The sequence below is a fragment of the uncultured Pontibacter sp. genome, assembly GCF_947502515.1.
Lineage (GTDB): Bacteria > Bacteroidota > Bacteroidia > Cytophagales > Hymenobacteraceae > Pontibacter.
In genome coordinates, this window is the sequence record NZ_CANNAI010000001.1 from 744095 (window position 1) to 801765 (window position 57671).

Below are 57671 nucleotides of genomic sequence, written 5' to 3' on the forward strand. Positions count from 1 at the left end.
AAAACAGCATCGCCCGCGCAGGTATAAACTTGCGCGGGCGATGCTGCTTTATCAGGTATGGCTATACCTGTTGGGTTGGTTTACTGCAGTGGTTTTACAGTATAGCCAGCTCTCTGCAGCAACTGCAGCAGGCCGTTTTCGCCAGGTAGGTGCAGAGCGCCTACTGCGATAAAAGTAGACTGCTCTTTCATGATGGCAGGTAGTTTCGTCATCCAGTCTTTGTTGCGGTCGTCTGTCATGTAGGCCATGTCGCCACCACCTGTCAGCTCGTTGTAGTCGTTTGAGAGTTTCCACATACCTGCCAGGTCTTTATCGAAGTACAGCTGCACGAGTTTGTCTGACATCTTCATGGCTGTTTCTTTGTTTTTTACATAAGCCACGAGTTGCTCTGCCTGCTTGTCCAGTGGGTGGTGATTGTAAAGCAGGTCAAACTGCTGCTCCATGGTCTCGAGCGTGCTCACCTTCTTTTTGCTTTTCTTGTTGTAGCTCGCAAAGTACATATCGAGCGGCTGGCCTGTGTATTCTTTTAGTACTTCCATACGCTGGTAGTCTTTCAGAGAAAGCATTAGCAGCAGTGTCATCGGCTTCATTTGGTCGGCCATGCTCAACTCAAACCCGAACTGGGCTTTTATTTCCTCATTCACCAAAGCGTAATCCTCTTTGCTCAGCAGGTTCGATAGTCTATTATCCGGCATCACCATTTTGGCTCCTAACTGCATCATTTTAGCCGAATCAATCTCTGTTTCCACCACTACGCCGCGGCTTTCCATAAAGCGCTCCATCACCTCCGGTACCGTGTTCAGGTAGCTGGCGTTGAGTAGGTGGTACGTGCCGTACAGGTATGAGGGCTGCTTCAAACCGTTTCCGCTGATCTCCCAAAGCAATGATTTGGCAGCGGTAACAGGCTGTGCCTGGGCAGTAGTGGCTTTTGCAGGTTTGGATTTTACTTTCTGGGCCTCGCTAAGGGTAGGGGATAGCAGCAGCGCAACTAACAGGATGCAAAGGCTGGTAATTTTGTTTTTGTAATTCATGCTGAATGGTTTAAAATAGAAGTAATATCAATCACAGGGGTATGATCTACCTATTCTGGTAGTAATATAAAGTGGAGGAGCAGCTGCCAAATGATCCTACATATAACTTGTCGCCATAGGAAAAGCCGGAGTACTGCTCGCTACTCACGCAACCAGGGTAAACGGCTACTCTTTCCCATTTTTTCTGTTCCTCACTGAAACGCAGCAAGGCTCTGTCGCCCTTCGCGCTGATTGCATAGCCGGTTCCCTGGTGGGTGAAAACTCTGAAAGGACCGTTTAAGGTACTTTCCTCAGGCATAACCGCTACCTGCGACCAACTATCTTGCTGTACATTGTATAGCCAGGTGGCGTTACCCACCACTGTGTATGCTTTCCCGTTGATCACAAAGCCGGAGCCGTTGTAGTTGTTCCGGAAAGGGTTGAGCGCCTTTACCTCTTCTGTTGCCGGATCATAGCGCCAGAGTGTTGTGTTACTGTTGGTGTTGCGGCCTCCAAAGAAGTAGATATAGCCATCGTGTGTAAAGCTGCTGGCGTCGGAAACGCCGAAGGTCAGGCCTTTCTTTTGCGACCAGCTTTTGCTGCTGATGTCGTACTCCCATACAGACATAAAAATGGTATAATACTGATAGTTTCCCCCGATAAGGTATACCTTGTCACCAACCTTATGCAGCGCAGAGCCATTGCGAGCCTGTCCGGGGAAAGCGCCTTCATTGCGCCAGACAGCAGTTTCCACTTCGTAACTTATCATGCGATCATAGGCAAAAAAATACGCCTTTCCTCCCGAAATGAAGGAAGGTATGTGCGCTGTGGTGGCTGGAACAGAAGTGGGCTTGACTGAAGCAGCCATGAAACCTGACTCCATGGTATAAGAATAAGCTAAGACTGCCGTCTTGTTACCCCGGTTGACAGATACAGTCAGTGCTTTGTCATACAGATCCGGTGTGATTACCGGTACTTTCACCTTGATCTCTGTGTCTGTTACTGAGACTATGGTTGCTGATTTTCCTCCAATATTCACATAAGGCCCCCAACCGGAGTAGCTTAAATTTTTGCCATGAATACTCAACTCGTCACCGGGCATTCCCTTGTCAGGCGAGATATGGGTAATCTGTGGGCCTATAATCTCAAACTCCTCTTCAGCTGTCGTTTGCTCACCATGTGCAGTCACGGTTATTGGGAAAGTCCCCGAATAAGTCACTTTAGGCGTTATTATCGTAATGCTGTCGGGGTGCGCGGAGACGACATATGCCTGTGTCTCCCCGATGCTCACTTTTACTAAGCTTCTGTCGTTGCTGAAGTTTTGACCATAGATAGTGACAGTACTATTGTCCTCAGCTGCTTTTGGGCTGAAGCTATGGATAACCGGTGCAGCGGTGTTCAGGCTTTTGAATGCTAAGGCCGTTCCATACGTGTTGTTCTGACCATGCCTGGCATAGGCTTGTATCCTGTAGTTATACCCCTTCACGAGCCCGTGCGTCAACCTGGCCTCAAACTCGCCGGTGACAGCAGAAGTGCCTATCACCTTCTTTGTAATACTCTTGTCATTGTTTAAAGCGGTGTACTCAAACCCATACTCGGTTACTGGCTCATTCCCGAGGCTGACGATCTCGCCTTTCACGAATGCCCCGGTACTATCAGGTGTAACCTCCAGTGTTCTTAGGATAGGATAAGGCTGTGCCTCCGGAAAGTCCTTTTCTTTGGCGCAGCCATGCAGCAGCGCCAGCAGGAGAATAAAAGACAATAATTTCAGCTGCCTCATAGGTTGAATCGGATTGTAGTAGAAAGGTTGTTGATGGAATAGTTTTCGGCGAATACATGGCTGGTACTGAGCCCAAGACTGACATAGTTTTTGGGCAGATAGAAGTACTGTAATCCAGCGCCGGCCATTACGCCAAAGTTTGCTTTTTGCAACCGGAATATATCTTCATATTCATGCAGACTGGTCGTATTGCTTTTGTGCTTTGCCTCCAGGACTTTGTTAGACTGCTCTACTGCATACAATAGCTCAGCTCCACCCTCAGCATAGAAAGAGACTTTGTTGCCGTTGAAGTAGTAGCGAGGTATAACAGATAACCTTAGGAAGTCAAGGGTCAGTTTTATGTGCTGGTCCAGAGAGGTGCTGGTCAATGCTGTTGCAAAGTCCATTTTACCATAGCTCAGTTGACTGATAATACTCAGATTGTTAAGATCCCAAACGGGCGCCTCAACGAATGCTCCTGCCTCTACATTTTCTGATGTCATGCTATACTCACCAAATCCGTTTTCAGGAAAGGCGTCTGTTTTGACCTGTATGGTGGAGCGGTTGAAACTGGCCATACCGCCAAAGCTGAACATGGACATTCTCGCATTTCGACCTTTGTTGATGTTGCGGGTATAGTAGCGAAGGGACTGTTCAGATAGCCTGACACGTGGTAGCTGCCGCTGCCAGAAAGTTGAGTTGGCGGCATGCTGTCTCAGGTTAGTCTGCAGGTTCTCCTTTGTAAGCTGGGTGAAATCGTTCTTCTCAAAGTAATACTGTTTCCCATTCTCCCCACGTATCGCGTATAAATTAAGCTTACCTCCTGTAATGGTTTTCAGGAATACATGGCGCATCTCTCCAAAGTAGGTCACCTTCCGGGCGACGAACTTCGTGCTGTCACTATACCCAAATTCTGTTAAAGCCCCGGCAGCGTATGTCTCGAGTGGGTTTTTTTTCGATTTTTGATACTCAACCTGGAAGGGCTTTCTCGGATCGAACTGTATATACCCATCTGTATAAACAGTGTCACCCTGCACGATGTAACCTCGTGACTGAGCCTTGGAAGAAGACCAGCCCAGAAGAAGCACAAAAAGCAGGGAGAAGGTAAAGCAACTAATTTTGCTGTTCATTGAATAGGAAGTAGGAAATCGAAGTGATTTTGAGATAAATTTGCGAGACTAAAAATAGGTATAATATTATATAGTTTTTTAGCCGAACAGATTAATTAATTTTAGAAGATGGCGAAATACAATTTAACATGGCAGGCATCTGACGCGCAGTTCCTGGAGGCTTTGTTGCTGGCAACAGGAGGCGAGGGAGGTGCTACGCTGCAGGATGTTTTGCTGATGGGTGACGCTGTTGATGGCACTGTTTATTCGCTGGAAGAAGTAACGGAGGGATTGGAGAAACTTACTGCTGTTGGTTGTGTCACGGTACAAAAAAACAAACTATCCTTGTCGCCTGAATTTCTAGAAGAGTATGAACAGGCTACATTGGACGAAGGGTTAGGGGAGGAGTCTGCCCGGCTTCTGGAAAAGCTACTCCATCAGAAGGCGATTACAACGGAGTCGATAGAGCAGGTGCGGGCTAATGTGCTGAAGAAGTACAAGACAAAAAACTACTATCAGCAGTACCTGGAGCAGTATGGAGGCTAATGTACTAAGCTGAAAAAATTGGTGCTTTACAGATGTGCCAACTTAATTGAATCCTAAGTATAAAGGCATGTATTGACCTGAATACAAACAGAAAAGCCGCTGGGAATCCAGCGGCTTTTCTGTTTGTATGCTATTCAATCAGTAGCCTATTAGCTAATTTTCTCAAAGCCCAGGTATGGGTGCAGTACCTTCGGCATGTTGATACCATCCGGCGTCTGATTGTTCTCCAAAATAGCAGCTACGATACGCGGCAGGGCTAGGGCGCTACCGTTGAGCGTATGCAGCAACTGTGTCTTGCCTGACTCGATTTTGTAACGCAGTTTCAGGCGGTTAGACTGGTAGGTCTCAAAGTTAGAGGCAGAGCTTACTTCCAGCCAGCGGTTCTGAGCAGTAGAGTATACCTCCATGTCATAAGTCAAGGCAGAGGTGAAGCCCATGTCGCCGCCGCACAGGCGCAGCACACGGTATGGCAGCTCCAGCTTTTGCAGCAAACCTTGGATGTATGTACTCATATCCTCCAGCGCTTCATAAGACTTCTCCGGCAGCGTGATCTGTACAATCTCTACCTTGTCGAACTGGTGCAGTCGGTTAAGGCCGCGCACATCCGCACCCCACGATCCGGCCTCTCTTCTGAAGCAGGGCGTATGGCCTGTATTTTTGATCGGCAGCTGCTCCACCGGTACAATCACATCGCGGTAGAGGTTCGTGATCGGCACCTCGGCCGTCGGGATCAGGTATAGGTTATCTTCTGTGGCATGGTACATCTGGCCGTCCTTGTCGGGTAACTGACCGGTGCCGTAGCCAGAAGCTTCATTCACCAAAATAGGTGGCTGCACTTCCATATAACCAGCTTTCATGGCCTCGTCCAGGAAGAAGTTGATGAGCGCACGCTGCAGGCGGGCTCCTTGCTTCTTATACACCGGAAAACCAGCGCCAGATATTTTGTTGCCTAGCTCGAAATCGATGATGTCGTACTGCTGGATCAGCTCCCAATGTGGCAGGGCGCCTTCGTGCAATTGCGGAATTTCACCGTGTTGGAGAACTACTTCGTTGTCTTCCGCTGTTCTACCTTCAGGAACACTTGCATGCGGAAGGTTCGGCAACTTGTATAGTGCTTGCTGTATTTGCTCTTCGATGGCAGATAGCTGCTCAGCCAGCGATTTAGTCTGCTGCTTTAACTCGGATGTTTCTGCTTTATAGGCTTCGGCTTTTTCGCGGTCGCCGTTTTTCATCAGTATACCGATCTCTTTAGAGATTGCATTGGCACGGGCCTGCAGGTCATCGTGCTGGCTCTGCACCTGTCGGCGCTGCTGGTCAAGAGCTACAATGGCTTCCACTTCCTGAGCGGCATTTTTGTAGTTTTTCTTGGTAAGTCCAGCTACCACCAGCTCTGTCTGCTCTCTTAAAACGTTTAGCTGTAGCATAATTTGGGTCTTTGTATAGCTGCAAAAATATACTTTTTTAGGTTGTAAGCGGCATTTACGAAATCTTTTAAGGAAAAACTGAAACATTTTCAACAAAAACTCCGCTAATATTTGTTAATTAATAAGCATTGCAATAACATTGCAGTGCAATTTATGGCAGGCCCTTTCCTGAGCCGCACAAAACTCTATCGCATTCATTCATTTTCCGAATTATAAGTAAAGCTCTCGCTGCGTTCGCCCAAGCGTGCCAAGCAGGTTAATTTAACTACCATACCACATTTATGTACAAAATTGAAGAATTGAAAGATAGGCTTCTTTCAGAACTCAAGGAAATTGCAGAAGACCTGGGTGTCAAGAATTTCAAGAAACTCAGCAAACAGGATCTGGTTTACAAAATCCTTGATCAGCAAGCCATAACCCCTCCCGAACAATTGCCGAAAAAAGTAAAGTCCTCCCCTAGCACAGCCGCCGTAAGCGAAACAGAAGCTACTGAAAACACAATTACTACCAGCGAAGAGCAACCGGCACCTGCCCCTGCAGCGCCAACCGAACGAAGACCTGCCCGCGAAGCAGCCCGCCGCGAACAAACTAGCCCGACTTTAGTACAACAGCCGGCACCAACCAAGGACCATGGCCCGCAGCGTGAGCGCACAACAGCCCGTCGCGACAACCGCAACGAAGGCGGTAACCCGCGTGAGCAGCGTCAGGAGCCACGTGCCGAGCGCACAGAAGCACGTCCGGAACGTGCTGAGAGACCAGAACGTACAGAGAGAGCAGAGCGTGTTGAGAGAACGGAGCAGCGTCCTGAGCGCACCGAGAGAAGCGATAACCGCGCAGAACAGCGTGAGCAGCGCCCTGAGGTAGGCAACCGCAGCGATAGCCGCAACGACCAGAACCGTGGCGGTGACAATTTCCCGCGCCGCCAGCAACATGCGGCCGCAAGCAGCAATAACTTCCGTGAGTTTGACGGAATAATCCTAAATGAAGGTGTGTTGGAGCTGATGCAGGATGGCTACGGCTTCCTTCGCTCTACGCATTACAACTACCTGGCCTCGCCAGATGATATCTATGTGTCTCCATCGCAGATCAAATTGTTTGGTCTAAAGACTGGTGATACTGTGAAAGGGCAGATCCGTCCGCCGAAAGAAGGGGAGAAGTATTTTGCCCTGCTTAAAGTGGATTCTGTGAATGGACGTACCACGGAGGAAATCCGCGATCGTATTCCTTTCCAGCACCTGACGCCGCTTTTCCCGGAAGAGCGTCTAAAGCTTACCACCAGACCTAGCCAGCTTTCTACCCGTATACTTGACTTGTTTGCCCCAATCGGTAAAGGCCAGCGTGGTATGATCGTGGCACAGCCAAAAACAGGTAAAACGGTGTTGCTGAAAGAGATCGCCAACGCGATCTCTGAAAACCATCCGGAAGTCTACCTGATGATCCTGCTCATAGACGAGCGCCCTGAAGAGGTTACTGACATGGCCCGCAGCGTAAGAGCGGAGGTAATCGCCTCTACTTTTGACGAAACTGCCGAGCGCCACGTGAAGGTGTCGAGCATCGTACTGGACAAGGCCAAGCGTATGGTAGAGTGCGGCCACGACGTAGTGATCCTGCTTGATTCTATTACGCGTCTGGCACGTGCCTATAATACAGTAGTGCCTTCGTCAGGTAAGATCCTGTCAGGTGGTGTGGATGCTAACGCCCTACATAAGCCGAAGCGCTTCTTCGGTGCTGCCCGTAACGTAGAGAACGGCGGCTCCCTGACCATCATCGCTACTGCCCTGATTGACACAGGATCTAAGATGGACGAGGTAATCTTCGAAGAATTTAAAGGTACCGGTAACATGGAACTGCAGCTGGATCGCAAACTGGCCAACCGCAGAATTTACCCAGCTATCGACGTACCTGCATCCGGCACACGCCGCGAAGACCTGCTTATGGATCGCGACGAGCTCAACCGCATCTGGATCCTGCGCAAGTTTATGTCTGATATGAACTCCGTGGAAGCCATGGAATTCCTGAAAGACAGAATGCAGGGTACCAAGAGCAACGAAGAGTTCCTGATTTCGATGAACGGATAGGAAGCACTGCATAAAATCAAAAAGCCCCTGTTGCCATCAAGCAACAGGGGCTTTTTGATTTTATGTGAAATCGAAATGGAACAGTTATAGTTCAATAATAAATCACTCATTCACTCAATCAGAAATCACTCAATTCCCTCAACTCCAAAAAGGATAATCAGGGGTAGCCAGCAGGTAGACGGTATAGGTGAGCACCACACCATACACGATGTGCGCAAAGATGAGCGTGATCAGGTAGGTGCGAAGGGAGATAAGAGGTGGCCTGGGGTGCACCAGGAAAAACAAATACCAGATGAACATCGCCATCAGGCCATGCGCCAGGCCAAAGAGAAAGCCCCACGAGGCATTAATGAGGCCTACCTCTGAGTGCCACAGCGCAATGTAGAACAGCGCAAAAATGATCCCGACCAGGTAATGAGCGACTGTGCCGTATACCTTGGTGCTGGTTGCCATGGAGAGAGAGCCGTCGGGTTGGGTGCGGTTGGTAAGCATGGTGCCCAGTATCCGGATCACCTTCATAACACGGTGCGTCACAAATGAGAGCAGGTACAGAAAGGCAGTCATGGCGGCGGTAGCGGCAATGCCACCTATTACAGCGTAGAGTAGTTTCATAGTGCGACGGTTTTTGCTGTTATACGAAATCAGGCTGTGTAGTTACTGAGGACCAGCCGATATGAGCCTTAGCCACTATACATGGAGCGAAGCAGCAGTATCAGAAAAAAAGCCAGGCTGATGCAGAGCGATGAAATCTTGTTCATGCGCATCGTATTCTCGAAGTTCACTTCTTCAGGGTTCTGCCACGACTTCCGTACCCAATTCAGGAAAAAGTAGGAGATAGGAGCCGTGCAAAGCAGAAAAACCAACACGCTGAGCAGTTGTCCAAGCGCCAGGTATAGCCCGATCAGTAAGGCCGCTCCCAGGCCCAGCGCTATACCTGCAAATACGAAGGTGCCCCGTATACCTAGCAGCAAACTCAGTGTTTTGTCACCTCGCTCACTGTCTTCCTGATGCTGATAAATTTGAGTAAGCGGATAGGAGCCACAGAGGAAGAGCGTGCTGACCAGGGCAAACAGAATATTCGGCGATTGCCAGATGAGCTCAAGGTCGAGATCGGCCCCGACCTGTACCATCAGAAAAGTAAAAGCCCCCTGAAATACCGTGACAACCAGCGTGCTGATAACCGGGTATTTCTTAAGCCGGATGTCCCGGTCGCTGTAGGCTTTGGAAACCAGCAGGTATAGCGCGACCATCAGGGCAAAAAGCGGCGATAGTAAAAAGCTGAGCAGCAAGGCCAGTACGTCAAATAACAGCACCAGGTGAAAAAGCTCCTGCGTGACTTTGGGAGGTCTCCGGAGCCCACCAATGCTGCCTTCATCGCGGTCGTGGTATGAGTTGTAACCGTTGCTGGCAGGGTATACCAATATGTGTAAAATGAAGAAGACAGCGGCGGCCCGCCACAAGGTATAGCCATCCGTCACACTCAGCGCAAACCAGTACACCGGCATCAGGTATACCGAAAACGGAATTCGCATCAGGGTCAGGGCACTGCTGTATTTTCCGATAACAGGTATAGCCAGTGGTTTCATCTTTTACTTGTTTACAGGGTAGCCCAGCAGGTAAATGACTTGTTTGCCCGGTCCGCTTCCCACTATGCCGCTGCGCCAGGTATAGCCGGGCGGAGTATCGACCCGGTCTAGCAACTCGTCCAGCATCCGGGGGTTGTACAGTCTGAAAAGCGACACCAAGCCATCCCAAAGTATACCTAACGGGATGATTGGTATTAGGTACGTGAACAGTAGCCTGCTAAGTTTAAAAGGACGGATAAAAGGAGTTACCAGCAGGATAATGATCGGAAAAGTAAACAGAAAGATGACCAGTTCGGCCCAGGTCTTGCCACCTCCTTCAAAGATGCCAATAGGCGCCCTTTGATCGGCTGCATTCTGCAAAATGGCCACGGCCTGCTGTGGTCTGAAATGGTGAAAAGAGGAAAAGATAGTGCGTACTCCTTTTATTTGAGGAGGTACATTCGTCGCATCAACAGGAGAGGCAATGAAATCGATCATCCCGCCGGACTCGGCTTGCAGAAACTCGTAAGCGCCTATGTTAGGGTACCGGTCAGATAAGGTGACAAGCACAGGTACGCCCATGCGTTGGCTCAGTGCTTCGCGTATACCTGCTATGCCACCGCCGGCACCTGAGCAAAGGTCTGTAAAGTGTGTCTGGCCGCTGCGACGGAGCAGATCCTCTAACAGAGGTATAGCCGGGCCGTAAGCGCCAAGCTTAGAGATCATGAAGCGCAGGAAGTCGAGCATGCCCTGGCGGAATATGTGCGGAAACCAGGGCTGGTCTTCTAGCTCAAATAGGTGCAGGCGAAAGTTCAAGGGCAGCAGCGATTGTTTTGTTCGCATACTGCCCGATGCCTATAAAAGTTGCTACGGAAGTGTCGTGCCGCGCTGGCTCATCCAGGGGTGCAGTTCCATGATCAGCTTGCCGGCCTTTACGGCGGGATCTGCTTCGGTCAATGCCTTTGCCTCTTCCAGCGTAGCCACATCAAAAATGAATATACCACGCAGCTCGCCATTGTCCAAAAACGGACCAGCCATTACCAATTTTCCGTCAGCGGCCATCTTACGGATGTGCGCCATGTGCCCGCGCTGGATGGTATTCACCTCAGCCGTGTCGGTTGGCTGGTAAGGACCTTTTTTGAGCAGTGCCATGTAATAGGTCTTCATCTGGCTCATGTCGGTCAACTCCTGCTGTTTAGGAGCTTCCTGTGCTTTGGCAGACGGAGCCTTTTTTGTGGCAGGCTTTGTTTTGGATTGAGCCTGAGTAGCCAGCGTGCAGCCGAGGCAAAGTGCTAAGGCTATACCTGTGGTTTGTAGCAGTTTTTTCATAAGGTTAAAGGTATATAAACTCATTTACTTTCTACAACTCCTGCTGCTCCAGCCCCGATGCTGAAATTATCACTAGCATTGCTGAACAGCTGCCAGTATTCTTCCTGTGGCTTACCTAGGTCAGGCGTTAACACAAGTCGGTCACCGTTCACAAAAGTCAGGGCGACACCGTAGGCGTCCCTTATTTCCGTGCTTTCCACAGCCAGAGCTTGGCTGCTGATTACCAGCCCCTGCAGGCGCTGGTCGCGGAGGTTAGCGCCAGGTACTTTCCAGTCGAACTTGGGAGAGGGCAGGCCGGGCTCACGCTTGCGCATGAAAACCTCATTGTGCTTAATGGTGTCGCCGTTGGCCAGCTCGAAAGTCCAGGGGCAGTTCACGGCAAGGGTATAGAGGCCCACGTCCAAAATCAATCCTTGCGGGGTAGTGTAGCTGGTTTTGCCGAAGTGGAAGTACTGCACCAGTTCGTTACGGGTAGTCTTGGTCAGCGGCAAACCCTTGATCTTGTCGAAAGCTGCCTGTAGTTGATCTTGCATGGAGGTATAGGTAATGCTATGCGCAAAGATAGGCAGGGCCCGTCAAAGTTATAACAGCTTCTGTATATCACTGACTAAGTTTTATGCGTTTCTGGGAAAGTATTTGTACACAAAAGGTATATTTGCAGTAGATTAGAAAGAAGCGTTCCGTAAAAATACGGGCAATCTGCCCTGATGAAATAACATGCTGCAAGAGCAAGAAAAAGAAAAGCCACCGGTTAAGAAGAAGAGGTCTGTGTACGGCAGTGTGATCGGCTATACCTGGAAGCTGTTCCTGCTGGGGCTGATGGTGGTGATAGGCTATCTGGTGAGTGTAGAGTATAATTTCTTTTACCTCTTTGGCTCTTCCCCGAGTCTGGACAGGCTGGAGAACCCGCGCAGCGACCAGGCCTCAGAGCTTTATACCGCCGACGGGAACCTGATCGGGAAGTACTTCCGTGAAAACCGCAGCCCGGTGAGCTACAAGCAAATGTCGCCTACGCTCATCAATGCCCTGATTGCCACAGAGGATATCCGTTTCTACGAGCATGCAGGTATAGATCCGACTGCCATTTTTGGAGCAGTGTACGACAACCTGCGTGGCGAAAGCCGTGGGGGCAGCACTATTACGCAACAGCTGGCCAAAAACCTGTACAAGACCCGTACCGACGACGCCAAAGGGGTGCTGGGGCATATTCCTGGACTCAACATTGTCATTTCTAAAACCAAGGAGTGGCTCACGGCGATCAAACTCGAGCAGCGCTATACCAAGGAAGAAATCTTGGCCATGTACCTCAACACCGTGGACTTCGGCAGTAACTCCTTTGGTATACAGGTAGCCTCCAAGACCTTTTTCAACGCTTCGCCTGAAAGCCTGAAAACAGAGCAAGCTGCAGTGCTGGTCGGTTTGCTGAAAGCGCCAACCTACTACAGTCCCCGCTTCAACCCCGAAAACGCAACACGCCGTCGCAATACCGTGCTGGGGCAAATGGCCAAGTATAACTACCTGACAGCTGCTGAAGCCGATTCGCTGAGTCAACTGCCGCTGGAGCTGGAGTACAAGGTCGAGAACCATTATGACGGTCCAGCTACCTACTTCCGTGGTGCTGTGGCTGATTTTATGAAGGAGTGGTGCAAGCAGAACGGTTACGACCTGTACCGCGATGGCCTGAAGGTATACACCACCATCGATTCGCGCATACAGGCACACGCCGAGGCCGCCATGGAGGAGCAGATGCGCACCCTGCAGCGCCGCTTCGACAACCACTGGAAAGGCCAAAACCCGTGGGTGGATGAAAAGAACCGTGAGATTCCGGGGTTCATTGAAGAGACGATCAAGCGCACCGATTATTACCGTCGCCTTAAGAAGAAGCACGGAGATGACGTGGCTGCCATCAACAAAGAACTCAATACCCCACGTGAGATGATGGTGTTTACCTGGGAAAATCCGGAGCGTGAGAAAAAAATGACCCTATCGCCGCTCGACTCGCTGCGCTACTATAAGCGTTTCCTGCATGGCGGTATGATGACCATGGATCCATTCTCCGGTGAGATCAAAGCCTGGGTGGGCGGCATCAACTACAAGTACTTTAAGTACGACCACGTAAAGCAGGCGCGACGCCAGCCAGGATCTACCTTCAAGCCTTTTGTGTATGTGGCGGCTATCGACAATGGTTACTCGCCCTGCGATAAGATCGTAGACACGCGCATCACCATCAATTATGTGGAGAAAGGGGAGAAGAAGAGTTGGTCGCCTACCAATGCGGACTGGGTTTATACCGGAGCACCGATGACTTTGCGCCGTGCCATGGGTAAATCAGTTAACTCCGTAACAGCGCAGCTCACCGAGCTGGTTGGCTGGGAAACAGTCGTGGACTATGCGCACAAGCTAGGTATAAGCAGTCCGCTAGACAAGGTGCCTTCTATTGGCTTAGGCCCGAGCGACGTGTCGATTTATGATATGGTGGGCGCTTACAGCACTTTCCCGAATCATGGCTTCCATACCGCACCCCGCTTCATCACCCGCATCGAAGACCGCGAAGGCAACCTGATTGAGCAGTTTGTGCCGGAGCAGAAGAAGGTGCTGAGCGAAGAAACTGCTTTCCTGATGATGCACATGCTCAAGGGAGGTATAGAAGAGCCGGGCGGTACCTCGCAGGCGCTCTGGGAATACGACCTTTGGAAAGGCAATGAAATAGGTGGCAAAACCGGTACTACTTCCAATCACTCCGACGGTTGGTTCATGGGTGTGACCAAGGACCTGGTGACCGGTGTGTGGGTAGGCGGGGAGGACCGCAGCATTCACTTCCGTACTTCTAACCTGGGTGAAGGATCCAAAACGGCCCTGCCGGTATACGGCCTCTTCATGGAGCGCATTTATAAAGACAAAGACCTCGGCTATACCATGGGCCGTTTCCCGGGCCCTACCGTCAAGATCAGCAAGAAATACAACTGTACCACCGTACTGCCAAAAGCTGAGCCAGACTCCACGCAGCTGGACCTTGATCTGGATATACTGGATCTGTCAGAATTCCTGCAATAGCATGTCCTTAAAAAGCAGAAGCGCCCACTTATAATCTAAGTGGGCGCTTCTGCTTTTTAATATATCCAGTATCAGGACTGGTGCTTTTTGTAAAATGATTCCAGTGCTTCGTCCAGGTAGTTATACTCAAAGGTAAAGCCGGTCTGTAGCACTTTGTTGGCGCTCACACGCTGGCCGCTTAGCACTACATCGCTCATTTCGCCAAGCATTAAATTAAGCGCAAAAGAAGGTACTTTGGGCAACACCAATGGCTTGTGCATAGCCTCGGCCAGCGCTTCGGTAAACTCTTGATTGGTGACGGGGTGAGGGGCCACGGCATTGTATACACCAGTAAACTGCGTGTCTTCAATTGCCCGGATGTATAAGCGGCACAGGTCATCGATATGGATCCAGGACATGTACTGCTTGCCACTGCCGAGCGGAGCACCTGCCATTAACTTGACAGGACGAGCCATTTGCGGGAGGGCACCTCCTTTATCGCTGAGGGCTATACCTGTGCGCAGGATAACGGTGCGTATACCCAAGTCTTTGATTTGCCACACAGCCGCTTCCCAGGCCTTGCATACCTCCGCCATAAAGTCATCACCGTAGCTGCTCTCCTCCGACATCAGTTGGTCGCCGGAGTTGCCATAAATGCCTATGGCTGAAGACGAGATAAAGCCTTTAACGTGGTGTTCGTTTTGGCGGAGGCTGTCGAGGAGTAGTTGGGTGCTGTCTACCCGGCTGCGCAGAATCTCGCGCTTACGTTCTTTGGTCCATTTCTCCTCAGCCAGACCAGCTCCCGCCAGGTGGATGATGTAATCAGCATAGGTGATGGCATTCTCATCAATTGAAGATTTCTCTATGTCCCAGCGGAAAGTCTTGTAGTGAGAGAATTTGTCGGGATCTCGGGACAGGTGCGCTACTTCATAGCCCTGATCGATCAACATCTCCGAAAGACGTGAGCCGATCAGTCCTGAACCACCTGTAATGAGTATTTTCCCAGCCATAGGTATGGATCGTTTTATAAATTATATAGAAATATATCTATACGTGTAAGGACTAACTGAAAGTTACTTTCACCGATCAAAACCAGCTGGCAGGGCCATGGTTTGCCCAGACAGGAGTTTTATTTTTTGCGGATGTGGCTCAGGAACTCGTTGCGGTACTGGTCCTGCTCAAACAAGCCGGAGTACTCTGCTGTGATCGTGCTGCTGCTGACGTCATTTACGCCACGGCTCATCACGCAAAGGTGGTCCGCCTCAATCAGCACGGCAACATTTTCCGTCTGCAGCGCCTGCTTCAGTTCGTCGGCTATCTGCATGGTCATGCGCTCCTGCACCTGCGGACGGCGGGCATAATACTGCACAATGCGGTTCAGCTTGGAAAGACCGATCACATGCTCGTTAGGCATATATGCCACATGGGCCTTGCCGATGATCGGCACAAAATGGTGTTCGCAGGAAGAGTACACGGTAATGTCGCGCTCCACCAGCATCTGGTTATACCTGTACTTGTTCTCGAAGCGGCGGATAACCGGCTTGTTCTCGGGATGCAGGCCACTGAAAATCTCCTGCACATACATTTTGGCAACTCGCAAAGGCGTGCCTTTCAGGCTATCATCGTTAAGGTCGAGTCCCATGGTGTGCATGATCTCGCGAAAGTGCCTTTCGATGATCACGATCTTCTCCGCGTCAGAAAGGTCAAATGCGTCAGGGCGCAGCGGCGTTTCCAGGGAGCTCATCATGTGATCGTCCATCTCTTCCGCTTCTTGGCCCAGGTCCTGGTTATCCATTATATTCAACAAAGTTTCGTTCAGTTTCATAAAGCGTTACTGCCAGTTCATATTCCTGGCTTATTTTTTCCCGCAATCGCTCCCAAATTACGATGGCAATGTTCTCGGCAGTAGGGTTCAATTGTCTGAACTCATCTGTGTCGAGGTTGAGGTTTTTGTGGTCAAATTTATCGATCACCTCTTCTTTTACCAGCGTACTCAGCTTCTTCATGTCGTACACATACCCGGTATCCTCATTCACGGAGCCTGTCAGCTTGACGATAAGCTCGTAATTGTGTCCGTGGAAGTTGGGGTTGTTACACAGCCCGAAAACTTCCGCATTCTGCTCGTCGCTCCAGGCAGGATTGTGCAGGCGGTGTGCGGCATTAAAGTGCTCTTTTCTGCAGATCGTTATTTTCATTGCGGTTCCAACAGGTGGGCCTATGTTATTGTTCGCGTACGTGCAAATTTACATTTTGGGCTACCCGGGTTGTAAACTTACAAAGGTAAGCTTCGCAGTCCCCAAACCCAAACAGAACAGTGGCTAAATTAATCCTGCCCCTTATATCTGATATATGCTATAGATTAGCTATTTTCGTAGGTATACGATTGTTCCTGTCTAATCATTATTTCTAAGTATAGTATGCGAGTAAAAGGATTGTTGGTAGCGGCCATGCTGCTGGTATCAGGTATGGCGAGTGCGCAGGTCATGCGTGTAGAGGAAAACGAACAGGTAGTAAGCGGTATAAAGCGCAGCGGTCAGCAGCTGAGCGTGCAGCTGGACCCTAAGTTTGTAGAGAAGATCTGGAAAGATCACCTGTCGCAGGAGGCGGGCAAGGTGAAACATTCCAAAGGCGTTTACACGGTAGAGGAGGCCAAGCTCATCAGCATCAGTAAGCAGCCTGTGCGTGTCATCTCCACCGTAGGCACGCATGCAACGGGTAGCTATGTCTGGTGGTCACTCGACATGGGCACGACCCATCTTGACAAAGGGGCCACCCCTGAGATATACACCGCGGCAGAGCAGTTCATGGAGAATTTTGGTAGAAAGTTGTACCAGGAAGATGTGCTGTTGCAGATCAACGAAGCCGAGAATGTACTCCGCAGCACCAAAAAGGAGCAGGATCGTGTCGTGAAGCAGGCTAACGACTTGCAGCTGAGTATCGAAAAGAACAAGAAGCGCAAACAAGAGCTGGAGGCTGAGTTGGTACGCAATGCCGACGAACTGCGTCAGCTGGAGCAGAATGTAGAGCTGAACGTGAAGCAGCAGGAAGCCAGCCGGCAGCAGGTGCAGGCCATGGAGCGTGCAGTGGAAGAAGTAAGAGCCAAACTGCGTGATATCAAGTAAGGTATAGCTTCTATAACTGTCCTAAAACAGAAAAGCCTCCGTTCGGGAGGCTTTTCTGTTTTATAAGTTGTCAAGTATTACGCAGGAGACAACGCAGGCTTAGAGCTTCATCCAGCGCTGTATTTCCTGTTCTGCAAACTGTTCGTTGCGCCAGCCTACAAACTTACTCTTGGCGGTGGGGTTGTGGTGTACAAACCATTGCTGCAGGATGGCTTTAGCAGCAGGGTAGTCCGCCGTAAAGCTGTTGAAGTCAGAGGCGTTGATCGTTCGTTCGCTTGGCCTTGCAGGTACAGCTACGATCTTGTGATCCAGTTCACCGGCTGTCTCTAGTTGCAGTACTCCCACCGGAATCACCTCCAACACGGTGCCTGTAGCCACGCTTCCTGTCACCACGATTACTTCCAGCGGCTTTTTCTGTGCATTGGTTTCTGTAGAAGGTATAAAACCGAAATTGGCAGGGTAGGGCAGAAAGGGGATAACGCGATCCTGACCGGCCTGCTGCTCTGCTTCAAAGGCTTTTGTTTGTCGGTTGTAGTGCAGCTTGGTCGAATTACCGGCTGGCACCTCAATCACGGCCTGCAACTGTTTTTTGCCATTGTAAGTCGGCAGGGCAGCATAGTCAGTTTGGCAGGAGGCTAGCAAGGCCAGAGAGAGCAACAGGAAGGTATAGCGCTGTATAATTTTCATGGGTATAGGAATGCAATAGGTATAGCACGAGATATAGCTGCAAATATAGTAAGCCGGACCGGAAGAGAATCAATAATGCGGGGCGGGTAAGTATGCGTTATTTCCCTGAGGGGGTTACATTACTATCCCGAAAGCCCGGGACAGCGGATGGCTCCGGGTAAGGCTCATAGAGCAGGTATAAAAAAGGGAGCCGTTTGCTTAGAAACGGCTCCCTTCTTACTAAAACTATGGAAAACTTATGAAAACAGGTTCTTCAATTATCTTCTTTCCTTGATACGTGCAGCTTTACCCTGCAGGCCTCTCAGGTAGTATAGTCTAGCTCTTCTAACACGGCCTTTTCTTATAAGCTCGATTTTCTCGATAGATGGAGAAAGCAGTGGGAAAATACGCTCCAGACCAATCTGGTTAGACACTTTTCTTACAGTGAAAGTCTCACCGTTTGTGTTAACGTTCTTGCGCTGAATAACAACGCCCTGGAACTGCTGGATACGCTCCTTGTTACCCTCACGGATTTTCACGTGGATGTTGATGGTATCGCCAGACTGGAAAGTCGGGAAAGAGGCGCGCTTGTCTGTAGATTCCTGCTCGATAAATTTAAGTAATTCGCTCATGGCTATGTTGTTAAAGCTAAATATCTTCTTCAAAATTCGGACTGCAAAGATATGCAATTATTTATTACATAAGAATATTTGCAGAAAAAAAATGTAAGTTTTTGAAACTTGTCCCCTAAATCAGCCCTGGAGACTCCTTTGGAGGTAATTCTGTATAAGGTAAGCTACTCGTTCAACAGATCCGGTCTGCGCTGTCTCGTGCGCTCCACTGCCTGCTCGAAGCGCCACTGCTCTATCTTAGGCCCGTCTCCGGAAAGCAGTATATCAGGCACTGTCATGCCTTTGTAGTCTGCCGGGCGGGTATAGACTGGCGGGGCCAGCAAGCCGTCCTGAAACGAATCGGTCAGGGCAGAAGACTCGTCGTTGAGCACACCCGGTATAATGCGGATGATGGCATCGGCCAGCACAGCCGCTCCCAGTTCGCCACCTGAAAGTACATAGTCGCCGATGCTGATCTCGTGGGTCACGTAATGCTGTCGCACCCGCTCGTCCACACCTTTGTAGTGCCCGCACAGGATAATGACGTTGCGCATGAGCGAAAACTGGTTCACCACTTGCTGGTTCAGCGTCTGCCCGTCAGGTGTCATGTAAATCACAGCGTCATACTCCCGCTCCGCCTTCAGCTCCGTTAGGATCTTGTCGATCGGTTCGATCATCATCACCATGCCTGCTCCGCCGCCAAAGGCATAGTCATCAATCTGGCCATGTTTGTTGATGGCGTATTTGCGAAGATCGTGGATGTGGATGTCGACCAAACCTTTTTGCTGAGCTCTTTTAACAATGGAATGGCTAAAAGGACTGTCCAACAGGTCGGGCTGGCAACTGATAATGTCAAATCGCATGATAATAGGGGCTACTCGTCGCGGTCGTCGGCGTCGTCAGGGGTGCCGGGCTGGGTGTATACCTCTAGCAGGCCTTCCGGTAGGTTGACATGCAGTACCTTGGTTTCATGGTCAGCACGTACAAACACCTCGTCCAGCACAGGTACAAGCATCTCCTGACCATTGTACTCCATGGCCATCAGCTGCTGCTGTGGCATGTCATAAAAGTCTTTCACGGTGCCCAGTGGGCCGTGGTTCTGGTCTATCACCTGGTAGCCGATCACCTCGTGGAAGTAAAACTGTCCTTCTTCGAGTTCAGGGAGCTCGTCGAGCGGCAGGTATAGACTGACATTGCGGAGTTTCTCGGCTTGCTCGATCGTTTTGATATCCTCAAAGGTGATAATAAAACGGCCTTTCTGCACGGGCTCCATTTTGTCAATAAAAAAAGGAATCAGCCTTCCTTGTTGTTCAAGAAAGACTGATTCCAATTCATCATAATCTTCGGGGTAGTCCACGTCAAAAAACGCGACAACCTGCCCCTTGATGCCATGGGTCTTGACGATGTGTCCTAACAGAAAGCAGTCATCAATATGCATGGCAACCGTAATTTATGCTTGCTCTTCAGTAGACTCGCCTTCAGCAGCTGGTGCCTCAGGAGATTCTTCAGATTCAGCAGCAGGAGCATCAGCAGCAAGCTTGGCAGCCTCACGCTGACGGATAGCTTCTGCACGAGCTTCTTTCACTTTCGTTTCAGCGTCAAATGCAGCCTTACGCTTCGCCTCTTTCTCAGAGCCAAGTGTAGTACGCTTGCTTTCGATCTTCGCTTCTTTCTCTTTCTTCCACTCTTCGAAACGAGCATCAGCTGTTTCTTGCGTGATAGCGCCTTTTACAACACCAATCTGAAGGTGCTTCTTGTACAGAATACCTCTGTAAGAAAGCATCGCCTTTACAGTGTCAGTTGGCTGAGCGCCGTTCATTAACCACTGGAATGCCTTCTCTTCGCTGAAGTCGATAGAAGCAGGGTTTGTGTTCGGGTTGTAAGTACCCAGTTTCTCGATAAATTTACCATCACGTGGTGAACGAGCGTCAGCTACTACGATATCGTAGATAGCAGCTTTTTTGCGGCCTCTGCGGGCCAGTCTGATTTTAACAGCCATTTTTTATATAAATAGTTAAGTCGGCGGAACCCGTCCGCCAGTTTTTAGAACCGCAAAGGTAGTGATTTTGTGCCAATTAATGCAAGGTTTTTGAAAATTGATTTGGGAAAGCCACGCACAGGTACAAAGCTGAAACAGAACCTCCTCCAATAGGTATAAGCTGCACAGGCGCTATACCTATCATAGTGCTAGGGTATACAGTTAGAGGTATATAGCAGTTGACGGTAGTGTGCCGGCTATACCTACCTGAAACAAAAAAGCCCTCCGTTTCCGAAGGGCTTTTCTATATGATTAAGCGTTGGCTTTTGCTCTTGGTGCTTTGGCAGCCTTAACCTTCACTGGTTTCAGCTTAATGATGCTAAGCTTATCCAGCGTCCAGATTACTGGCCAGGTTGGGTCTACTTCCCACCACTTCACGCCGAAGTTCACACGGTTAGGCAGTTTATGGTGGTTGTTCTGGAACAACTCACCGCCTGTCAGGAAGTCGAAGAAAAGCGAGTTGCGCGACTTGTCATTGTTGTCGAAATTCTGGTAGCCGTACTTATGGCCGCTCCAGTTTACGATCGCGCCGTGTACCGGACCCATCAGGAAGTGAAGCGGCAGCAACAGGAACATCCACCACTGCGTGGCGAAGGCGATGTAGAACAGCACATAAGCTACGCCCCAGCCAATACGAGAAATCTTCGAATCCCCGATTTTCTCCAGCGCCGGCCACATCGGGTAGTCGCCATCAAAACGCCGCTCCGGCTCCACGCGGTGGTTGAGCACGTCGTTGTAAATGTTTTTGGTTTTCCACATCATCGCAAATGCGTTGTTGGAATAATGCGGTGAGTGCGGATCACGCTCTGTATCAGAGAAGGCGTGGTGCATGCGGTGCAGAATAGCATAAGCACGTGGCGACAGGAAAGAAGAGCCCTGTGCGATGTACGTCAGCAGGTAAAAAGCCTTTTCCCAGAACGGATTCATGGTGAACATCTTGTGCGCTGCGTAACGGTGCAGGAAGAAAGTCTGCACAAACAGAGAAAGGTACCAGTGCAGTACAAAGAAAATAAGTATAGCCATTAAGCGGTTAGTATGTTAAAGTGATCAATAACTGATTCAGGTATAGCAGAGACAAAAGCAGTCACCATGCCTCCGCAAAATTACGATGTGATTCTATAGGAATAATAAAATCCGGTATAAAAGTTCAGAAAGATGATAAATATCAGTTTTATAGAATGATTAATGAGTAATGAATAATTAATGCGGAGTGAGGAATGTCGAGTTTTAATAGAGAGGTGAGTAAGGTTTACAAAGGCTTATGGGATGTCGGGGCAAGGTATAGCCAGGGTTCCCATTGCTTACTCATTATCCATTTGTTGCTGTGATTCAGTAGTTATTAATCACTACTCATTATAAAAACGGTTTCCAGATAGGAGCCGCCGGCAGTGGGGCAGTAACTTTAACCATGGTTTTGAGTGTAGGGTGCTCAAATTGGAGACTGCGGGCATGCAGGGCGATACTCTTGTCGGGTAGTGGTTTGCTGGCGCCATACCTCAGGTCACCGACAATGGGGCAGTTCATAGAGGCCAGTTGCACTCGGATCTGGTGCGGGCGACCGGTAACAGGATTTACTTCCAGCAGGTAGTTGTTATCATGCTGCCCTATCAGGCGATAACTCAGCTCAGAGCGTAGGCCGCTTTTATTCTCACGCGCATAAGCCTTGGTCACATTGCGACTGCTGTCCTTGATGAGCCAGTGCACGAGCGTCTGCTCAGGTATAGCAGGCCTGTTGAGCACGACGGCCCAATAGGTCTTCATAGTCTTTTTGCTTCGGAAGAGCTCGTTGAGGCGGGTGAGAGCTTTGGAAGTTTTGGCAAGCAGTACTACACCGCTCACAGGTCTGTCCAGGCGGTGTACCACGCCAATGTACACGTTGCCCGGCTTGTTATACTTCTCTTTGATATAGGCCTTCGCCAGGTCGGCGAGGCATTCGTCGCCTGTTTCATCACCATGCACCAGCAACCCAGCTGGCTTGTTCACCACCAGCACATGGTTATCCTCAAAAAGAACATCGAGCAAAGCCATAGGCTTTTAGTAATGAATAATGATGAATGAATAATTAAGGAGATGGTCAGAAAGGTCAATGAACAACTCTTAATGAAGTAATTATTCATCATTAGTCATTACTCATTAACCATTATTCATTCATTAATACGCTTCTTTTTCGTTAGGGAAGTCTTTGCTTTTTACGTCTTTCACGTAGTTCTGCACCGCGTCGGTCATGATGGTGTGCAGGTCGGCGTAGCGACGCAGGAAACGTGGCTTGAACTCCTTATTGATGCCCAGCATGTCGTGCACCACAAGTACCTGTCCATCCACGTGCGGACCGGCGCCTATACCTATTATTGGAATCTGCAGCTTTTCCGCTACACGTTTTGCCAGCTCCGAAGGGATCTTCTCCAGCACAATTGAGAAGCAGCCTAACTCCTGTAGCAGGAGCGCATCGTCAATCAGCTTTTGAGCCTCTGCTTCTTCTTTAGCCCGCACGGTGTAGGTGCCGAACTTGTAGATGGACTGCGGCGTCAGGCCCAGGTGGCCCATTACCGGCACACCAGCACTCAGGATGCGGATGATCGATTCTTTGATCTCGGCACCACCTTCCAGCTTGATGCCGTGTGCACCCGACTCCTTCATAATGCGGATAGTAGAGCGCAGCGCTTCTGAAGAGTTACCCTGGTAAGAGCCGAACGGTAGGTCCACCACCACAAAAGCACGATTCACACCACGGATTACTGAAGAGGCATGGTAGATCATCTGATCCAGCGTAATAGGGAGCGTTGTCTCATGCCCGGCCATCACATTGGAGGCAGAATCGCCAACGAGTAGCACGTCAACGCCGGCAGCGTCCAGAATGGTGGCCATGGAATAGTCGTAAGCCGTGAGCATGGAGATTTTCTCGCCGCGCTCTTTCATATTCTGCAGCTGGTGCGTGGTTACTTTTTTTACGTCGCTTTTATGAACAGACATAGGATGCTGGTTTGAGTTTGATTCAAAATTATAAAAATCAAAACAAAAACAGCCACCCAATTTTCTGGAGTGGCTGTTCGGAGTTTATCTGAAGTTCATGCCTGATCTGTTTCTGGTCAGGCGCAGGTCGCGCAGCAGGGCAGATCGTGCGTTGATGGTCACGTTGTAGCCGCGCATCAGACCAAATGGTCGCCAGCCGATGCTCATCTCCCAGCAGTGCAGGTCGCGGTAGATATCGATGCTGGCGTTGGAAATGTTCTGGTTCGTGAAGTCATACCCGGCCATGTAGCCGAATTTCCACTTGTCGGTCAGGTTCAGGGTGCCTTGCATACCAATGTTCTGTGTCAGGCTTGGCTGTGTCTGTGTGCCGGTGGCCGGAGCATAGAAAATGGTATAGTCCAGGTTCAGCGTCCATGGAATGTTGAAGTCCACGTAATCCGGCAAAAACTGGTCGTTCGGGTTCAGCATGCCGGGCAGGTTCGTAGGAGGGGGCACGTTGGTAGACCGCGCCGCCGGGTTGAAGTTGGCCCGCACACTCAGGTTAGCATTGGTCAGCCTGGCCAGTTTAAAACCAGGTCCTTCCAACATGTAGCGATCAATAGCACGGTCACCTGCTGGGTTGAGTTGGTAAGGACTGAAGGTAGACGTAAAGTTTACATCGAACACCTGGAACAGGCGCGTGTTCATGCTAACGTTTATATTGGAGAGCCTCATAGAGTCAGCTGCCAGGTTATAGGAACCGCCAATGTTCAGGTTGTCGATCAGGCTCACCTTTTCAGACTTAGCCTCTGTGGAGTCACTGCGCGAGCGCACTTTCATCTCCACACGGTTGTTGATCTGCATACTCAGGCTGCTTTGCAAGCCCCCTGAAGGCACGTTGCCATTGAAGCGTGGCAGGGTCTGGAAAATGGGCTGGTTCGTCAGCGAGTCTATACCTACCTGTGTGGTCTGGGTGAAACCGAAGCGGTTCTCGTCGCCGAAGTTAGGGCGGTAGCCATAGCTGATGCTTGGGATCATGGTATGGCGGATGGCCTCTACCCGCTTGCTCTTAGGAAACTGGACTGTACCATACACGGTCGTGTTGAGTGAGGCGCCGGCACCGTACTCGTATACCCTGCCAAAGCTTGCTGTGTCGATGCGCACTGCCTGCTGCTCGTCGTCATAGGTATAGGTCAGTTTGTTGTCGAACCATGACTCACGGTAATTCACGTTCGGCGTCAGGTTGAAAAAGCGGAATATTTTATAGTTACCCAAACCGATCGTGAAGTTGTGATCAGCGCTTTTACGGCCGTTCTTCCAGAGGCGGTCGAGGTTGTCGAAGTTGAGCGCAAAAGAAGTATCCCTAGCAGTGCCATCAATAACAGGCAAATTGTTTAGCCTACGGGCTACTACCTGGTTCGATACCTCGTTGCGGGCCCGTACATTGTAGCCAAAGGTAAAGTTTTCATACCACTTACCGGTAGGCACATTGTCCGAGAAGAGCTCATACAAGCTCATCTGCGTCATGGCAAAGTTAAGGTCAGGCAGCGTGAAGCGCATGATGGTAGGAGCCGGCCTGCCGTCTGCCGTAAAGCCACCGTTGTTCTGCCCCTGGCTCAGCGTAGCGGTGTAGCTGAAAGGCGTGTTCTGGATGTTTTTCTGGTAAGTGATGGTCGAGTTGAAAGTCGGTGTCAGGTAGTTGTTCGGGTTATTGAAGTTCACCCGGTTGTGCTGACTGCTACCTGCCCGCACATTGGCTGTAAAGCGACCGCGGCCAGGCTTCTGCACCGGACTGTGCGACCAGGTAACAAACGCCGTTCGCTGGCTAGGCGGTAGGCCGCTCAGGCTGTTCGTGGAGCGGTTCGGATCCGCAACATCAGCTTCGTCATTTTTAAAGTAGTCGTAACTGATGTTGAAATTGCCGCGGTAGGAGTAGCGCTTGATGTAAGTATTGTCAACCGTCACCTTGTATCCGCCGAGCGAGTAGATATCGCCGGTGATGCGGGTGCCGATGTAGTCGTTCAGGGCGAGGTAATAACCGCCATTGCTCAGGTAGAAACCACGGGCACGTGATTCGCCGAAGGTCGGCATGATCACGCCGGACGAGCGTTTGTTCTTCGGTGTCGGGAAGAGGCCGAACAAAAAGCCGAGCGGCGTCGGTATGTCGGCGATCACGAGGTTAAAAGGACCCGACATGATCTTATCGTTTGGTATAGCCTTGATCTTGCCGGCGCTGATGTAGAAGTGCGGGTGCTCCAGGTTACAGGTGGTATACTTGTTGTGCAGACCGAAAATCTCGTTTGCCTCATTTTTTTTCACTACCTCGGAATGTATATACCCTTCACCTTGTTGCGTTACTACTTCAGAGATCCGGCCTCGTCTGGTTTTGTAGTTATAGGCGATACGCTTGGCTGCATAACTCTCTGCCCCGTCTCTAAATACCGGAGTACCAGTCTCCTGGCCTGTGGAGTCTACCAGAGTGGTAGCGGTTAGGGTGTTGAGGTCGTAATCGATCTGGATGTAGGCAGCCGCCAGTTCCATGGTGCCATAGTCAATTTTGGCATCGCCGTACAGGTGCACTACCTTACGGTCTACCTCAAAGAGGATGGAATCTCTGGCAGAATAATTGATTGTCGTCTCGATGTCGCCCTGTGGTGCGGGAACCACAAGCGAATCCTGAGGCGGCGAGATGTTGACAGTGTCTTTTGGCGTAGCTGTCGTGGTGGGGCGGCGCACCCGCTGACCCAGTACAGGCTGGGCAGAAAGTACGGCGAGCTGCACCAGCAGCAAAAAAATCAAAATGTAGCGCAACTTCTTCAGACTTCCCTAAAGTTTTATTTATTTTGTACAAAGTTATTGTTTTTAACTTTTAACTAACGAGCGTTGTGAGAAATATTGTTACTATTTCAGTTCTGGCCCTAAGTTTACTTCTACTCTCTTCCAGCAAGCTCGAATACCGTAAGGCATACAAGCTGCGCACGGTAGTAATCGATGCGGGTCATGGCGGCAAAGACATAGGCTGTAACGGCAAAGTTTCACATGAGGCTGATGTAGCCTTGAAGTTAGCGCTGCAGGTTGGAGCGTTAATTGAGAAGAACGTGCCTGACGTGAAAGTTGTTTACACCCGCAAGGATGATACCTTCGTGGAGTTGATCGACCGTGCCGGAATTGCCAACAAGAACAACGCGGACCTGTTCATCTCCATTCACCTGAATGCAGGGCCGCCTTCTGCTTTCGGTACTGAGACCTATACCATGGGACTCCACACCACCAGTGGCAACCTGGCGGTAGCCAAGCGGGAGAACGCTGTAATTCTGCAGGAGGATGACTACAAGGAGAAATACGGTGGCTTTGACCCAAACTCCCCACAGAGCCACATCATGTTTGCCCTGCACCAGAGTGCCTACATCGACAACAGCCTACGATTCGCTCAAAAGATCGAAAACGAATTTAAAAATCGGGTTGGTCGCACAAGCCGTGGCGTGAAGCAGGCGGGATTCCTGGTGCTCTGGAAATCCTACATGCCAAGTGTACTGATCGAAGCCGGATTCCTGACTAACCCTGCCGAAGAAAAATTCCTTAACGATAAAACAGGTCAGACGTATATGGCATCAGGCATATACCGAGCCTTCAAAGAATACAAGCAAGAGCTGGAGGCCATGAACTAATGCAAAAAGCAAACTCACCTACGTGAAACTATCGAAAGAAATTAAAGTTGCCCTGCTAGGTATAGTGGCAATTCTGATACTGTATTTCGGGTATGACTTCCTGAAAGGATCCTCGATTTTCTCTAAATCCAACACCTATCACGTCGTTTATGACAATGTAGATGGCCTGACACCCTCTAATCCTGTTATTCTGAATGGCATACAGGTAGGGCAGGTTAAGGATATGACGCTGCTCACTGATCGTGGTAACATGGTACGCGTAGATATTGAGGTGCGGAAAGATCTCCAGATCGGAGACTCCACCATCGCCAGCCTCGGCAACTCTGACCTCTTGGGTAGCAAAGCCATTACATTGCACCTGCGCAACAGCACCCAGATGTTTGATGGCGGTGAAGAACTGATCGCCTTTAAAGAAACCAGCATCGCCGACATGATCTCCTCTAAGTCGGTGCCGGTGATCGACAAGGTAGATACTACGCTGGCCCGCGTTAACCGACTGCTTGATAGCGAAGCGAAGGGCAACATTCAGCAGATCCTGGCCAACTCCAACAAGACCACGGAGATGATCAACGACATTCTCCGCGAGAACCAGCGCAATATCAATCAGATCACGGGCAACCTGAGTCAACTTACCTCAGCTCTGAAGCAGACACAAAAGAACATCGATCGGCTTGCGTTAAACATGACTGAGATCACAGATACGCTCAAGCAGGTGGAGATTAAGAAACTGGTGCGCGATGCCAACTCAGCTGTGAATGAGCTGGAAACAACTATCGCCAAACTCAATTCAAACCAAGGCTCTTTGGGTCGCCTGATGAACGACGAGGAACTGTATCAGAACATGAACCGCTCCACAGAAGCGCTCAACCTGTTGCTACGTGATATTCAGGCATACCCAAAGCGCTATGTGCAGTTCTCGCTCATTGGCCGCAAAGACAGGTATAAGGTGGATGCCACGGGCCGTGTAATCACACTGGAGGAGGTAAAGGAGATGCAGGACGCCAACCCGGATGAGTTTCGTCGCCCTGCTCCAGACTCTGTAGAGGTAGTGCCTGCTGACACCACAAAAAGGCAATAGTGCATCTTATAAAAATTGTATATTTGTGAAATCCGCCCCTAAAGCGGATTTTTCATTGTAAGTAGTCCCCTTATTTATAATAACCCCTTCATGGATATCGAATTCAATAAGAACGAAGACTCTCTCAAACAGCTGAGTTTCCAGCTGAAAAGCAAACTGAAGAAAGTACACCTGGGCGGCGGCGAAAAGCGCATCGCAAAAGAGCATGCCAAAGGTAAAATGACAGCCCGCGAACGCATCGAGTACCTACTCGACGAAGGAACGGAGTTCCTGGAAGTAGGAGCCTTTGCAGGCGAAGGTATGTACCAGGAAGTAGGCGGCTGCCCAAGCGGCGGCGTGGTGACAGGTATAGGTTACATTAAAGGCCGCCAGTGCGTGGTGGTAGCAAACGACGCCACGGTAAAGGCAGGTGCCTGGTTCCCGATCACAGCCAAGAAAAACCTGCGTGCGCAGGAAATCTCTATTGAGAACAAACTCCCGATCGTATACCTGGTAGACAGCGCAGGCGTGTTCCTGCCGATGCAGGACGAGATCTTCCCGGACAAAGAGCACTTTGGGCGTATGTTCCGAAACAATGCTGTGATGAGCTCGATGGGTATCGTGCAGATTGCTGCTATCATGGGAAGCTGCGTGGCCGGTGGTGCATACCTGCCGATCATGAGCGACGAGGCCCTGATTGTAGAGGGCACAGGCTCTGTGTTCCTGGGCGGTTCTTACCTGGTAAAGTCAGCCATCGGCGAGACCATTGACAACGAAACGCTGGGCGGGGCATCTACCCACTGCGAGATTTCGGGCGTAACCGATTACAAGTGCAAAGACGATAAAGAGGCGTTGGATCATATCCGCACCATTTTCGACAAAATGGGCGACAACCCAAAAGCTGGTTTCAGCCGTGTGGAACCTGCTGCTCCGAAACTCGACGAGAAAGAGATTTACGGTATGCTGCCAGCCGACCGCACCAAGCCATACGACATGATGGACATCATCAACCGTTTGGTCGACAACTCTGAATTTGAGCCTTACAAAGAGCTGTATGGTCAGTCACTGATTTGCGGACTGGGCCGTATTGATGGTTGGGCAGTGGGTATTGTGGCTAACCAGCGCAAGATCGTGAAGAGCAAGAAAGGCGAAATGCAAATGGGGGGCGTGATCTACTCTGACTCGGCTGACAAGGCTGCCCGCTTTATCATGAACTGCAACCAAAAGAAAATTCCGCTGGTGTTCCTGCATGACGTGTCAGGCTTTATGGTAGGCAGCAAGGCTGAGCACGGTGGCATCATTAAAGATGGTGCCAAAATGGTAAATGCCATGGCTAACTCGGTGGTGCCTAAGTTTACGATCATTCTGGGCAACAGCTACGGAGCCGGCAACTATGCTATGTGCGGCAAAGCTTACGACCCGCGCCTGATCTACGCCTGGCCATCGGCGCAGCTGGCGGTGATGAGTGGTGCTGCAGCGGCCAACACCCTGTTGCAGATTCAGGTTTCTGCCCTGAAAGCAAAAGGGGAGGAGATTACGCCGGAGGCTGAGAAAGAGTTACTGGAGCGCATCACGGCAAAGTATAACGAAGAACTGTCGCCATACTACGCCGCAGCCCGCCTGTGGATAGACGGTATCATCGACCCGCTGGAGACGCGCAAAGTTATCTCCATGGGTATAGAAGCCGCCAACCATGCGCCAATCGAGAAGCCATATAACGTAGGTGTCATTCAAACGTGATTGCCTTGGTGCTCAAATAAAGTTTCAGAATTGACATCTGAAACTTACGGATTGGAGTACAATAATGAATATTTTATTACCTGATTAAGTTTAAGTATTTCTGTGACAAAGAAGGAGATAAAGGCGCTGATCTCGCTGTTGGATGATATAGATTATGAGGTCGCGTCGCATGTAGAGCAGAAGATTGTGTCGCTGGGCGAAAGCATTATTCCCTTTCTGGAGGAGGAATGGGAGGAAACCCTGAACTCGGACCTGCAGAAGAGAATCGAGGATCTGATCCATAATTTGCAATTTGATGGCCTTTTGCAGCGCATCAAGGACTGGAAAGAGCATGGAGGGCTGGATTTGGTTGAAGGCATGTGGTTGGTGAATACCTACCTGTACCCGGATGTGGAACTGGCAACGCTGTCAAAAGCGCTGGACCAACTGTACTTCGACGCCTGGACGAACATGAAGGAGAATATGCACCCTTATGACCAGGTGAAGTCGCTGAACAACTCACTGTTCCGTGACAAAAAGTTCTCGGCCAATACCAAGAATTTCCATTCACCGTCGAACTCCATGATGCACCTGGCGCTGGAGACAAGGCGCGGAAACCCGCTCACGCTATGTGTCATTTACATGACCATTGCGCAGCGCCTTGGGATGCCGGTATACGGTGTAAATCTACCGAACCTCTTCATACTGACCTATAAACTGGGCGATGTGCAGTTCTATATCAACGTGTATAACAAGGGCCTGATGCTGTCGAAAGCAGATATCGACAATTACATCGTGCAGCTTAATCTGAACCCGGTAGACATTTTTTACGAGCCCTGCTCCAACATCGAGATCGTAAAGCGGGCGTTGCGCAACCTGGCGTTCTCGTTTGAGAAGACCAACGATTTGGAAAAGGCAACTGAAGTAACCAAACTCTTGACGGCTATCACAGACGACGATCCAACGATATAACCCTTAGCCGCTGCCTGGTTTCGCTAACTTTGCCAGACAAGTACATGATAAAAACAAAGAAGGCCGATTCCTTATGGAATTGGCCTTTTCGTTTTGTGCTCTCAGGTATAGCGGATCAGATTTCAGCTATACCTGAGGATGTCTTTAGCAATGAGTAAATAATATTCGTATCGGTCTGCTTAATAGCGTTTGATCATACAACCGGTCGCACGCTTGTCTGAGGTGCTTACGTTTTTGTTGGCCAGCACTTCGTCAATCACGGTTTTGAGGTAATTGTTGCGCACGCCGCTCTCTACCTGCGGACTGTCATCTATCGCGCCTTTGTACTTCAGCACGAAGTCACTGCCTGTGTTGTGCAGCACGAATACCTCGGGCGTTTTAGTGGCTCCGAACTTCTGGCTGATGCGCTGGCCTTCGTCTGCCAGGTATGGGAAGCTGTAATTCTTGGCCGCCAGATCCTGTCTGGTATCGCTGCCTTCGCCCGCACCAACACCTGGGTTAATGAATATAAATTGCACACCTCGGGCCGCATATGTGCTCGATAGCGTCACAAGTCGGTTCTCGTACAGCTTCGCATATGGGCATTGATTGTCCGTGAACACAACTACTACTGTTTTGCTACTCGCAAAATCGCTGAGCGAAACAGCATTTCCCTGCCCGTCCTTAAGGGAGAAGTCAGCCACTTTGCTGCCCAGCTGGTAGCTGCCCTGCGCAAATACACTGGCCGTGACCAGGAACGCTACGACAAAAGAAGCCAGATATTTCATGTTTGTTTGTTTAGGTGAGTATAAGTTGGATCAGCGATCTACACTATAAGTGAGTACGTGATTGTGAAGCACTTCGTGATGGATCTGGTACAATTTAGAAAAATTATCGGTAATTACGTGCCCCTGCAATAAGTTGTTTTCAGGGCCATGAGACGGTTCCACCAAAAGGTTCTCCTTAAAAATAAGCTGTTTTTGGCTGTACATCTTGTACAAAGTTTCTTTGGCGCTCCAGTACAAACAAGTCTGCTGTTCATCAGCAGCGGTAAATAGCTTTTCCTGCTCAGTCAGAAACTTGTCGGCTACCCGCAACGCTTTTGCACTCACCTGTTCAATATCTATGCCAACATCGTATTTTTCAGATAGAATGACGGCCGCCAGACGAGGAGAGTGTGTGATGGAAAGCTGAAATGGAGACTCTGCAAACACAGGCTTGCCGGTGGCGTCGCGCAGCAAAGGCAGCGGCTCAGAGGTGAACTGCTGCAGCAACTGGTAAACTAGTGCACGACTCGCCAGCCATTCGCGTTGCCGCCTTGGGTGTGCGAGTTGCAGGTTTTCGTCAGGTATAAGATGGGCCGGCAACAGAGGGCGCAGTGCCTCCGGGGCTTCGTCGAGAAGCCACACACCCAGTAAGGTATGGGCGTCAAGTTCGCGGGTCTGGAGCAGCGGCATAGCGGTAATTTTTGGTCGGCAACGAAAGGGTTCGCCGCATTTGTTGTAAATTTAGCTAAAATTAAGCGTAACAGATAGAAGAGATGGCCAGCAAGATACAAGTACAGAAAGTAGCCACCCTGACAGGCCACCGCGATTGTGTGTATACCCTGGAGGGCGGTGCTGCGCCTGCCACCGTTTATTCGGCAGGCAGCGACGGCATGGTGGCCGCCTGGGATTTGAATCAGCCCGAGAACGGTGAACTGATTGCGAAGGTCACTACTTCGGTATACGCCTTGCGGTTTATGCCGGAGCAGAACCTACTCTTGATCGGGCAGAACCTGGAAGGCTTGCAAGTGATTGATCTCAAAAGCAAAGCCATTCACAAGTCAGTAGCCTTGCCCAAAGTACCGATTTTCGATATCGCCTATGTGCCGGAAAAGGGGCAGGTATACGTGGGACTGGGTAATGGAGGTATAGCCGTGATCGGGGCTGATGACTTTGAACTACGCAGCATGGTGCGCAAGTCGGACCAGAGCGTACGCTGCCTGGCCTACAACAAAACCACTAACGAACTGGCGGCTGGGTATAGCGACAACCTGGTGCGGGTGTTTGATGCCGCCACCATGGAACTGAAGCATGAACTGCCGGCACATACCAACTCCGTGTTTACGCTCGTTTACTCTCCAGATGACTCGCTGCTGCTCACGGCGGGGCGCGATGCCCACCTTCGGGTGTGGCAGGTACAGGAAAAATACAAGGAGCGCGGTTATGTGATCGCCCACATGTACACCGTCAATCACATAACCTATAGCCCAGACAGGCGCTATTTTGCCACCTGCAGCATGGATAAGTCCATAAAAGTATGGGACGCGCAGACCTTTAAACTGCTCAAGGTTATTGACAAAGTCCGAAACGCGAGCCATGGCACCTCTGTCAACAAATTATTTTGGTCGGCTCATCAGAATCAGTTAGTTTCGTGTAGTGATGACCGCACCATTTCGGTGTGGGATATAAAATTCAGTTTGGATCATGAAGATTACACCCTTAGAAATCAGACAAAAAACATTTGAGAAGGCATTTAGAGGGCTTGACAAGGACGAAGTAAATGCTTTTTTGCTGACCTTATCGCAGCAGTGGGAAAAGTTGCTCGATGAGAACAAAGACCTTCGCAACAAGCTGGAGGCGGCTCACCGCGAGACGCAGAAGCTACGCGAGGTGGAATCTTCTTTATACAAAACACTGAAAACGGCTGAAGACACAGGTAACTCTATTCTGGAGCAGGCGAACAAGTCGTCAGAGCTTAAGATCCGGGAGGCGCAGCTGCAAGCCGATCAGCTTCTGAACACTGCCCGCAACCAGGCCCGCATGGTGTTGGAGGACAGCAAGAAACAAGCTGAGCAGATGGTGAACGAGATGCAGCAGGAGGTAAAAGCCCTGGAGCAGGACTACCAGCGCATGGAGTCGTACCTGGAGAGCATGGTGCGTGACCTGCGCAATCTGGCCAATGAGGCGTTGGAAAAAGCTGAAAAAACAAAGTCAAAACCTAAAGCCAGTACAGCCAGTATTCTTTCAAGAGCGGCAGAACTTAGGGTAGAACAGCCCGAACTGCTGCGTAACCTGAAAGATATGGAAACAACGACAAACAGACCTATACAACTGCCTGAGGCCACGGCCACAGCTGTTAACAATACACCTGCTATTACGAGCAGCAATGGTTACGAGCCATTTGGCGATCCGGCTCCGGACGTAACACAGCCGCACCCGGAAATACCGAATCCGGTTACTCCTGTGCCAGACGTGCCATCTCCGGAGATCGAGCCGCCAAAGCCGGACTACCCGGGTACTATACCTGGTCCTGAAATTGAGCAGCCTATACCTGAAATACAGCCTGTAAAACCTGATCAGCCAGAGATACAGCCGCCTATGACAGAGCCTTCGCGCAATAGCCTGGCTGACTGGGCACAGAGCCGCCAGCCGAAACCAGCAGGTTCTTTCTTTGACGAGATAGGTTAGTCAGAGGCTAATGGGACAGATTGCATTGGAGGGGATGGAATTCTTCGCCTTCCACGGTTTTTACGACGAGGAGCAGAAGATCGGCAACAAGTATGGCATAGACCTGATCATTGAAACTGATTTGCGCCGTGCCGCCGAAAGCGACGACCTGGGTGAGACAGTCAACTACGAGGTGCTGTACGCACTGGCGCTGGAGGAGATGAAAGTCCCGGCCCGACTGCTGGAGCACCTGGGGCACCGGATCATTGATAAGATCTATGAGCGTTTCCCGTTTGTGCAGTCCGTCAAAATAAATGTATATAAGTTTAACCCTCCGCTGGGGGGGATCTGCAAGTGGGCTAAAGTTACTTTAGAAGAGGCCCGATAAATTTACTTATTGATGAAAAGCAGCCGGTGCAGCAATGTGCCGGCTGCTTTTTTATGTCTTACACCAGCTTCAGCAGTTCCGACGCCGCTGCAAAAGCCGACTTTCTGCCTTCCTTTACCTGATCGGCTATACCTGGCAGTTGGTCCTTCACCTGCTGATGTGCATAGAAATTATCTTCCAGACCTTGCCGTATGGCTTCGTACATCCACTGCAGGTTCTGATCGTGGCGTTTTCTTTCAAAAAAGCCATTCTGCCGGGTTAGCTCCAGGTATGCGGCTATCGTTTGCCAGATCGTATCGAGGCCGGTTTGCTCCATGGCTGAACAAACGGATACTTTCGGCAGCCAGCCGGAGGCAGCCATAGGGTATAGGTGCAGGGCGTTCTGGTACTCGGCACGAGCGGCTTTGGCTTTCATGGCATTTTCACCGTCTGCTTTGGTAATGGCTATGGCGTCGGCCATCTCCATGATGCCGCGCTTGATGCCTTGCAGTTCGTCGCCGGCACCGGCCAGCATGAGCAGTAGGAAAAAATCGACCATGGCATGCACAGCTGTTTCGGATTGGCCTACCCCTACCGTCTCCACAATGATGGCGTCAAAACCGGCCGCTTCGCAGAGGATAATCGATTCGCGGGTACTGCGGGTCACACCGCCCAGCGACTTGCCGGCAGGAGAGGGGCGGATAAAAGCCTGCGGATTAACAGAGAGCGACTCCATTCGGGTCTTGTCGCCGAGTATACTGCCGCCTGTGCGCTGTGAGGTCGGGTCAATGGCGAGTACAGCCAGCTTTTTGCCCTGCTCCTGAATCAGGTGATTGCCAAAGGCTTCAATGAAAGTGCTCTTACCCACACCTGGCACACCGGTTATACCTATGCGCACCGACTTGCCCGCATGTGGCAGCACCTGGTTGATGACGTCCTGCGCCAGATCCAGATCGGAGGCCAGCCGGCTTTCCACGAGTGTGATGGCGCGACTCAACATGACCCGGTCACCGGCCAGGATGCCCTCTACATACTTTTCAGCGCTGAAACGTTTTGCCAAGGCGGTATAGCTTTAGGTATAGAATCGATTGTATTACAAATTTAGAATTTATGCGTTACCGAGCCAGCTATTTGTACGAAACAAAAAAGCCGGACAAACTGCCCGGCTCCATTAATCACTATCTTATACCTCACTTTACATTAGCAGACCTTGCCGCACCAGTCCGTATACCTTGCGGGAAGTTTGGCAGACCAAGGTCGCTTTTGCGCCCACCGAGGTGTAGTCCCATGTCTACATAGCCGCTCTCTTTGCCAAGTGTGTTCGGCTTGTTGATCACACCCAAATGTATGTTGTCCTGACGGGCCACATATATTTTGCCATCTGGCCCAAGTTGAAGCGCACCTATGCGTGGGCTACCGGAAGTGCCCACAACCACGGCTGACTTGGCAATAGCCGCTTCATCACCGGCCTGCAGGTCAAACTGTATGATCTGTGCTTTGCCACCGCCTTTACCGTTAGCAGTGCCATACAGCTTCGTGCCATCCGGAGAGAAACACACGCCATAGGCTTCTTCGTAACCTTTCAACAGAATAGGGTCAGATACCTCGCCGGTGCTGCGGTCGAAGCGAAGCACCTCAAAATTGCTATCACTATCCCACAGGGCCGCTGCCAGTCTGGTGCCATCCGGCGAAGGGACTAGGTAACCAATCGCTTTCCGGTGAGCGCCGCCGTGAACCGTGCCCACGTTGGTCATCACAGGTTCCATGTTCACGCCATCAGCCGTCACCAGGTAGGCCATATAGGCATTGCTGTTCCAGCGGTGCGCAATCACCCACCAGTCGCGGTTGTTGCTGTGGCGTATGGCGGTGAGCTTCTCAGTGGCCGGTGCGATCATGAACACGTTACGTGCCGTGATAGCACCATTGCCTTCGTCCTTGTTCATGTTCACCACACTGTAGCGCAAGCCATTGGACTGCGCCTGTATGTCGGTCGTGAAGATGTAGAAGATGCTGTCAGAAGCGGGTTTAGGTATGATCAGTGCAGACTGCGTAGAGGACTTCATACCCATCAGCCCGTTGCCGTTTGGCATCACGCGGTGGTGCTTGTTCCAGACGGTAATGCCATTGGTATAAAACAGCAGGTTGCCGTCTTTATCGGAGATGGAGGCGCTGCCTTCTTCGGTGTGCAGTCTGCTATTGGCAACTGCCGTTACGCTGTCGCCTCTAAAAACCAATCCGGCTCCTTTGCCGAAGTACCAGTTGGCTGTTTCACCCTGTGCAAAAGCTGTAAAACTGCTCAGCAACAGAGTGGTCGCTACAAGGATATGTCTAAGCTGCTTCATAAGCGATTTTATAGATATAACGCTCCTGTTGCAAACTGAGTGCCAGTTTCCGGATCAATCTGCAAATCAGGTATAGCAAGTGCCAGCTATACCTGATTTGCAAAACGCTATACATACCTTATAGTTGCCCTGCAGACTAGTTACAACCTATCGGCTTTGCAACATGGCAGGCTGTCGTTCAGCGATCGGGCGTAGTTCAGGGTATAACGCTATCAGTTTGAGAAACACACCGTTGGTCCACCCAAAGCCATCCTGGTTAGGGTACTCCCCGCCACCTGCTTCGAGTTCGAGATTCTCTACGTTATACTTCTCTACCATTTTGCCTGTGTTTTCGTGTACTTCGGTGCCAAGGGTAATCCATCGGGTCGCAATGGTGCGGGCCAAATCCTGATGATTGTAGTTGCGCAGTGCCTGTATGCTCATCCACTGCAGCGGTGCCCAGCCGTTCGGCGCATCCCATTGCTGGTCGGTGTGCACCAAAGTAGTGGCGAGTCCACCGGGCTTCAGGAAGCTGCTTTGCAGGCGCTCAGCCACGGCAGCAGCCTGGCGGCGCTTGGCCATGCAAAAGTATAGCGGGTAAACAGCGGCCAGTGTCGGGATGTTGGTCGTGGTGCCCTGCACAAAATCATAATCGTAGAAGAAGCCGTCTGCCTCGTGCCACATGTGCTGGAGCACTGCTTTGCGGCGGGCCTTAGCTTTCTGACGGTACAGGCACGCTCCGGCAGGGTCTCGCTCCAGTTCGGCCATCTCAGCCAGCGTCAGCTCCATATGGAAGAGGAGCGAGTTGAGGTCTACAGGCAGAATATCGGTGGTATGGATCGTGCTCAGGCTTTGCTTGTCGGCAAACCAGCGGCTGCTAAAGTCCCAGCCCGACTCGGCGGCGGCTCTGATGTGGCGGTATACCTCCTCCGGCTGCCTGCCCGACTCCTGGGCGATGTGGACGTCTTCTTTGTAAGCCTCAGGGCGTGGAGCTGGTTGGTCGTCCCAGTAGCGGTTGAGGATGCTGCCATCCGGCAACAGCACCACCCTACGGTGAGTCGGGTTAGCTGGGGAGAGTTGCTCTGCGCCACCCATCCAGAAGGCATATTCCTTGCGGAGTGCGGAGGCATACTTTACTAATACATCACGGCCCATCTCCTGGGTGAGCAGGTGCAGCATCAGCGCATAAAAGGGCGGTTGGGAGCGACTGAGGTAATAGCTGCGGTTGCCGTTCGGTATATGACCAGTGGTATGGATGAGGTGCGTGAAATTGTCGACCATGTGCTGGATCAGGGCTTTCTCGCCGCTTACCTGCAGCCCCAGCATGGTGAAGAAGCTGTCCCAGTAGTAGATTTCCTGAAAACGGCCTCCCGGTACGACATATGCATGGGGGAGGGGCAGTAGCGAACCGCCACTTTCATCAGGCATGCGGGTGAGCACAGGCCAGAGCTGTCGTATATGCGCTGTTACGGAGAGGCTGGTATCGGTCGTAAAATTAGAAGAAGGCTGCGTCGGCAACAGAAAATGCTCCAATACGAACTCCTTCAAATCGAAGCCAGGCTGCACACGTTGCTCCCGGTAAGCCTGTAAAATATGCACTGGTTCCTGCAGGGGCACACAATCGGCGAAAGTTTTGGAATCCGGGAAGACAGGAAGGAGCTGCACATCACGAAAAAGCTCTTGTAAGTCGGTCTCCGGCCGGTACTGGGCCTGTACCGGGGAAGGAGCGAAAATATAAGATAAAAGCAAAAGAATCAGGTTAAGTAAGAAGTATGATTTTTTTGATTTGCCTTGCTTCATGGTCAGCACATTTTATATGAATCTGTATTCATACGAATTAAGGAAGCAAGGGGTCAAGTATACTATTATGCAACCTATTACACAAGCTATAAAACAAGAAGATTATTTGTTTCCTGAATACCTGCAGGAAAATCTTGAAATAGTATGGAGCGATCTGTTCGTTTGGAAGTATTACTATTGTAATATAAAAAAAGCGGGAGGCCATTTAATTAGCCTCCCGCTTTCTGTTTGATTTTTATACCTATTTGAATTACAGGTGCTTACATAGTGGTGCCACCTGTTGTGCTACCGCTTGTAGTGCCGGTTGTGGTGGTGCCGGAGGCATCTGTGCCTGTACCGCCACTGGCGTTCTCAACCCGGTTGTCTTCCAGCGAATCGCTGTTTATATCCCGGGTTTCAATAGATTGATTATCCGGTACAGATTGCTGATTCTCGCTCCCGCAAGATGTTAACAGCAGAGAAGCTGTGCCTAGACATAGGCCGGCAGCAAGTGAGGTCCATTGTTTTTTCATAGTCTGATATCAGTTGTAGAGAATTGTGGGAATTATGTTCTGGTTGCGGCAACTTAGAAAGTGCCGCAACCAGAACTTAGTTATAACTAGTTGCCAGTGGTGCTCCCAGAAGTTGTGCCAGTCGTAGTGCCACCAGTTGTTGTGCCAGTGTTGGTACCACCTGTAGTCGTTCCAGTGGTAGTGCCGGTTGTTGTACCAGTCGTGGTTCCTGTAGTCGTTGTACCGGTTGTAGTACCAGTAGTAGTTCCTGTAGTAGTTCCCGTCGTTGTGCCGGTTGTAGTACCTGTTGTAGTTGTTCCCGTAGTTGTTCCCGTAGTAGTTCCGGTCGTTGTACCAGTAGTTGTTCCCGTTGTGGTTCCGGTGGTCGTTCCCGTAGTCGTACCTGTTGTTGTACCAGTAGTCGTACCACCAGTTGTAGTTCCGCCTGTAGTTGTTGTGCCGGTAGTTGTCATACCTCCGGTGGTAGTGCCTGTAGTAGTTCCAGTGGTAGTGCCCGTTGTCGTTCCGGTAGTTGTACCCGTTGTCGTTCCGGTAGTTGTACCCGTTGTCGTTCCGGTAGTTGTACCAGTCGTGGTACCCATTCCTGCAGTATCTTCAGGCATAACATAGCCATTACCCTCTATGCCGGTTTCCTGTGTGTCCCCTTCCATGGTTTCAGGTGGCATTTCCGAGTTTTCCCCGGATTCTCCTCCACAAGAGGTTAGACATAAAGCTGAACTTATAAAGAGAGAGGCAGCTGCTGTTTTCCAATTCATTTTCATAGCATACTAGATTTTAAGTTACACATTCTCTCTTTTACGGTTAATTTGAAGATGCGCTACAGAAATATGCCGGTATTAAATGCGGGTTACTACTTAATTATCAATAAGTAGCAATGCCAAAACAGCATTTAAAGATGATTTAACGGCTGAATGGATGCCGTACGAATGATACCTGTCCCATAGCATCTTTCTCGTAGCGAGCCAGGGTATAGGGCGCAAACTGCGGATCGAAATTCTGTTGTCCGGGCTGCACCTGATCCGGTGTCGGCTGACTGTTCAGGAAGAAGTATACGCGTGTGGTGCCATACTTGGTGTGCGGCATGTAGTTGCCGTATTGCTCCATTTCCTGCCACAAGGTGTCGGCCACGGTTACCGCATAAATCCTGACAATCGGACCAGTATTGTTCTCGTTGCGGTAAAAAGCCGCCTCTTTGAAATCACCATCCAGGTCATCGACACTGGGTTGGGAGAAGGAGTCGTAGATGAAATAGATGACAAGAACAGCGGTAATAGCGAGAAGAAGGTATTTTATTGATTTAGATGACATAACGGAGTTTTGTGATTGCTACAAAGGTACGGTTTAAAAAGACCCTTGGCAAAGTACTGGTGTGCCGTATACCTATCAGAACAGGGAGTGTGTCTGAAAGAACTTCAGCGCAGAAATAAAAAAGCTGCAGCCAACCGAAGTCAACTGCAGCTTTTTACTCTTAACTCATAACGCTATTCCTTCACTGCTCTGATCAACTGCTCCAGAATATTCTGAGCCGCTACAGAGATGATGGTGCCTGGGCCAAACACGCCAGCAGCGCCTGCTTTGAACAGGAAGTCGTAGTCCTGGGCAGGTATAACACCGCCCACGACCACCATGATGTCTGCGCGGTCCAGTTTGCGGAGTTCCTCTATCAACTGCGGAACCAGTGTCTTATGACCGGCTGCCAGTGAAGATACACCCACCACGTGCACGTCGTTTTCAGCGGCTTGCATGGCTACTTCAGCCGGGGTCTGGAACAATGGGCCGATGTCCACGTCGAAGCCAAGGTCGGCGAATGAGGTGGCGATTACTTTGGAGCCGCGGTCGTGACCGTCCTGCCCCATTTTGGCGACCATGATGCGTGGTCGGCGACCTTCCATTTCCTCAAATTGATCGGCCAGTACTTTGGCCCGCTCAAAGTTCTCGTCGTCGGAGAGCTCAGCGGAGTATATACCTGATATGGATCGTATCACAGCTTTGTGTCTTCCGTAAATTTTCTCTAATGCGTCAGATATCTCACCCAGTGTAGCACGGTGTCGGGCAGCATTTACAGCCAACTCCAGCAGGTTGCCTTCATTGGACTCTGCAGCAACTGTCAATGCTTGAAGGGCTTCTTCTACCGCTTGGTTATCGCGGCCTTCTTTTACCTGTGCCAGTCTGCGAAGCTGCGATTCACGCACCACGGTGTTGTCGATGTCCAGAATGTCGATTTCCTGAATCTGATCCGGACGGTATTTGTTAACACCTACGATCACATCCTTGCCGGAGTCAATGCGGGCTTGCTTACGGGCGGCCGCTTCTTCAATGCGCATTTTCGGCAAACCAGTCTCGATAGCCTTGGCCATACCGCCGAGTTCTTCCACTTCCTGAATCAGCTCCCAGGCTTTGTGTGCGATCTCGTGTGTTAGGGCTTCTACATAATATGAACCTCCCCACGGATCCACCACTTTTGTGATGTTAGTTTCCTGCTGCAGGTAGATCTGTGTGTTGCGGGCAATGCGGGCCGAGAAGTCAGTTGGCAGCGCAATGGCCTCGTCGAGTGCGTTGGTGTGCAAGCTTTGCGTACCGCCCAAGGCAGCGGCAAGTGCTTCCACGCAGGTGCGGGTCACGTTGTTGAAAGGATCCTGCTCGGTTAAGCTCCAGCCAGAAGTCTGACAGTGCGTGCGCAGCGCCAGCGATTTCGGATTCTTCGGGTTGAACTGCTGAATCAGCTTGGCCCACAGCATACGGGCAGCACGCATTTTGGCGATCTCCATGAAATGGTTCATGCCAATGGCCCAAAAGAAGGAGAGGCGCGGCGCAAATACGTCGATGTCCATACCTGCCTTCAGACCAGTGCGCACATACTCAAGGCCGTCGGCCAGGGTATAGGCCAGTTCAATGTCGGCGGTGGCGCCAGCTTCCTGCATGTGGTAGCCCGAGATGGAGATGGAGTTGAAGCGCGGCATGTTCTGTGAGGTATACTCAAAGATGTCCGCGATGATCTTCATGCTCGGCTCCGGCGGGTAGATATAGGTGTTGCGCACCATGAACTCCTTCAGGATGTCGTTCTGGATGGTACCGCTCAATTGCTCCGGCGTCACACCCTGCTCTTCGGCAGCCACAATGTAAAAGGCCATAATCGGCAGTACAGCCCCGTTCATGGTCATAGACACTGACATCTGGTCCAGTGGAATCTGATCGAAGAGAATCTTCATGTCCTCCACCGAGTCGATGGCCACACCGGCCTTGCCCACATCGCCTACTACACGCGGGTGGTCGGAGTCGTAGCCACGGTGCGTGGCCAGGTCGAAGGCCACGGAGAGGCCTTTCTGACCACCTGCCAAGTTGCGACGGTAAAAGGCGTTTGATTCCTCAGCGGTGGAAAAACCGGCGTACTGGCGGATCGTCCACGGTTTCTGCACATACATGGTGCTGTAAGGCCCGCGCAGGTATGGCGGAAGGCCGGCGGCAAAGTCCATATGCTCGAACTGCTGCACATCCTCAGCGGTGTAATAGCTCTTGAGCGGAATCTGCTCCGCCGTTTTCCAGTCCTTTGGCTGCAAGGGGTCTTTCGGACCGTGCTCAGCCTTGGCGACCTTGTTGATATCTATGTTCGAAAAGTCAGGTTTCATTTTTTTGAATGAGTGATTTAGTGATTTAGCGAATGAGTGATTTTTAGTGCATCCTCTACTAGATCATACTGCTTGTTTCATTTAGTAATTTAGTGATAGACAGAATTAGTGAATGAGAGATTAAGTGGTTGTTTTAATTTGTGGATTCGTTACCTCAACCACATTTTCAATACTTATTAAATTAATAAAAATAAAAACCACTCATTCACGAACTCGCTCAATCACTCAATATATCAGCTCGCGTGCTCGGAGGTGATGACCCAGCGGCCTTCTACCTTCTTCCAGAGCTGCGATGATACACCGCCCATCAGCTTTTTGCCCTGCAGGTCGATCTTCCAGCGATACACGTAGTACACGGCCTCCGGACCAACCTGCTCGATGTGCAAAGGCTCGTAAGTGTACTCACCCATCTTGCTACGGTCGGTGAAGTCGGTCTGGAACATCTCCAGCACTTCTTGCCAACCTTTTTCAGTACCGTTACGGCTGATCCAGAGCATGTCCGGCGACTCCCAGTAGAAGTCCATGGCATTTTCCAGTTCGCCTTTGTTCCAGGCGGCTACCTGTCCGTCGAGGGCTTGTTTTACTTCTGATATTGCGTCAGTCATAGCGATGCGTTCGTTTTTTACAGTTTTATCTGTGTGTGTTGTGCAGGAAGCTGCCAGTATACCTGTTAACAGGAGAATGGCGGCAAAGTGCTTAGTTCGCATTAGTGTCCTCTTCCCGTGCTAGCCTTTTCTGCACCAGCTCCAGAATGGTAGACATATCGCAGTCTTCAAAGATGAACTCGTCATAGCCATTAGCCACCATTTCATCTTTCATCTCCTGTGGGTTGTCGGCCATGATGATGGTCGGCCTGTCTTTGTGCGCGCGCAGTCTTGGTCCGAACTCACGGGCGTAGGTTTCTTCTGGCGTTGCCACGACCACTACTTCCGCAGCTGCATGCAACAACCTGTCGGCCGCCTCGTGTGGGTCGTTATATTGCTGCAGTTCCGTATCGAAACCGGCGCAGCTAAAGAACTCTTTTGCAAAAGTAGCATTGACATGCTGCCGCTCAGAGCTGCCGATAACAGCCACTACTGCTCTTGGACGACGCTGTCGCTTGCGCAGGTGCAGTTCGGTAGCCATGCGCATTACCTCGGTCGGGTAGGCGGCGCGGGTTGTATCGAACTCGGCTCGTTGGATCAGCTCCTCCGGGTCGAAATCGATTTTTTCTTTCGGGTTCGGGTATTTATTGGTGCCCACCAGCACCATGCGGCCGGTGGCAATGTCACGGAACTTCTGGCGGTTTATTTCTGTGACAGTGCCTAAAATGAAGCCATTGTCATACGCAGCTTCAAAACCTCCCTGTTCCTCCACTTCCTTGAACAGCTCCCATGCTTTGGAGGCCAGTTCGTTGGTGAGTGAGTCCAGGTAATAAGAGCCGGCAGCAGGATCCACGGCCTTGTCGAGGTAAGATTCCTCTTTCAGGATAATGGACACGTTGCGGGCAATTCGCTCCGAAAACTCGTCTGAGTCCTTGAAGGTACTGTCGAAAGGCAATACGGTAAGGGAATCAGTGCCGGAGATGACTGCCGACATGGCCTCGGTGGTCACGCGGAGCATGTTCGCATAAGGGTCAAGGGTGGTCTGGTACCAGCTGGAGGTTGTCGTGTGGATGCGCAATTTTGCAGCCAATGCTGGCTCTGCTTGGTAGGCCTCCACCACAGCAGCCCACAACAGGCGCAGGGCACGGAGCTTGGCAATCTCAAAAAAGTAATTGGTACCGGCTCCCATGCAGAATTGCATGTTACGCAGCACCGACTCAAGCGGCTCGCCGGCTGTGGTGAGGCGATCGGTATAAGCTACGGCGGCACTCAAGGTATAGGCTACCTCCTGTATAAGCGACGCGCCGATGCTACTGAAGTTGGTGCCACAAACAGTTACGCCATAAAAGTCGCTGCTATCCTTGGTCAGGTCGAGTACGGTGGTGATGGCTTTGTTTTCTGCCTCAGTCAGCACTCCTTTACCTGACATCGGATCGTAGTTCAGGAAGCCCTTCAGGTTGCGATGTGAGATGTTTTGCTTTGAGAGCAAGGTATAGAGGCCCTTCAAGAACGCCACCGGGTCACCGCTCAAGGTATAGCTAACTGACTGGGCCGTCAGGTCGATACGCTCGGCCAGGTAGGCAAGGTCAAATGTCACCGGGTCTTCCACTACGAAATGAACGCCGTCGGCGCCTCTGCTCAGGGCGTCGGCCGCTTTGTCGATGGCGGTCTTGCTGTTGGCCTCCGCTTTTATCTTCTGGATGTTCTGCCAGCTGTTATCGCTGCCGGCATTGCCGCGCAGAAAAGGGAAGTCTCCGGGTTTATGTTGCGCAAAAGGCAGGTCCTTGATGTCTTCGCGGGTATAGTAGGGCTTGATCGTGATGCCTTCGTAGGTTTGCCAGGTGAGGCTTTCGAGGGGTGTTTCGCGCAGGTCTTTTTTTGCGCGTTCCGCCCAGTCGTCTGCCGTGGCCGGCTTGAATTCTGAGAATAGCTTCTGCTCGTCAGTCATCGTGTATGGGTGTTATTTCCGTGTAAATATATACTTTCTCTATCAGCTTATGAAAAATAGGCGGGGTGCAGTTGTATTATGGTCATGCTTATAACTGTACGTGTACAAAGGTGCGTAGGTATAAGGTATGCTGCTTCGCAGGGACTCTGCTGGCTGAAGGGGCGTGATGCCTGATTATTTTGTTGGCATGCATCGTGCAAAATGAGTAGCTTTAGTATTCCCTAAAAGTTATACCTCAACCATGAAGATACCTCAACCCCTGCTTCGCCGGGCCTTGCCGTTTTGCCTCGGTCTGCTCGTTACTATACCTGCTTTTGCGCAGGACTCCAAACTGCTGGCCAAGGCCAATACCATGGCCGATAAACTCGAACCTAAGGTGATCGAGTGGCGCCGCGACTTTCACCAATACCCGGAGTTGGGCAACCGCGAAACCAAAACAGCCGAGAAGATTGCAGCGCACCTGCGCAAGCTGGGTATGGAAGTGCAGACAGGTGTGGCCCATACCGGTGTGGTAGGCATTCTGAAGGGCGGCAAGCCCGGGCCGGTAGTGGCCCTGCGTGCCGATATTGACGGCTTGCCGGTAACCGAACGGGTAGACCTGCCCTTCGCCTCCAAAGAACGCAGCACCTACAATGGCCAGGAAGTAGGCGTGATGCACGCCTGCGGGCACGACACGCACATCGCCATGCTGATGGGGGCCGCTGAGATTCTGGCAGGTATGAAGAACGACCTGAAAGGCACGGTGAAGTTTATCTTTCAGCCCGCTGAGGAAGGCTCGCCAATTGGCGAGGAGGGCGGTGCCGCTCTGATGGTCAAAGAAGGCGTGCTCGATAAAGGGCCAAAGCCTGAAGTGATCTTCGGGCTACACATTAACTCGCAGACAGAAGTTGGTACCATCAAGTACACCCCGGGAGGTACGATGGCGAGTGCCGACATCTTCCGCATCAAAGTAAAGGGCAAGCAATCGCATGGCGCTTACCCTTGGTCAGGTATAGACCCGATCGTGGTGTCGGCTCAGATCATCAACGGCCTGCAGACGATCATCAGCCGCCAGACGCAGTTGCCGGAGGGAGCCGCTGTGATCACGGTGGGTAGCATTCACGGAGGCGTGCGCAATAACATTATACCGGAGGAGGTGCTGATGGAAGGCACTATCCGGGCGCTGGATGTGGAAATGCAGAAGAAGCTGCATGAGAAAATTAACCTCACTGCCACTAAAATTGCCGAGAGCAGTGGTGCTGTGGCAGAGGTAGAGATCATCCCGCAAACCCCCGTTACCTACAACGACCCAACTTTGACAGAGCGCATGCTGCCTACGCTGCACACCGTAGCAGGACGTGACAAAGTGGTATTGGCTAAAGCCGTGACCGGTGCTGAGGACTTTGCTTTCTACCAGGAGAAGATCCCTGGTCTGTTTTTGTTCGTGGGCGGTATGTCAAAGGGCAAGAAGCCAGAGGAAGTAGCCCCGCACCATACCCCTGATTTCTTTATCGATGAAAGTGGCCTGAAGCTGGGTGTGAAGACACTGACGAGCCTGACCTTAAATTACATGGAAGGAAAAGGTAAGAAGTAAGCAGTAAACAGGTATAGAAAAGCCTCCCTCACCGACTGGTGGGGGAGGCTTTTTTTATTTCTGAGACTATTGCAGCACCAGTTTCCCTGTTTCTATGGGTGATAGCCGACTGGTGAGGGTATAAGTATACAGACCCGAAGCTAGCTTAGCCGGTCGTATGAAGTCATTTCTGCCTGGCCTCAAGGTATAGCTTGCCACCACTTTGCCTGTGATGTCCCGCACCAGCAGGTGCAGGCCTGGCAGGTCAGGTGCCTCAATGGCAAACTCGCCCCGTGCGGGGTTCGGGTATAGCTTTGGCCTTTCGGGAGGGAAATTGTCACCAGAAGAAAGCGGGCGCCGCTGCTCTCCTATGTAGAAGTAGGCAAAGGCCCAATCAAACTCAACATCACGCGAAAAAGAAGAATTAGATTCTCTGTTGAGCTGCCTCGCCCGCATGCCCATGAGGTAAGGCTCCGTGCGCTCCAGATTAGCAGAAGGTGTAAAGGTATAGGTAACTGCGAAGCCCCCTAGTGTGTCACGGTAACTCAGCGAAGATGCAACTAATTGTAGTGTATCTATTTCTCCAAAGGCATTAGCCGTCAACGGCTGATCACTTTCAGCGTTCTCGCGGAGGTAGAACTCGAGTTTGACTGGCTGCCCGGGCCATGTTTGGATAGAGCCGTCTGCATTTATTGTTAGGCGGTCCTTGTTTATAATGCTAATCGTGGGCAGGCTGGATCGTTCGAGTACGTTCATAGTAAAATCTACCAGCATAGACCCGACTTCCCGCCCATCACGCATTTCTGTTATTAACACTGCTATTACGTATTGGCCTTTTTGAACAGGGCTAGGCCAGTGCAGTTCGCCAAATTCGTTTATGGTAAGTCCAACAGGCCTGGTGTAATTAGGAATCTCATCTGTTTGACCGGCTTGGTTTTTGTGTCGGGGTGTCACAAGTTTATACATCAGATAATCGCCATCCGCATCGTAAGCCAGTAAATTATGTGTCCAAGGCTCACCGACAAAAGCATCGATGATGGGTGAGCCTGCTAGTTTAGCTCCGTTTAGGTTTTGTGGTGTGGCTCCGACTTTCACGCGGGTATAGATGTTTAAAGATACTTGATCTGATATCCCTCCAATATTGATGATGCCGCCATTACGGTTTTCGCTGGTCCATTGCACCAGGTAATTACCAATCGTCTCGTAAGTATAAGTCCAGCTAAAGGTCTGTGTGGTGTAGTGTCTGCTTGTACGGATGGTAGGAATATTCCTTTCTACACGTACTGTATTGCCATCGCCCATTGCCATTATAGTATAAGGTTCGTCGGCAGGGGAGTGGGCAAAAGCCGAAATTGTCAGTACAAAATTATACCTCAGCGGATTCTGCGGGTCCACTGTGTAGCTGATGTGACCACTGTAAATGTGGGTTGCCTGAGACATTATCGGCACAAAAAGCAAGAAGGTAAGGCAAAGGAGTAAATGTATTTTCTTCATAGCCAATAGATTAGAGGTAGAGGTTTATTATAATACGAACAACTGTTTTGGTTTAGTATTATTCGTTTAATTATTTGACTATTTGTCTCTTGCTTTATACCAACATAATCTTTCGGATGACAAATAAGTAGTGAAAGCTGAGATAATAATTCATATATAAAAATTAGGCCTCAAAAATATAGCCAAACATTTATATAACTGGGTGACAACGTGTAAGTTTTTAGTAAGTGCCCAAGAAAAAATAATCTAGGCTGGCGCTTTGCCGGAGCACCGCAATGTTGATAACTTTGGGGATAATTACAGCAGTACCCCATGAAGCGCCCTTATTTAAAGTACATCTCCGGGTTGGCCCTGGCCCTGAGTTTGGTTGCCTGCCAGCGGCCCTTGCAGCCTTCGGCCAATCTGGGCGAGACAGACCTGGCCGTTGACAAAACCATTGCAGTTGATCCGGCAGTGGAGGCGCTGGTGGCTCCGTACCGCCAGGAAGTAACAGTGAAAATGTCGGAAGTGGTAGGTACAGCGCCAGTGGCCCTGGGCAAAGGTGATTACGAATCGCCACTTGGCAACTTCGTGGTGGATCTGCAGCTGGCTCAGAGCGAACCGATCTACGGCAAGCCGATCGACCTGTCCATCACAACGGAGGGCGGACTCCGTGTGCCGCTGCCGGAAGGCAACATTACTACAGGCCATATTTTTGAGCTGATGCCTTTCGAGAACGAGATGGTGGTGCTTACCCTGAGCGGAAAAACCGTGGAGCAGCTGTTCGACGACGCCGCCTCCCGTAAGATCATCTACATTGGCAATGCCACCTACACCGTAGCCGATGGCAAAGCACGAGACATTAAAATCAAAGGCCAGCCCTTCGATCCCAACAAGACCTATACCTTGCTGACATCCGATTACCTGGCCGGCGGCGGCGACAATCTCGTCATGCTCAAGAACCCCATCAAATATGAAAAGCTGGGCCTCTTGCTGCGAGACGCTATACACCAGCAAATACAACAGCTCACAGCTGCTGGCAAACAGGTGACAGCCCCAGCCGAAAAGCGTGTGACCGTTATCCAATAAGCTATACCTAATCATGAAGAGAAGAGACTTTTTGAAGCACACGGCCCTCGGCGCGGCAGGTATAAGCATGCTTGGTATGCCGTTTTCGGCAGAGGCCGCCCGCGATGGCATTAAACTGACTATCCTGCACACCAACGACCAGCATTCCCGCATCGACCCCTTTCCGGATGACGGGCGCAAGTATGGCGGTATGGGCGGTATGGCCCGCCGTGCCACGCTGATCAAAAATATTCGGCAACAGGAGTCCAACGTGCTTCTGCTTGACTCCGGCGACATCTGGCAAGGCACGCCATACTTCAACTTCTTTGAAGGCGAGCTTGAGTACAAACTGATGACCCAGATGGGTTACGATGCGGCTACCCTCGGTAATCACGATTTCGACATCGGGCTGGAAGGACTGCAAAAACAGCTTCCGCTGGCCGGTTTTCCGTTTCTCACGGCTAACTACGACTTCTCAAACACTATCCTGAAAGGACGTTTTCAGCCTTACAAGGTGTTCGAAAAGCAGGGTGTACGGGTAGGTGTGTTTGGCCTGGGTATAGAGCTGAATGGCTTGGTGAGTAAGAACATGTATGGCGAGACCGTATACCTGGACCCTGTGGAGAAAGCCCGCGAAATGGTGGAGGTGCTGAAGGAGCAGGAGAAGTGCCATTTGGTGATCTGTCTTTCGCACCTCGGCTACAGTTACGACACCGAAATGATAGACGACCGCAAGCTGGCGACGCGGGTGAGCGGCATCGACCTCATACTGGGTGGACATACCCATACTTTCATGGATAAGCCGGAGGTGCTACGCCACGAAAATGGCCATGAAACTATGATCAATCAAGTGGGTTGGTCAGGTTTGTTTTTGGGCAGAATAGATGTTACATTCAGCAGAAAATCAAAGAGAAGGACCGACACAAGGACCGCTGTCTTGGCTGTGGATAACCCTGTATTAACTTCGTGAATAAATAATTTTTTGTTTAGAATAAATTAGTCAAATTTGTAACCCCCCGCCGTTAAGGAGAGGTTTGTTGCACCAAACGAATCTTTTGTGTTTTGGAAAATTGGATGATAAAAGACTGTTCAACAGTATGGAGTAACTGTCTACAGGTAATAAAGGAAAATATTGGCGAACAGAGCTTTAAAACTTGGTTCGAACCGATCAAGCCTTTGTCCCTGCGCGACAACGTGCTGACCATACAAGTGCCTAGCCAGTTCTTTTATGAGTGGCTGGAAGAACACTATGTAGGTTTGCTGAAGAAAGTGATCTACCAGGAGTTGGGCAGCGAGGGGCGCCTGGAGTACTCTATCATTGTGGACCGTGGCAATGAGGCGAACAAACCGCAAACGGTTAATATCCCAACAAAGAAAATCCCGCAGGCCGTTGTTAACTCTTACCGGCCGGAGCAAAATTTCATCAAGAGCCCGTTCGAGTCTAAGACCATCGACCGCAACTTCCTGAACTCGCAGCTGAACGGAGCCTATACCTTCGAGAACTACATCGAGGGTGACTGTAATCGCCTGGCGCGTTCGGCTGGTTATGCCGTGGCCAATAAGCCGGGGACGACTTCCTTCAACCCGCTGATGGTATACGGTGGTGTGGGACTGGGCAAAACGCACCTGGTGCAAGCCATTGGCAACCACATCAAGAACAGCAACCCGGAGAAGTTCGTGCTCTACGTGTCGTCAGAGAAATTCGTGAACCAGTTCATTGAGTCACTTAAGACGAACAACGTACAGGACTTCGCCAACTTTTACCTGCTGGTGGATATCCTGATCATCGACGACGTGCAGTTCCTGAGCGGCAAGGAGAAGACACAGGAGATGTTCTTCCATATCTTCAACCACCTGCACCAGTCCGGCAAGCAGATCGTGATGACCTCTGACTGTCCGCCACGCGACCTCAAGGGCCTTGAAGAGCGTCTGTTGTCCCGCTTTAAGTGGGGGCTCACCGCCGACCTTCAGAGCCCGGATTTCGAAACACGTATGGCCATCATCCAGAAAAAGATGCAGGGCGACGGAATCGATATTCCTGACAATGTGGTGGAATACCTGGCTTACAGTGTGGATACCAACGTGCGTGAACTTGAGGGGGTACTGATCTCCCTGATCGCACAGTCGTCGCTAAACCGCAAAGAAATTGACCTGGAGCTTGCCAAGCAGGCCCTGAAGCATATTATTGAGGATGTAGAAACAGAGGTAAACCTCGACTTCATCCAGAAAACAGTGGCAGAATACTTCCAGGTGAGCCTGGACTCACTCAAGGCCAAGACCCGTAAGAAGGAGATCGTGACGGCGCGCCAGGTGGCCATGTACTTTGCCAAGGAGTTCACGAGCCATTCGCTTAAGTCCATCGGCTACCACTTTGGCGGCCGCGACCACAGTACGGTGATCCACTCGGTGCAGACGGTTTCGGACCTGATTGATACCGACAAGAAGTTTAAAGTGAGTATTCAGGAACTACAGAAGAAGTTTAAGTCAAAAGCAGGTTAAGCTATACCTGACCGATATAAAACAAGAACGGCCGCTACTATACCTTAGTAGCGGCCGTTCTTGTTTGGGCTATGCCTATCGTTTGTTCCCTGGAATAGAAAGAGGGCAATACCTGCGCAGGTATTGCCCTCTTTCTAAAGAATCATTTAATTGATTATTTTCTCGCTTTCTGCAGTTTATTCACCCCCGCTAGCAAAGCAGGTATACTACCAAGTGCCAAAACAAAATAGGCCTGCGGGCTGGCATTAGGGCTGAACTCCAAGTATAGCACGGCAGTCAGCAAAATAACTACTATGAAGCAGAAGCGGAGTTTTTCGGCAGAGGGTTTCATGGCATTCTTGCTTAAGCCAGATTAGCTTCAGTTACTTCGAAGTTATGCTGGGTGCTCAGTTCACGGATTCTGCTCTTCACTTTCTCAATGTCACGCTTCTTGCGGATCTGCTTCAGGTCGAGGTATACCTTGTTGCCATCACGCTGCGTAATGCGCAGGGCCATTGGCGATACATGTACCGCTTCGATGTCAGGTATAGCCGTGATCATCTTGGTGCGGAACACGCCGTTTTTTTGCACGATATACTCCGGTGTCACTTCAATATAAGACTGTATGCCGAATACAGAGGTATTCTGCAGGATCACATAGCCCAGAAAAACGACCGCTAGGCCGAAGAAAATGTAGTACAGGTAATTCTGGTCGTTGGTTGGGTTATCGCTCAGAAGGAGCATCGTGGCCCAGGCCAGCCAGAAAAGGGTAAGCACCAGTTGCACTGTGAACGAAAGCTTAGCATTGCGCGAAGGGCTTAACTGTACTAAAAGCGACGATCTTGCATTACCGGCTGTTGGCATATAAAGCTATTAAAGTGAAACAAACGAGCACAGTTTATGTGCAAGCTGCAATATAGTAATTTTATTTTTTTAGTGAGGCAGTCAGTTTTATCTCCGGCACGGCTCCCAATGCTTTTGAAACAGGGCAGTTTGCCTTGGCCTCCTGCGCCAGTTTCTGAAATTCATCGTCCTCAATACCTTCCACCCGGGCTTCAGTGTTCAACTCGATCAGCATGATTTGCGGAGCGCCATCCTTCTCGCCAAGGTGTACAGTAGCAGTTGTTTGCACTGACTCCGGCTCGTGGTTGGCTTTCTCGAGCAGGGAGCTCAGAAACATAGAGAAGCAGCCAGCATGTGCGGCGCCAATCAGTTCCTCGGGGTTAGTGGCAGAAGTGTCGTCGCCGAAGCGGGAAGCGAAGGTATAGCTCGCTTTAAAGTGTCCTCTGCCTGATGCTACTTCTCCGCTGCCGTTTTTAAGGCCTTTGTTCCATTGAGCCTTTGCTGTGCTTTTTTTCATGAGTTCTATCGTTTGTGTAGTTTTTAGATGAATACAATACCTATAAACTACAGGAGGCCGTTTTTTGTTAACCCTAAAAATAACATGTCGGTAAAACATGGTGAACGACTATGGCAAAGCCCGTTTATCTGGCTATATTTACCCCTTCTAAAAAAAGAAAAACCATATGGGTGTGAAAGCATGGCTCAGTAAGCCCCTGGCCGCTTACGTGCACAAAAAACACCAGTCCTGGATACAGAACCCGGTAGAAGCGCAGCGAGCTGTTTTTGAGAAGATCATCAAAAAAGCGCAGCAGACCGCCTTTGGCCGCGAACATCATTTTTCTGAAATAAAGACCCACGCCGACTTTGTAAAGGCCGTGCCCGTGCGCGACTATGAGGGACTAGCCTCGTACTTCAACCGCGTAAAAGAAGGCGAGCCCGACATCCTGTGGCCCGGCAAGCCGATCTACCTGGCCAAAACATCCGGCACCACCTCGGGCACCAAGTACATCCCGATCACCAAAGACTCTATACCCAACCACATCAACGGGGCGAAAGACGCGCTGCTGTCCTACATCCACGAAACAGGCAATTCCAGTTTTCTGGACGGCAAGATGATCTTCCTGTCAGGCAGTCCGGTGCTCGACGAGGTAGGAGGGATCCATACCGGGCGTTTGTCGGGTATCGTGAACCACCATGTGCCAGGCTACCTGCGCACCAACCAGCTTCCGAGCTACGAAACCAACTGCATCGAGGACTGGGAGACCAAGCTCGACCAGATCATCGAAGAGACGATCGATCAGAACATGACGCTTATCTCAGGTATACCGCCCTGGGTGCAGATGTATTTTGATAAGCTGATCAGGCAGACAGGCAAGCCGGTTAAGGATATTTTCCCGAATTTTTCGCTGTTTGTGTATGGTGGCGTGAATTTTGAGCCTTACCGCAAAAAACTGTTCGAGTCGATCGGTCGCGAGATTGATTCCGTCGAAACATTTCCGGCCTCCGAAGGGTTTTTCGCTTACCAGAACGAGCAGCACGACAAAGGACTGTTGTTGTTACTGAATGCGGGCATCTTCTTTGAGTTCATACCGACCGATGAGTACTTCAATGAAAACCCGACCCGCCTCACCATTGGCGAAGTGGAACCGGGCGTGAATTATGCATTGGTTGTTAGCAGCAATGCCGGCCTGTGGGCTTACTCCATAGGCGATACGGTGAAGTTCACATCCGTGAAGCCTTACAAGCTGATCGTGAGTGGTCGCATCAAGCACTACATCTCAGCTTTTGGCGAGCACGTGATAGGCGAGGAGGTGGAGAAGGCGATGCAGCGCACGATGCAAAGCTACTCCCTGGTGGAACTGGTAGAGTTCACGGTGGCGCCCTACGTGAGTCAGGATAAGGGACAATCTTTTCACGAGTGGTTTGTAGAGTTTTCTATACCTCCTGCCAATATGGAGGCCTTTGAAAAAGAACTGAACGCGCAATTGCAGAAACTGAATACCTATTATGACGACCTGATCACAGGCCATATCCTGGCCGATCTGAAAATCAGGTCACTGCCGCAGGGGACGTTCCGCCACTACATGAAGTCGCAGGGCAAACTTGGCGGGCAGAACAAAGTGCCGCGTCTGAGCAACGACCGCAAGCTGGCCGATGGCCTGATTGAGTCCTCGGGCGCCCTTACTACTAAAACAAACGAATGAAACGAATTGCCATACTTGGCTCCACAGGTTCCATCGGCACGCAGGCCCTGGAGGTGATCGGGGCCAATCCTGATAGTTTTGAACTGGAGGTGATCACCGCCAATAATAACGCCGATCTGCTGATAGCTCAGGCTTTGGCCTTTAAGCCGAATGTAGTCGTAATCGCTAATGAAGCCTACTATGAGCAGGTGCGCGATGCCCTGCAGCACGAAGCCATTAAGGTATACGCCGGTGCTAATGCGCTCAACTCTATTGTAGAGATGGGGACAGTAGACATGGTGCTCACCGCTATGGTGGGCTATGCCGGTCTGCAGCCAACTATCCGCGCCATCAAAGCCGGTAAAGAGATCGCGCTGGCTAACAAAGAAACCCTGGTCGTGGCCGGACAGCTGATCACCGATCTGGCTCAACAGCAGGGGGTGAACATCTACCCAGTAGACTCTGAGCACAGTGCTATTTTCCAGTGCCTGGCCGGCGAATTTCACAACCCGATCGAGAAAATCATCCTGACAGCTTCGGGTGGGCCTTTCCGTGGCCGCAAAGCCGACGAACTGCGCCAGGTGACCCGGGCGCAGGCGCTGAAGCACCCGAACTGGGAGATGGGCGCCAAGATCACCATTGACTCAGCTTCGCTGATGAACAAAGGGCTGGAGGTGATTGAGGCGAAGTGGCTCTTTGGGCTCAAAAACGAGCAGATCGAGGTGGTGGTGCATCCGCAGTCCATCATCCATTCGCTAGTGCAGTTTCAGGACGGCTCCATCAAGGCGCAGCTCGGTCTGCCCGACATGAAACTCCCCATCCAGTATGCGCTGGGCTACCCAAACCGACTTAAGAACGACTTCCCCCGCTTCAGCTTTCTGGATTATCCGCAGCTCACTTTCGAGAAGCCGGATTTGGAGACTTTCCGCAACCTGCAACTGGCTTTTGAGGCCATGGAGCGTGGTGGCAACATGCCCTGCATCCTCAACGCAGCCAACGAGATTGCCGTGGAGTCCTTCCTGCGTGAGGAGGTTGGCTTCCTGGAGATGTCCGACATCATCGAAAGCAGTATGGCAAAAGTTGCGTATATTGCGAATCCTTCTTACGAGGACTATGTTACAACAGACAGAGAGACACGTGCTTACGCGGCAAGTTTAGCTAATAAGCTGAGCCTTTAAGAGCTTCTGAGGTGCGTTAAGCTCTTTCATAATCATCGATTCTAAATTTATTTCTATTAAATGGATATTTTAATAATGGTGGGCCAGCTCCTTTTGGGCCTGACAATATTGGTTGGATTGCACGAGCTGGGACACATGTTGACTGCCAAATGGTTTGGTATGCGTGTTGAGAAGTACGCGATTGGTTTCCCACCAAAGGTATTTAGTAAGAAAATAGGCGAAACAGAGTACATGGTGGGGGCAATTCCACTGGGCGGTTTCGTGAAGATAACAGGTATGGTGGACGAGTCGCTGGATACAGAAGCGCTCAAGAAAGACCCGGAGCCGTATGAATTCAGAGCCAAACCAGCTTGGCAGCGCCTGATCGTGATGATGGGCGGTATCATCGTGAATGTGATTACGGGTATTGTGATTTTCATTGCCCTGAACTACCACTATGGCGAAACATACCTGCCAGCCAGTGAGGTGAAGTACGGCGTGCAGCCAAATCAGCTGGGACAGGAACTCGGTTTCCAGCCTGGCGATAAGATTGTGGCACTGAATGGCCGCCCATTGGAGAATTTCAATGACGTGTACTCCATGGACATGCTGCTGGACCGTGGCTCTTACTATACAGTAGAGCGCAACGGTAGCCAGGTGGATATTCCTATACCTGCCGATTTCATGGACCGCATGGCCGACAACAAGGAGCGTATGGTGTTCATCCAGCCACGAGAGCCGTTCATGGTAGGTCAGGTGGAGCCCAATAGCAACGCTGACAAAGCTGGTCTGAAAGCAGGAGACTATATCAAATCAGTAAACGGTGAAAGCACGCTGTTCTTCAGCGATTTCCAGGCGGCGATGCAGAAGTATGCCGGTAAGCCTGTGAACATTGAAGTAGAGCGTAATGAGGAGATTGTGGCCCTGAAAGCTACTGTAAACGAAGACGGTACGCTGGGCTTTTATCAGAAGCCGCTGTTGGAGTACGCCACCCGTGATTTCAGCTTAGGTGAGTCTATTCCTCGCGGTACCAACCAGGCTTTTGGTGTGATCACGGCCAACCTGAAAGGATTTGGAAAAATATTCAGAGGCGAGGTTTCAGCTTCCAAGTCACTGAGCGGACCAATAGGTATAGCGCAGATCTTCGGTGATACTTTTAACTGGTACAAGTTCTGGTCGATCACCGGTATGCTGTCGATGGTGCTGGCCTTTATGAACTTCCTGCCAATACCTGCGCTGGATGGTGGCCACGTTGTATTTTTGACATACGAGATGATCAGCGGCCGCAAGCCGTCAGATAATTTTTTAGAAAACGCTCAAAAAGTGGGCATGGTTTTATTGTTGGGCTTAATGGCTTTTGCTATATTTAACGATGTATTCAAGATAATCTTCTAACCAAAGATTCTTTTATGAAAGCCATCGTGAAGAGCGTCCTAACTATTGCCATTCTTTTTGTTCTATTTGCATTTAATCAAGCCGGTGCTACACCAGTAGCATCGGCTTTTTCTATACCGCAGCCATCTGCCATAGCTGACACCACCTACCTGGTGCAGCAAGGTGACACGTATTACAGCCTGTCGCGCCGGTTCAACATCCCACTCGACTCGCTGCAGAAGTGGAACGGAACGCAGCTGAACATGGGGCAGACGCTATACCTGACGAACCGTCAAGCGAAAGCCAAAACAGTTGCTGCC

55 protein-coding genes (1 of these 55 cut by a window edge) are annotated in these 57671 nt (G+C 50.6%); 19 read left to right on the forward strand and 36 right to left on the reverse strand.

Annotated features, from left to right (window positions below; genetic code table 11):
• Positions 1-80: 80 nt before the first annotated feature.
• The 3 genes from Q1A54_RS03500 to Q1A54_RS03510 are packed head-to-tail and all read right to left on the reverse strand — an operon-like array spanning position 81 to position 3899.
• Positions 81-1031 carry a TraB/GumN family protein gene (locus Q1A54_RS03500; RefSeq protein WP_299985040.1) on the reverse strand — a complete coding sequence of 317 codons (951 nt, stop codon included), beginning with the start codon at positions 1029-1031 and terminating at the stop codon, positions 81-83.
• A 46-nt stretch (positions 1032-1077) separates the two neighbouring features.
• Positions 1078-2790 carry an IPT/TIG domain-containing protein gene (locus Q1A54_RS03505; protein ID WP_299985041.1) on the reverse strand — a complete coding sequence of 571 codons (1713 nt, stop codon included), beginning with the start codon at positions 2788-2790 and terminating at the stop codon, positions 1078-1080.
• The gene (locus tag Q1A54_RS03510) at positions 2787-3899 is read right to left on the reverse strand and encodes a hypothetical protein (RefSeq protein ID WP_299985043.1); all 1113 of its coding nucleotides are present in this window, start codon (positions 3897-3899) and stop codon (positions 2787-2789) included. The genes Q1A54_RS03505 and Q1A54_RS03510 overlap by 4 nt, the downstream gene beginning before the upstream one ends.
• Before the next feature lie 108 nt (positions 3900-4007).
• Between Q1A54_RS03510 and Q1A54_RS03515 the strand changes: the two genes are divergently transcribed.
• A complete protein-coding gene (locus tag Q1A54_RS03515; RefSeq protein ID WP_299985045.1) occupies positions 4008-4424 on the forward strand; it encodes a hypothetical protein in 417 nt (138 codons plus the stop codon).
• Between the two features lie 149 nt (positions 4425-4573).
• Here Q1A54_RS03515 and serS read toward each other — a convergent pair whose 3' ends face one another.
• On the reverse strand, positions 4574-5848 hold the full coding sequence (gene serS / locus Q1A54_RS03520; RefSeq protein WP_299985046.1) for a serine--tRNA ligase: 1275 nt from the start codon (positions 5846-5848) through the stop codon (positions 4574-4576).
• Positions 5849-6129: 281 nt separating this feature from the next.
• Between serS and rho the strand changes: the two genes are divergently transcribed.
• Positions 6130-7926, forward strand: coding sequence for a transcription termination factor Rho (gene rho / locus Q1A54_RS03525; RefSeq protein WP_299985047.1), 1797 nt, complete (start codon positions 6130-6132; stop codon positions 7924-7926).
• 138 nt (positions 7927-8064) lie between these two features.
• Here the strand turns inward: rho and Q1A54_RS03530 are convergent, their stop codons facing one another.
• The 5 genes from Q1A54_RS03530 to Q1A54_RS03550 all read right to left on the reverse strand — a co-directional run bounded on the left by Q1A54_RS03530 (position 8065) and on the right by Q1A54_RS03550 (position 11353).
• Positions 8065-8538: a hypothetical protein gene (locus tag Q1A54_RS03530; RefSeq protein WP_299985048.1), complete on the reverse strand. Its 474-nt coding sequence runs from the start codon at positions 8536-8538 to the stop codon at positions 8065-8067.
• A 68-nt stretch (positions 8539-8606) separates the two neighbouring features.
• A complete protein-coding gene (locus Q1A54_RS03535; protein ID WP_299985049.1) occupies positions 8607-9512 on the reverse strand; it encodes a UbiA family prenyltransferase in 906 nt (301 codons plus the stop codon).
• 3 nt (positions 9513-9515) lie between these two features.
• Positions 9516-10334: a class I SAM-dependent methyltransferase gene (locus tag Q1A54_RS03540; protein WP_299985050.1), complete on the reverse strand. Its 819-nt coding sequence runs from the start codon at positions 10332-10334 to the stop codon at positions 9516-9518.
• 24 nt (positions 10335-10358) lie between these two features.
• Entirely contained in the window at positions 10359-10820 is a 462-nt protein-coding gene (locus tag Q1A54_RS03545; protein ID WP_299985051.1) for a YciI family protein, read from the reverse strand.
• A 20-nt stretch (positions 10821-10840) separates the two neighbouring features.
• Positions 10841-11353, reverse strand: a complete 513-nt coding sequence (locus Q1A54_RS03550; protein ID WP_299985052.1) for a hypothetical protein — start codon at positions 11351-11353, stop codon at positions 10841-10843.
• 184 nt (positions 11354-11537) lie between these two features.
• Between Q1A54_RS03550 and Q1A54_RS03555 the strand changes: the two genes are divergently transcribed.
• Positions 11538-13874 carry a transglycosylase domain-containing protein gene (locus Q1A54_RS03555; RefSeq protein ID WP_299985054.1) on the forward strand — a complete coding sequence of 779 codons (2337 nt, stop codon included), beginning with the start codon at positions 11538-11540 and terminating at the stop codon, positions 13872-13874.
• Between the two features lie 71 nt (positions 13875-13945).
• Here the strand turns inward: Q1A54_RS03555 and Q1A54_RS03560 are convergent, their stop codons facing one another.
• The 3 genes from Q1A54_RS03560 to Q1A54_RS03570 form a co-directional block, all read right to left on the reverse strand.
• Positions 13946-14863, reverse strand: a complete 918-nt coding sequence (locus tag Q1A54_RS03560) for a TIGR01777 family oxidoreductase (protein ID WP_196114351.1) — start codon at positions 14861-14863, stop codon at positions 13946-13948.
• Positions 14864-14982: 119 nt separating this feature from the next.
• Positions 14983-15678: a GTP cyclohydrolase I FolE gene (gene folE / locus Q1A54_RS03565; protein ID WP_299985057.1), complete on the reverse strand. Its 696-nt coding sequence runs from the start codon at positions 15676-15678 to the stop codon at positions 14983-14985.
• Positions 15641-16048: a 6-carboxytetrahydropterin synthase gene (locus Q1A54_RS03570; protein WP_299985059.1), complete on the reverse strand. Its 408-nt coding sequence runs from the start codon at positions 16046-16048 to the stop codon at positions 15641-15643. Before Q1A54_RS03570 ends, folE begins: the two co-directional genes overlap by 38 nt.
• 222 nt (positions 16049-16270) lie before the next feature.
• Between Q1A54_RS03570 and Q1A54_RS03575 the strand changes: the two genes are divergently transcribed.
• On the forward strand, positions 16271-16975 hold the full coding sequence (locus tag Q1A54_RS03575; protein WP_299985061.1) for a DNA repair ATPase: 705 nt from the start codon (positions 16271-16273) through the stop codon (positions 16973-16975).
• A gap of 99 nt (positions 16976-17074) precedes the next feature.
• Here Q1A54_RS03575 and Q1A54_RS03580 read toward each other — a convergent pair whose 3' ends face one another.
• The 9 genes from Q1A54_RS03580 to Q1A54_RS03620 form a co-directional block, all read right to left on the reverse strand.
• Positions 17075-17662: an inorganic diphosphatase gene (locus Q1A54_RS03580; protein ID WP_299985062.1), complete on the reverse strand. Its 588-nt coding sequence runs from the start codon at positions 17660-17662 to the stop codon at positions 17075-17077.
• A gap of 257 nt (positions 17663-17919) precedes the next feature.
• Complete coding sequence (gene rplS / locus Q1A54_RS03585; RefSeq protein WP_196114354.1) at positions 17920-18273, reverse strand: 50S ribosomal protein L19; 354 nt, start codon at positions 18271-18273, stop codon at positions 17920-17922.
• A gap of 164 nt (positions 18274-18437) precedes the next feature.
• Positions 18438-19115, reverse strand: coding sequence for a tRNA (guanosine(37)-N1)-methyltransferase TrmD (gene trmD, locus Q1A54_RS03590; protein ID WP_196114355.1), 678 nt, complete (start codon positions 19113-19115; stop codon positions 18438-18440).
• Between the two features lie 11 nt (positions 19116-19126).
• Complete coding sequence (gene rimM / locus Q1A54_RS03595; RefSeq protein ID WP_196114356.1) at positions 19127-19690, reverse strand: ribosome maturation factor RimM; 564 nt, start codon at positions 19688-19690, stop codon at positions 19127-19129.
• Positions 19691-19702: 12 nt separating this feature from the next.
• Positions 19703-20251, reverse strand: coding sequence for a 30S ribosomal protein S16 (locus tag Q1A54_RS03600; protein WP_299985067.1), 549 nt, complete (start codon positions 20249-20251; stop codon positions 19703-19705).
• A gap of 291 nt (positions 20252-20542) precedes the next feature.
• A complete protein-coding gene (locus Q1A54_RS03605) occupies positions 20543-21313 on the reverse strand; it encodes an acyl-CoA desaturase (protein ID WP_196114358.1) in 771 nt (256 codons plus the stop codon).
• A 330-nt stretch (positions 21314-21643) separates the two neighbouring features.
• Positions 21644-22318, reverse strand: coding sequence for an RluA family pseudouridine synthase (locus Q1A54_RS03610; RefSeq protein WP_299985069.1), 675 nt, complete (start codon positions 22316-22318; stop codon positions 21644-21646).
• 123 nt (positions 22319-22441) lie between these two features.
• Positions 22442-23260: a 3-methyl-2-oxobutanoate hydroxymethyltransferase gene (gene panB, locus Q1A54_RS03615; protein ID WP_076420585.1), complete on the reverse strand. Its 819-nt coding sequence runs from the start codon at positions 23258-23260 to the stop codon at positions 22442-22444.
• Between the two features lie 84 nt (positions 23261-23344).
• Entirely contained in the window at positions 23345-26050 is a 2706-nt protein-coding gene (locus Q1A54_RS03620) for a putative LPS assembly protein LptD (RefSeq protein WP_299985073.1), read from the reverse strand.
• 74 nt (positions 26051-26124) lie between these two features.
• Between Q1A54_RS03620 and Q1A54_RS03625 the strand changes: the two genes are divergently transcribed.
• The 4 genes from Q1A54_RS03625 (at position 26125) to Q1A54_RS03640 (ending at position 30655) form a co-directional block, all read left to right on the forward strand.
• Positions 26125-26907, forward strand: coding sequence for an N-acetylmuramoyl-L-alanine amidase (locus Q1A54_RS03625; protein ID WP_076420581.1), 783 nt, complete (start codon positions 26125-26127; stop codon positions 26905-26907).
• Between the two features lie 22 nt (positions 26908-26929).
• Entirely contained in the window at positions 26930-27985 is a 1056-nt protein-coding gene (locus Q1A54_RS03630; protein WP_196114362.1) for an MlaD family protein, read from the forward strand.
• Between the two features lie 90 nt (positions 27986-28075).
• Positions 28076-29704 carry an acyl-CoA carboxylase subunit beta gene (locus tag Q1A54_RS03635; protein ID WP_299985078.1) on the forward strand — a complete coding sequence of 543 codons (1629 nt, stop codon included), beginning with the start codon at positions 28076-28078 and terminating at the stop codon, positions 29702-29704.
• 102 nt (positions 29705-29806) lie between these two features.
• Positions 29807-30655: a transglutaminase-like domain-containing protein gene (locus Q1A54_RS03640; protein WP_299985080.1), complete on the forward strand. Its 849-nt coding sequence runs from the start codon at positions 29807-29809 to the stop codon at positions 30653-30655.
• Between the two features lie 179 nt (positions 30656-30834).
• On the opposite strand, the gene Q1A54_RS03645 is transcribed toward Q1A54_RS03640, so the two are convergent.
• Together Q1A54_RS03645 and Q1A54_RS03650 are read right to left on the reverse strand one after the other, a co-directional pair.
• Entirely contained in the window at positions 30835-31422 is a 588-nt protein-coding gene (locus Q1A54_RS03645; RefSeq protein WP_299985082.1) for a thioredoxin family protein, read from the reverse strand.
• 30 nt (positions 31423-31452) lie between these two features.
• Entirely contained in the window at positions 31453-32091 is a 639-nt protein-coding gene (locus tag Q1A54_RS03650) for a 4'-phosphopantetheinyl transferase superfamily protein (RefSeq protein WP_299985084.1), read from the reverse strand.
• Between the two features lie 83 nt (positions 32092-32174).
• Between Q1A54_RS03650 and Q1A54_RS03655 the strand changes: the two genes are divergently transcribed.
• Genes Q1A54_RS03655 through folB form a run of 3 tightly spaced genes read left to right on the forward strand, consistent with a single transcriptional unit; the run spans position 32175 to position 34453 of the window.
• Positions 32175-33143 carry a WD40 repeat domain-containing protein gene (locus Q1A54_RS03655; protein WP_299985086.1) on the forward strand — a complete coding sequence of 323 codons (969 nt, stop codon included), beginning with the start codon at positions 32175-32177 and terminating at the stop codon, positions 33141-33143.
• Complete coding sequence (locus tag Q1A54_RS03660) at positions 33103-34086, forward strand: DivIVA domain-containing protein (RefSeq protein WP_299985088.1); 984 nt, start codon at positions 33103-33105, stop codon at positions 34084-34086. The genes Q1A54_RS03655 and Q1A54_RS03660 overlap by 41 nt, the downstream gene beginning before the upstream one ends.
• Positions 34087-34096: 10 nt before the next feature.
• Complete coding sequence (gene folB / locus Q1A54_RS03665) at positions 34097-34453, forward strand: dihydroneopterin aldolase (RefSeq protein ID WP_299985090.1); 357 nt, start codon at positions 34097-34099, stop codon at positions 34451-34453.
• Between the two features lie 58 nt (positions 34454-34511).
• Here folB and meaB read toward each other — a convergent pair whose 3' ends face one another.
• From meaB to Q1A54_RS03710, 9 genes are all read right to left on the reverse strand, one after another.
• Entirely contained in the window at positions 34512-35492 is a 981-nt protein-coding gene (gene meaB, locus Q1A54_RS03670) for a methylmalonyl Co-A mutase-associated GTPase MeaB (RefSeq protein ID WP_196114370.1), read from the reverse strand.
• A gap of 130 nt (positions 35493-35622) precedes the next feature.
• Complete coding sequence (locus tag Q1A54_RS03675) at positions 35623-36774, reverse strand: hypothetical protein (protein ID WP_299985092.1); 1152 nt, start codon at positions 36772-36774, stop codon at positions 35623-35625.
• A gap of 147 nt (positions 36775-36921) precedes the next feature.
• Entirely contained in the window at positions 36922-38502 is a 1581-nt protein-coding gene (gene treF / locus Q1A54_RS03680) for an alpha,alpha-trehalase TreF (protein ID WP_299985094.1), read from the reverse strand.
• 311 nt (positions 38503-38813) lie between these two features.
• Positions 38814-39065: a hypothetical protein gene (locus Q1A54_RS03685; RefSeq protein WP_299985096.1), complete on the reverse strand. Its 252-nt coding sequence runs from the start codon at positions 39063-39065 to the stop codon at positions 38814-38816.
• Between the two features lie 86 nt (positions 39066-39151).
• Positions 39152-39715 carry a hypothetical protein gene (locus Q1A54_RS03690; RefSeq protein ID WP_299985098.1) on the reverse strand — a complete coding sequence of 188 codons (564 nt, stop codon included), beginning with the start codon at positions 39713-39715 and terminating at the stop codon, positions 39152-39154.
• Between the two features lie 250 nt (positions 39716-39965).
• Positions 39966-40373: a hypothetical protein gene (locus tag Q1A54_RS03695; RefSeq protein WP_299985100.1), complete on the reverse strand. Its 408-nt coding sequence runs from the start codon at positions 40371-40373 to the stop codon at positions 39966-39968.
• A gap of 173 nt (positions 40374-40546) precedes the next feature.
• Positions 40547-42691 (reverse strand): methylmalonyl-CoA mutase, encoded by a 2145-nt coding sequence (gene scpA / locus Q1A54_RS03700; protein WP_299985102.1) that lies wholly within the window; start codon positions 42689-42691, stop codon positions 40547-40549.
• Between the two features lie 233 nt (positions 42692-42924).
• Positions 42925-43398 carry a nuclear transport factor 2 family protein gene (locus Q1A54_RS03705; protein ID WP_299985104.1) on the reverse strand — a complete coding sequence of 158 codons (474 nt, stop codon included), beginning with the start codon at positions 43396-43398 and terminating at the stop codon, positions 42925-42927.
• On the reverse strand, positions 43388-45223 hold the full coding sequence (locus Q1A54_RS03710) for a methylmalonyl-CoA mutase family protein (protein ID WP_299985106.1): 1836 nt from the start codon (positions 45221-45223) through the stop codon (positions 43388-43390). The genes Q1A54_RS03705 and Q1A54_RS03710 overlap by 11 nt, the downstream gene beginning before the upstream one ends.
• A 241-nt stretch (positions 45224-45464) precedes the next feature.
• Here Q1A54_RS03710 and Q1A54_RS03715 point away from each other — a divergent pair, with 241 nt between their 5' ends.
• Complete coding sequence (locus Q1A54_RS03715; protein WP_299985108.1) at positions 45465-46796, forward strand: amidohydrolase; 1332 nt, start codon at positions 45465-45467, stop codon at positions 46794-46796.
• Positions 46797-46862: 66 nt separating this feature from the next.
• Here the strand turns inward: Q1A54_RS03715 and Q1A54_RS03720 are convergent, their stop codons facing one another.
• Positions 46863-48269 carry a T9SS type A sorting domain-containing protein gene (locus Q1A54_RS03720; protein WP_299985110.1) on the reverse strand — a complete coding sequence of 469 codons (1407 nt, stop codon included), beginning with the start codon at positions 48267-48269 and terminating at the stop codon, positions 46863-46865.
• A gap of 312 nt (positions 48270-48581) precedes the next feature.
• Between Q1A54_RS03720 and Q1A54_RS03725 the strand changes: the two genes are divergently transcribed.
• From Q1A54_RS03725 to dnaA, 3 genes are all read left to right on the forward strand, one after another.
• A complete protein-coding gene (locus Q1A54_RS03725) occupies positions 48582-49337 on the forward strand; it encodes a 5'-nucleotidase (protein WP_299985112.1) in 756 nt (251 codons plus the stop codon).
• Between the two features lie 13 nt (positions 49338-49350).
• Positions 49351-50286, forward strand: coding sequence for a bifunctional UDP-sugar hydrolase/5'-nucleotidase (locus Q1A54_RS03730; protein ID WP_196114382.1), 936 nt, complete (start codon positions 49351-49353; stop codon positions 50284-50286).
• Between the two features lie 104 nt (positions 50287-50390).
• Positions 50391-51815 carry a chromosomal replication initiator protein DnaA gene (dnaA, locus tag Q1A54_RS03735; RefSeq protein WP_007654476.1) on the forward strand — a complete coding sequence of 475 codons (1425 nt, stop codon included), beginning with the start codon at positions 50391-50393 and terminating at the stop codon, positions 51813-51815.
• Positions 51816-51969: 154 nt separating this feature from the next.
• On the opposite strand, the gene Q1A54_RS03740 is transcribed toward dnaA, so the two are convergent.
• The 3 genes from Q1A54_RS03740 to Q1A54_RS03750 all read right to left on the reverse strand — a co-directional run bounded on the left by Q1A54_RS03740 (position 51970) and on the right by Q1A54_RS03750 (position 53154).
• Complete coding sequence (locus Q1A54_RS03740; RefSeq protein ID WP_299985115.1) at positions 51970-52146, reverse strand: hypothetical protein; 177 nt, start codon at positions 52144-52146, stop codon at positions 51970-51972.
• An 11-nt stretch (positions 52147-52157) separates the two neighbouring features.
• On the reverse strand, positions 52158-52658 hold the full coding sequence (locus tag Q1A54_RS03745) for a hypothetical protein (protein ID WP_230391921.1): 501 nt from the start codon (positions 52656-52658) through the stop codon (positions 52158-52160).
• A 61-nt stretch (positions 52659-52719) separates the two neighbouring features.
• Entirely contained in the window at positions 52720-53154 is a 435-nt protein-coding gene (locus tag Q1A54_RS03750; protein ID WP_299985117.1) for an OsmC family peroxiredoxin, read from the reverse strand.
• Between the two features lie 166 nt (positions 53155-53320).
• Here Q1A54_RS03750 and Q1A54_RS03755 point away from each other — a divergent pair, with 166 nt between their 5' ends.
• The 4 genes in view from Q1A54_RS03755 to Q1A54_RS03770 are tightly spaced (at most 60 nt apart) and all read left to right on the forward strand, a layout consistent with a single transcriptional unit that may run on beyond the window.
• Complete coding sequence (locus Q1A54_RS03755) at positions 53321-54841, forward strand: GH3 auxin-responsive promoter family protein (protein WP_299985119.1); 1521 nt, start codon at positions 53321-53323, stop codon at positions 54839-54841.
• Complete coding sequence (locus Q1A54_RS03760; RefSeq protein ID WP_299985121.1) at positions 54838-55998, forward strand: 1-deoxy-D-xylulose-5-phosphate reductoisomerase; 1161 nt, start codon at positions 54838-54840, stop codon at positions 55996-55998. Before Q1A54_RS03755 ends, Q1A54_RS03760 begins: the two co-directional genes overlap by 4 nt.
• A 60-nt stretch (positions 55999-56058) precedes the next feature.
• The gene (rseP, locus tag Q1A54_RS03765; protein ID WP_299985122.1) at positions 56059-57372 is read left to right on the forward strand and encodes an RIP metalloprotease RseP; all 1314 of its coding nucleotides are present in this window, start codon (positions 56059-56061) and stop codon (positions 57370-57372) included.
• Positions 57373-57386: 14 nt separating this feature from the next.
• Positions 57387-57671 carry the 5' end (the start) of a LysM peptidoglycan-binding domain-containing protein gene (locus tag Q1A54_RS03770; RefSeq protein ID WP_299985123.1) on the forward strand. Its footprint extends 978 nt past the window's final position, so the window shows 285 of its 1263 coding nt (coding positions 1-285); the start codon lies at positions 57387-57389; its stop codon lies off the right edge, out of view.

Coding starts and splice junctions, on each gene's coding strand:
- Q1A54_RS03530 (WP_299985048.1), bottom strand. CDS start 8,538: ATGAAACTACTCTACGCTGTAATAGGTGGCATTGCCGCTACCGCCGCC.
- Q1A54_RS03580 (WP_299985062.1), bottom strand. CDS start 17,662: ATGAAAATTATACAGCGCTATACCTTCCTGTTGCTCTCTCTGGCCTTG.
- rho (WP_299985047.1), top strand. CDS start 6,130: ATGTACAAAATTGAAGAATTGAAAGATAGGCTTCTTTCAGAACTCAAG.
- Q1A54_RS03575 (WP_299985061.1), top strand. CDS start 16,271: ATGCGAGTAAAAGGATTGTTGGTAGCGGCCATGCTGCTGGTATCAGGT.
- Q1A54_RS03515 (WP_299985045.1), top strand. CDS start 4,008: ATGGCGAAATACAATTTAACATGGCAGGCATCTGACGCGCAGTTCCTG.
- Q1A54_RS03635 (WP_299985078.1), top strand. CDS start 28,076: ATGGATATCGAATTCAATAAGAACGAAGACTCTCTCAAACAGCTGAGT.
- rimM (WP_196114356.1), bottom strand. CDS start 19,690: ATGCATATTGATGACTGCTTTCTGTTAGGACACATCGTCAAGACCCAT.
- Q1A54_RS03730 (WP_196114382.1), top strand. CDS start 49,351: ATGAAGAGAAGAGACTTTTTGAAGCACACGGCCCTCGGCGCGGCAGGT.
- folB (WP_299985090.1), top strand. CDS start 34,097: ATGGGACAGATTGCATTGGAGGGGATGGAATTCTTCGCCTTCCACGGT.
- Q1A54_RS03510 (WP_299985043.1), bottom strand. CDS start 3,899: ATGAACAGCAAAATTAGTTGCTTTACCTTCTCCCTGCTTTTTGTGCTT.
- serS (WP_299985046.1), bottom strand. CDS start 5,848: ATGCTACAGCTAAACGTTTTAAGAGAGCAGACAGAGCTGGTGGTAGCT.
- scpA (WP_299985102.1), bottom strand. CDS start 42,691: ATGAAACCTGACTTTTCGAACATAGATATCAACAAGGTCGCCAAGGCT.
- Q1A54_RS03605 (WP_196114358.1), bottom strand. CDS start 21,313: ATGGCTATACTTATTTTCTTTGTACTGCACTGGTACCTTTCTCTGTTT.
- Q1A54_RS03555 (WP_299985054.1), top strand. CDS start 11,538: ATGCTGCAAGAGCAAGAAAAAGAAAAGCCACCGGTTAAGAAGAAGAGG.
- Q1A54_RS03535 (WP_299985049.1), bottom strand. CDS start 9,512: ATGAAACCACTGGCTATACCTGTTATCGGAAAATACAGCAGTGCCCTG.
- Q1A54_RS03705 (WP_299985104.1), bottom strand. CDS start 43,398: ATGCGAACTAAGCACTTTGCCGCCATTCTCCTGTTAACAGGTATACTG.
- Q1A54_RS03600 (WP_299985067.1), bottom strand. CDS start 20,251: ATGGCTGTTAAAATCAGACTGGCCCGCAGAGGCCGCAAAAAAGCTGCT.
- Q1A54_RS03560 (WP_196114351.1), bottom strand. CDS start 14,863: ATGGCTGGGAAAATACTCATTACAGGTGGTTCAGGACTGATCGGCTCA.
- Q1A54_RS03760 (WP_299985121.1), top strand. CDS start 54,838: ATGAAACGAATTGCCATACTTGGCTCCACAGGTTCCATCGGCACGCAG.
- Q1A54_RS03610 (WP_299985069.1), bottom strand. CDS start 22,318: ATGGCTTTGCTCGATGTTCTTTTTGAGGATAACCATGTGCTGGTGGTG.
- Q1A54_RS03725 (WP_299985112.1), top strand. CDS start 48,582: ATGAAGCGCCCTTATTTAAAGTACATCTCCGGGTTGGCCCTGGCCCTG.
- Q1A54_RS03540 (WP_299985050.1), bottom strand. CDS start 10,334: ATGCGAACAAAACAATCGCTGCTGCCCTTGAACTTTCGCCTGCACCTA.
- Q1A54_RS03745 (WP_230391921.1), bottom strand. CDS start 52,658: ATGCCAACAGCCGGTAATGCAAGATCGTCGCTTTTAGTACAGTTAAGC.
- rplS (WP_196114354.1), bottom strand. CDS start 18,273: ATGAGCGAATTACTTAAATTTATCGAGCAGGAATCTACAGACAAGCGC.
- Q1A54_RS03715 (WP_299985108.1), top strand. CDS start 45,465: ATGAAGATACCTCAACCCCTGCTTCGCCGGGCCTTGCCGTTTTGCCTC.
- folE (WP_299985057.1), bottom strand. CDS start 15,678: ATGAAACTGAACGAAACTTTGTTGAATATAATGGATAACCAGGACCTG.
- Q1A54_RS03650 (WP_299985084.1), bottom strand. CDS start 32,091: ATGCCGCTGCTCCAGACCCGCGAACTTGACGCCCATACCTTACTGGGT.
- Q1A54_RS03570 (WP_299985059.1), bottom strand. CDS start 16,048: ATGAAAATAACGATCTGCAGAAAAGAGCACTTTAATGCCGCACACCGC.
- Q1A54_RS03720 (WP_299985110.1), bottom strand. CDS start 48,269: ATGAAGAAAATACATTTACTCCTTTGCCTTACCTTCTTGCTTTTTGTG.
- Q1A54_RS03660 (WP_299985088.1), top strand. CDS start 33,103: ATGAAGATTACACCCTTAGAAATCAGACAAAAAACATTTGAGAAGGCA.
- Q1A54_RS03740 (WP_299985115.1), bottom strand. CDS start 52,146: ATGAAACCCTCTGCCGAAAAACTCCGCTTCTGCTTCATAGTAGTTATT.
- Q1A54_RS03675 (WP_299985092.1), bottom strand. CDS start 36,774: ATGAAGCAGCTTAGACATATCCTTGTAGCGACCACTCTGTTGCTGAGC.
- Q1A54_RS03500 (WP_299985040.1), bottom strand. CDS start 1,031: ATGAATTACAAAAACAAAATTACCAGCCTTTGCATCCTGTTAGTTGCG.
- Q1A54_RS03750 (WP_299985117.1), bottom strand. CDS start 53,154: ATGAAAAAAAGCACAGCAAAGGCTCAATGGAACAAAGGCCTTAAAAAC.
- Q1A54_RS03545 (WP_299985051.1), bottom strand. CDS start 10,820: ATGAAAAAACTGCTACAAACCACAGGTATAGCCTTAGCACTTTGCCTC.
- Q1A54_RS03645 (WP_299985082.1), bottom strand. CDS start 31,422: ATGAAATATCTGGCTTCTTTTGTCGTAGCGTTCCTGGTCACGGCCAGT.
- Q1A54_RS03755 (WP_299985119.1), top strand. CDS start 53,321: ATGGGTGTGAAAGCATGGCTCAGTAAGCCCCTGGCCGCTTACGTGCAC.
- Q1A54_RS03690 (WP_299985098.1), bottom strand. CDS start 39,715: ATGGAAGGGGACACACAGGAAACCGGCATAGAGGGTAATGGCTATGTT.
- Q1A54_RS03505 (WP_299985041.1), bottom strand. CDS start 2,790: ATGAGGCAGCTGAAATTATTGTCTTTTATTCTCCTGCTGGCGCTGCTG.
- Q1A54_RS03695 (WP_299985100.1), bottom strand. CDS start 40,373: ATGTCATCTAAATCAATAAAATACCTTCTTCTCGCTATTACCGCTGTT.
- Q1A54_RS03685 (WP_299985096.1), bottom strand. CDS start 39,065: ATGAAAAAACAATGGACCTCACTTGCTGCCGGCCTATGTCTAGGCACA.
- trmD (WP_196114355.1), bottom strand. CDS start 19,115: ATGCGATTTGACATTATCAGTTGCCAGCCCGACCTGTTGGACAGTCCT.
- Q1A54_RS03550 (WP_299985052.1), bottom strand. CDS start 11,353: ATGCAAGATCAACTACAGGCAGCTTTCGACAAGATCAAGGGTTTGCCG.
- Q1A54_RS03710 (WP_299985106.1), bottom strand. CDS start 45,223: ATGACTGACGAGCAGAAGCTATTCTCAGAATTCAAGCCGGCCACGGCA.
- panB (WP_076420585.1), bottom strand. CDS start 23,260: ATGTCTGTTCATAAAAGCGACGTAAAAAAAGTAACCACGCACCAGCTG.
- rseP (WP_299985122.1), top strand. CDS start 56,059: ATGGATATTTTAATAATGGTGGGCCAGCTCCTTTTGGGCCTGACAATA.
- dnaA (WP_007654476.1), top strand. CDS start 50,391: ATGATAAAAGACTGTTCAACAGTATGGAGTAACTGTCTACAGGTAATA.
- Q1A54_RS03655 (WP_299985086.1), top strand. CDS start 32,175: ATGGCCAGCAAGATACAAGTACAGAAAGTAGCCACCCTGACAGGCCAC.